The organism is Stenotrophomonas sp. 86156_Sma (assembly GCF_056481625.1).
Genome location: NZ_CM151157.1, coordinates 1 through 57,671, shown reverse-complemented (window position 1 = coordinate 57,671; position 57,671 = coordinate 1). Strand labels below are relative to the sequence as shown.

Sequence of the window (57,671 nt, the reverse complement as noted above, 5' to 3'; positions counted from 1 at the left end):
GACCGCAAGGACGGCGGCGACCGCCATCGTGGCGGCCAGGAAAGCCCGCTCAAGCGGCGTGAGCGCAAGCAGCGCGCCAGCGACAACCAGGATAAGGCGCTGGAGGAGACCTTCCCGGCCAGCGACCCGACCTCGCCGTTCGTACCAGCCAAGGCCCCCGACTGACGGTAGTGCCGGCCGCTGGCCGGCAACCTCCTGACATCCTGCACAGCGCGATGCCGGCCAGGGCCCCCGATTTACGGGTAGTGCCGGCCGCTGGCCGGCAACCCCCTGACGTCCTGCACAGCGCGATTCTGGCCAGGGCCCCCGACTGACCGGTAGTGCCGGCCGCTGGCCGGCAACCTCCTGACGTCCTGCACGGCGCGATGCCGGCCAGCGGCCGGCACTACCCCTTCAACGCCACGACCATTGCAGGCCGACGTTGGCCCGCCGTCCTGGTCCCGGCTCGTAGAAGCGCCCGTTGCCATCGTTGACGATCACCGAGCCGATGTAGGCCTGGTCCAGCACGTTCTCCAGCCGGGCGAAGGCGCGCAGCTCGCCACCCGGCAGGGTCCAGCGACGGCCGGCTTCCAGATGCAGCAGGGCGAAGCCGGGCGCGCGTTCGGTCGCCACGTCGTTGACCACGGTATCGCTGCTGGCGGAGGTCTCCAGCGCCCACTGCCAGTCGCCGGGCGTCCACTGCAGCCGGGCGAAGGCCTGCTGGCGCGGTACCCCGGGCAGGCGGCTGCCGGCGGCAACCAGGGTGTTCGAGGTCAGGTACGGCGAACGCACCTGTGCCTGCAGCCAGGTCCATGCCAGCTGCAGCTCCAGCTGCCCGGCCAGCGGCTGGCGATACTGCAGTTCCACACCCTGGCGGCGGGTGCGGCCGATGTTGCGATAGGTGCTGCGGCCTCCGATGTTGCTGGCAACTGCCAGCTCATCGTCGGTATCTGCACGGAACAGGCTGATATCAAGCTGGGTTCCATCCTGTGCGCGCCACTTGCTGCCCACCTCCAGGCTGCGGCTCCGCGCCGCCGCCAGATCCAGCGCCAGTCCCGCCTGGCCATCGGCACGATAGCCCAGCTCGTTGAAGGTGGGCGTCTCGAAGCCGCGGCCCACGGCGGCATGCAGGCGCCACTGCGGGCTGGCCTCGAAGCTGATCCCCGCCACCGGCGTGGTCGCCTGGTAGCGGCGCCGGCCACTGTCGTCGGGGTTGGCGCCAACGACGTAGCGGTCGTCGGACGCGAAGCGCACCGCGCTGTGGCGCACGCCGGCCAGCAGCGACCAGCGCGGGCTCCACTGCCACCAGGCCTGGGCGAACTGGTCCACGTTCTGCACGGTGTCGATCTGGTCGCGGCGCAGGCGCCCGCGCACACCCAACGTACTGCCGATGAAGTTCTCGTAGCCGGTGCGATGCTGGCGCTGGCGGTCGGCGCTGAGCCCGGCCACAAGATCCAGCGGTCGACCGGCGAGGTCGCCGTGCCAGCCCCAGCGCGCGTCCAGTCCGCCGTAGCCCGCGTCCAGATCGATCACGCCGCCCGCATGCAACGGGTTGGCCTGTGCGGTCGGCGGAATCGGCAGGTACTGGGTGACCTCACGCTGCCCGGCATAGCCCATCAGCTGCCAGCGCTGGGTGTCGGTTTCCCGGGTCCAACGCAACCCAGCCTGCTGCTGGCGCACCGATTTGCGGGTGTTGTACTGGTGAGCCACTGCCGTGGCCTGGCGCGGATCGGCCGCCACCTGGGAACGGCTCAGGCCCAGCGGATCCTGCGCATCGGGGGCATCGAGCGCGTTGAGCAGCAGCTCGAGCCGTCCACCGCCCAGATCACCACCAATACGTGCGTTGAGCGATTCACGGCGCGCGCGGCTATGGTCCCGCCAGCCATCGGTGCGGAAGTGATTGGCGGCGATGTTGTAGTCCAGCGCTTGGCCGGCACCCTTCAGTTGCGCGCCGACACTGAGCGTGTTGTCGGCGCCGGCGTTCACGCGCAGCCGCCACGGGTCGCCGGCCTGGCCCTGCGCGCTCCAGACCTGCAGCACGCCGCCGGAGGAATTGCCGTACAGCGCCGAGAACGGCCCGCGCAGCACCTCGATGCGTTCGGCGCCCAACAGGCTGGCATGCGACAGCTGGCCCTGGCCATCGGGCATGGTCGCCGGCACCCCGTCGATCAACACCCGTACCCCGCGCACACCAAAGGTCGAGCGCGCGCCGAAGCCACGGATCGACAGCTGCGTGTCCTGGGCGAAGTTCTGCCGGTCGCGCGCCACTAGTCCCGGTACGCCGGCCAGCGCCTCGGACAGCTGCGCGCCGGTGCCCGCGCGGCTGGCGTCGATCCAGACGGTGTCCAGGCTGGCCGGCAGCGCGAACGGGTCGATACCCGGCACCCGCGCCACCTGCACCTGCACGGCGGGCAGGGCGGTGGGCGCAGGCTCGGCCATGGCCGCCCAGGGCGGCAGCAGCAGGGCGGACAGCGGCAGGCAACGGCGTCGTGCGGCAGGATTCATGATTCAGGTTGATGGATCGGGCGGCAACGCACGCCATGGTACGGGGCCGCGGATGACGATGGCGGCGGCCAGCCCCGGCAGGCTTTGTTACGATGGGCTGTTTCCGGCCGAAAAGCCGCAGACCGCGTGGCGCAATTCCTCCCCCTTTCCGTCTACCGAACGAGTACCGCCGTGTCCTTCTTTGCAAACGTGGAACTGGTCCCAGGCGACCCGATCCTGGGCCTGACCGAGGCGTACAACGCCGACAGCCGCCCGACCAAGGTCAACCTGGGTGTGGGCATCTACTACGACGAGAGCGGCCGCATTCCGCTGCTGCGCGCCGTCAAGCAGATCGAGCAGCAGCTCGCCGCTGAAGCCAAACCGCGCGGCTACCTGCCGATCGATGGCCTGCCGGCGTACACGCAGGCCACGCGCGAGCTGGTGTTCGGCAAGGACTCGCCGCTGCTGGCCGCCGGCCGCGTCACCACCGCACAGACCGTCGGTGGCAGCGGTGCGCTGCGCGTCGGCGCCGACGTGCTGAAGAAGCTGCTGCCGCACGCCACCGTTGCGCTGAGCAACCCGAGCTGGGAAAACCACCGCGCCGTGTTCAGCGCGGCCGGCTTCGAGGTGGTGGATTACACCTACTTCGACCCGACCACCCACGGCGTCAACTTCGACGGCCTGCTGGCCGACCTGGGCAAGCTGGAAGCCGGCACCGTGGTGCTGCTGCATGCCTGCTGCCACAACCCCACCGGCGCCGACCTCACGGTCACCCAGTGGAAGCAGGTCGCGCAGCTGCTGAAGGAAAGGCAGCTGTTCCCCTTCATCGACATGGCCTACCAGGGCTTCGACAAGGGCATCGAGCAGGACGGCGCCGCCGTGCGCATCATCGCCGAAGCCGGCATCGACAGCTTCATCGTCGCCAACTCGTACTCCAAGTCGTTCTCGCTGTATGGCGAGCGCGTGGGTGCGCTGTCGATGGTGGCGCCGACCGCCGCTGACGCCAAGGCCGTGCAGTCGCAGGTCAAGCGCGTGATCCGCACCATCTACTCCAGCCCGTCCACCCACGGTGCTGCGCTGGTGGCCGGCGTGCTGACCAACCCGGAACTGCGTGCGATGTGGGAGCAGGAGCTGACCGAGATGCGCGAGCGTATCCACGCACTGCGCCAGGGCCTGGTGGAGAAGCTGGCCGCTGCCGGTGCCCCACAGTTCGGCTTCATCAACGAACAGGCCGGCATGTTCTCCTACTCCGGCCTGAGCCGTGAGCAGGTCGAGCGTCTGCGCGACGAGTTCGGCATCTACGCCGTCGGCACCGGCCGCATCTGCGTGGCCGCGCTGAACCAGAACAACCTGGAATACGTCGCCAAGGCCGTGGCCACCGTCGCCAAGGGCTGAAACAACGCTCCAGTAGCTTGAAGACAAAGGCGCCGAAAGGCGCCTTTGTTTTTTTGCTTTTGCTCTTGCCTTTGCCATCCCCACCGCGCTCGCGGCGAACCCTGAAGCGCGTGGGAGGGGGAGGCGCTGCAGGACCGTTGGCGCCATGGGCCCGAGGCATGCCTCGGGCGGGTTGGGCAGGACGCCCCACCCCGGTCTTGCTGTGTGCGCAGGACAGCACACGAGCAAGGCGCCATCGAGCTTACATGGACGTACTTGCAGCGTGTCCTGCATCGCCTCCCCCTCCCACGAGCCTCGACAAAAGGAAGGCGCCACGAGCGCAACGCATCTGGAAACGATTACGCCTTCCCGCGCTCACGCACGCCCCCGCCATACGGGCGACAATAGGCGTTTTCCCGCTGCCGAGACCTGCCCGCTCATGTCCCGTACTTCGTTGACCCGCTTCCTGATCCAGGAACAGCACGCCGGCCGCATCAACGCCGACCTGCGCCAGCTGATCGCGGTCGTCGCCCGCGCCTGCACCAGCATCTCCATCGCCGTCAGCAAGGGCGCCCTCGGTGGCGTGCTGGGCGATGCCGGTACCGGTAACGTGCAGGGCGAGGCGCAGAAGAAGCTTGACGTCATCAGCAACGAGATCCTGCTTGAAGCGAACGCCTGGGGTGGCCACCTCGCCGCGTGCGCCTCGGAGGAAATGGACCACAGCCAGCCGGTGCCGGACATCTACCCGCGCGGTGATTTCCTGCTGCTGTTCGATCCCCTCGACGGCAGCTCCAACATCGACGTCAACGTCTCCGTCGGCACCATCTTCTCGGTGCTGCGCTGCCCGACCAATGTCGAACTGCCGGGCGACGACGCCTTCCTGCAGCCGGGCAGCAAGCAGATCGCCGCCGGCTACTGCATCTACGGGCCCAGCACCCAGCTGGTGCTGACCGTCGGCCATGGCACCCACGCCTTCACCCTGGACCGTGAGAAGGGCGAGTTCGTGCTGACCACCGAGAACATGCAGATTCCGGCGGCGACCCAGGAGTTCGCGATCAACATGTCCAACCAGCGCCACTGGGAAGCACCGATGCAGGCCTATGTCGGTGATCTGCTGGCGGGCAAGGAAGGCACGCGCGGCAAGAACTTCAACATGCGCTGGATCGCCAGCATGGTCGCCGACGTGCACCGCATCCTGACCCGCGGCGGCATCTTCATCTACCCGTGGGACAAGAAGGATCCGTCCAAGGCCGGCAAGCTGCGCCTGATGTACGAGGCCAACCCGATGGGCCTGCTGGTCGAACAGGCCGGCGGCGCCGCCTGGACCGGCCGCGAGCGCATCCTCGACATCCAGCCCGACCAGCTGCACCAGCGCGTGCCGGTGTTCCTGGGTTCGCGCGAGGAAGTGGCCGAAGCCGTGCGCTACCACCACGCGCACGACGACGCGCAGGGCTGATTGGCGGTTGCCTGACGACGGTCATGGCAGATCGATGACATGACCGTGGGGTGACACCGAGGGCGGTAAACGGCACCATCAAGCCGTTGCCGCCTAAGGAATGCACGCATGCACGAGCAGGGCCCGGTCGATTTCATCGAGGTCATCCACAACGCGGTCCCCAGCGAGGTCTGCGCGGCGATCGTCGAGCGCATGCGGGCGGCGCGTGGCCTGCAGCCCGGTGCCGTGGGCAGTGGCGTGTTCCCGGAACTCAAGCACAGCAAGGATCTGCGCATCAGCGGCCTTGATGGCTGGCAGGATGTGGACCATCAGCTGCAGCACGCGGTGTTCAACGGCCTGCTGACTTATCTACGCCGTTATCCACAGGCGTTGATCGCGCCGCTGATGTTGCAGATCCAGGACAGCAAGGGCCAACCGCGACGCCTGTCTGCCGAGGACTTCCCTGACATGCCGCAGCAGCAGCTGGCCGACCTGGCCCGCACCTGCCTGCGCCCGGGCGCCATCAACCTGCAGTGGTATGCGGCGGGCGAGGGCGGTTATCCGTACTGGCACTGCGAGCTGTACCCCAAGGATGCGCAGGCCGAGACCCTGCACCGGCATGTGCTATGGACGCTGTACCTCAACGACGACTTCGACGAAGGCGAAACCGAGTTCCTGTTCCAGGGCCGCAAGATCGCACCACGCACCGGCAGCTTGCTGATCGCGCCGACGGCGTTTACGCATACCCATCGTGGCAACAGGCCGCAGGGTGGGGACAAGTTCATCGCGACCAGCTGGATCCTGTTCCAGAGTGCGCAGAAGTTGTTTGGGGGAGGGTGACCCGATTGGAGCCAGTATCCAGGGAAGTTCGTTATGCCGTCGGTGGATTACCGGGCGTCAGTAGAGCAGTAGTAGTCGCCGTCCCTGTCCGAGTCCCAGTAGGTTCCTCCATAGAGCTTCACCGTACTGCCTCTTGTCGTCAGCTCTACCGAGCGCGCCAGGCGATCCTCGCAGAAGACCATCAATCTGTAATGGCGCTGCCGTTTGTCTTTCTGCAGTCGCCACCGCTTCTCTGCGGCTTGTTTGATGAAGAAAGCGGCGATCTGCTCTGGATCAGATTCGAGTTCGGCGTCGAAGACGGCCCCCATGAACGTGACCTTCGGTAAGAACTTCACGTTCGTGGGATGGATCCCTGAAGGGAGTTCAAAGGTCTCGGTAGCAGCGCGCAGTTCTGCTTCTGTTGGCTTTCCGGTCCAATCGCCACCTCCGATGGATCCGAACATTGAAAGATAGGTACCGCCTATCAGGGCCGCAATGACAGCGCACAGGAGCAGATGGCGCAACGGTACCTTTTTCATTGCCCATTCTCCGACTGCCGTTGTTCGCCGCTACTTGAATCCCGCAAGGCTTCAGCCGTCTTTGCACCGAGCACCGGATCGTTGATGCTCGACGGACCGGGGCGCTTGCGAGGACGACGTCGATACAGGATCCCTCCCGCTGCCCCACCAAATACGGCCGTGCCGAGGCCGACGAGCTCTTCGCTGCCTAGCGGATCCGCTGACAGCAGTTTGGCCACCGTCAGTAGAAGAAAGTTCAATGGGAGCATCCACAGGAACGCGATGCCCAGCCAGTAGATGATCTTCATTTCATGCGCTCATGGATCCGGAAACATCGACTTGAACCAGTAGGCGGATATGCTTCGCATCCATGATGCTGAACTCTTTCGTCTCTAGCTCGCGCACTTTCGCATGTCTATTCCATGGTGTCGAAACATCGAAATCAGCTCTCTTACGCTGGCCTCATCCACAGCCGACCGACCCATGGAAACAATGCTCCTGCTGAGAGATCCTTGGACGGGAGCTACACCTTGCGCCCTCACCTCTGGAGAAAAATTCATCTTCGTCCAGACGCCGTAAATGAGACCTCAGGAATTTGATTTCCAACCTCAACATGTCCAGAGCACGGAAAATTTGCTGGGCGTAGACTGATTCACCCGACTATTGGGAGGGACAAGGGATAGCCTGGGATTGGAGACCCAGCCTTGCCATACACTTGGCCTTCTCGATAAAGATTTCCTTGCATCGACATGTGCACTGTAGATCGAATGATGTGTCCTCGATTCGAAGCAGCCTTTCGAATCGAGGACACATCGTCCCAACCCGCATTCGTCTCCGGCACTGCATGGCCACTCCCTCAGTAGCCTGATGCTGTGCTCCACTCTGTATAGAAATATGGGAATTGGCAGCGTCTAATGTTGATTGTTCCCGTCTGACCGGCACTTCCTAATAAATCCATCTCTGAACTCGTTGGGCCTTTGAGCACTGCCATTCGCCGTTAGGCGAACAAAAAGTGGCCCCTGGGGCTGTCCAGTTGCCATCGCGAACAGCGCACTCTGACCTTCTGGTCCATCGTGCACTGCAATCAGCGTAAACTCGCCTTTGGCGTACTCTCCACGCCGGCGCTCGCCGATTGTGAAGCCGGGATGTCCACCAATCAGTACGTCAATACGGCGCTTCCCGTCTACGAACACCCCGGTTTCAAAGTCAGGCCCAGGAGCGTCGGATTGAAAGCGCATGCCAGATTGAACCTCTGCGCATACGTTGAATCGCTTACTTATGGGGGTCAGCTCCTTAGCGTGGCAGCCCAGCATCATGTAAGCGACTAAACAGCACAGTATGGCGGTCCTATTTGCACCCACACCCTTTGATAATTGCCTCATTGCCCGCCTTCAATACGTCTTCTATGTTTTTTTCATTGACGGAGTTCATGTTAATCACTCTGCCCATGATTCCGGTTCCGTAGTCAGGCAATCCCATCAGATGCCCTGCTTCATGAGCGAAGGTGGCTGCGCCCCACTGTCCAGGCAGGTACCATACGCCCTCATTCATCCACACCCGATTTACCCAAGACTCATGATCGCCCTGGCGAATCGACACGGCATTGGTTCTGACAGGATCGTACTTGTCCATTTGCATGACAACCGTCGTGACCTGGTATTTCCCGAATCTCCCAGTCCATGCCTTTTCGATTGCACTGGCCATCGCAGCCGCCTGAGCATTGCTTCCATTCTGGAAATTGATTGGCAAAGCGATGCCAACATTATTTCCTGATTTGGTACATGCATATGCGATAAGCCCCAGAGGATCGACATTGCTCATGGGATTGCCACCAGCATATGCGTAGGTGTTGGTTCCTCCTGCCAATCCAATTGGATCACTCTGCACATACCGACCAATGCTCGCGTCATAGTCGCGGAAACCGTTGTACCAGAGGCCGCTTTCCGCGTCGTAGTACTGGCCGGGGAAGCCAATGTTCAACCCGCCGATCTCATCCTTCTGGACACTACGTCCGTAAGCATAGTTGTATGCCTTCCAGACGGTGTGCTGGCTTGGACTGGTGACGAACTCCGGGCGTCCCAAATGATCGGTATGCACGTAATTGTGCTGCCCGCTGCGAGCAAGCCCAACCAGTTCACCTTCAAACCAGAAGTAATTGGTCCACACCCCGTTGTTCAGCTCAGTCATGAGCTGGTTCTGGCCGGCGTAGAAGTAGCGGCTGTTGGTGGTCTGGTTGATCTTTGCAACGCGCTGCCCCTGCGCATTGAGCACGTAGTCAGTCGCAATGCCACCGATGTTGCTGCGGCTCATGCGATTGAAGGCGTCATACTCGTAAGTGCTGATCCGGCTGCCTGCGGTCTCGCTGATGCGGTTTCCCAATGCGTCGTACTGGTACTGACGGCTGCCGTCCTGGTTGGTGTAGTTCAGCACCCGGTTGCTCCCCGGGTCGATGCTGTATTGGGTCAGCTGATTTCCTGCCTGGTAGCGGTCGTGATTGCCGCCGGCATCGTAGGAAAGATTGTTGATGACACCGAAGCGGGTCAGCTTGGTCATACGACTCAACGCGTCGTAGCCGATCAACTGGGTCATGTTCGGGTCGACAGCGTCGACAATGGCGGTGATTTCGCCATCGCCGCTGTACTGATAGTCCCAATAGCTGACCTTGCTGCCATTGGGTCCCCAGACCGACATTGCGGTCAGCCGCCCCTCCTGATCGTGGTTGTAGCCCCGGGCAAGCCCGTTGCCGTAGGCCAGCCACTCATGCGCTCCCGTGACCTTCCAGTTTGCCTGGGAAATGATTGAGCGCTGAGTCCCGTCGACCGTCGCCATCAACGCACTTGGTTTTCCTTGGGAGCCATATGTGTAGGTCGCCTTGTCACCGTTGGGATAGGTGATCTGGCTCAGGCGATTGATGCCGTCGTATCCATAGGTGGTGCTGTAGTCCGTCTTCTGACCAGACAGATCGGTGAAGTCGCGGCGTATCTGCAGCTGACCGTTCGGTGTATAGGCAAAATGGGTGGCGGTTCCGGGCCCTGAAGTGCCGCACAGTTGGCCTTTACCATTGCCGCACCAATCGTAGCTGTAACCCATTGTTCGGCCTTCTGCGCTCGCAGAAGTCATTCGTCCCAGACCGTCGTAGCCGAAGGAGACGACGCTGCCATCGGCCCGCGCCGTCGATGTCCGCAGACCTGCAGCATCGTACTGGTGCTGTGTCGTTCCCGTGTCCGGACTCACCTGTTTCCAAAGCTGGCCGAAACCATCGAATTCGTAGGTGGTAACGAGATTGCGGGGATCGCTCACACGGATCGGGCGATCTGCCAGATCGTAGGCAATCTGGGTCGTGCCCCCGGCGGCGTCGATTGATTTGATCAGGCGTCCACGCGGATCGTAACTCATACGGGTGACGCGATTCTGCGAATCGGTCACTTGGGTAACTCTCCCCTCTGCGTCGTAGACGTACCTTATGCTTCTTCCCTGCTCAGTGCTCTCGGATATCACACGCCCCAACTCGTCGTACTGATAGTTCACGGAAGAGACGATGGTATTTAGCCCCATCATGGCCAAGGCAATTGCGGACATGTCTTTTGGGCCTTCCTTAGCGTGGCTCTTCGCAGAATTTCGGGTTGCAGCTACCCTTGTCGTTTTCCGCCCTTACCGTCACCTGTGCCTGCGGCCCCCAAGCGGTGGGCCCAGATGCCAACTGGCCCATATATCCGAATTGCGCAACCCCACTGCCGGTGTTCACGGGCGAGACGATCACGGTGAATGTGGCTACAGCGCCTGGTGCGACCGGAGACGAAAGCCCGATGGCCTCGGTGGTCCGCAACGTCCTCAGGACCATATAGGTATCGCTTGGATTCCAGATGACATTGCCAGTGTTCCGGAACTGGAATGTCACGCTGGATGACTGGCCATTGAAGATATGAGGCGCCGAGGTTGAAGCGGAAACCAGCTCGGCGCTACGCACCACAGCAGGTACGGTGAAAGCACCTGAGCGATTGATGGTCAGGTTCGGACCGCCAACAGGCGAGATACCGTGCACGTATAGTGCTTTGCCCCCGTGATTCGATCTTACGTTGCCGTCAAGAGGGATCTTGAACCAATAGGCACTTCCGCGTGCCTGGCACGCATTGGCAACGTTTCCGTCGGTCGCCAAGTTGGCGCGGCCCGAAGCGACGAATGTGCCGCCACCAGCTGCGCCACCGGCATAGACGTGTACGTCGATCGAGGCGTCCACGCCAACTGAGCAGGCCCAGCCTTCAATGAAGAAGTTCCAGTTGCCGTCCTGGGTCACGCCGCCAATGTCCCCAACGATGTTTGCCGTTGGAATCGCAAACACGCCTGAGTTCGCGAGCGGTCGGTCTTGGCCGCGGCCCTGCGGAGATTGGCCGTAGACGGAGAACTTGCGGCCGCCGAACTGCTGCCTCTGGGCTAGCGATATCGGCAACTGATACCTATAGGCACTCCCTGATGCTTGGCAAGCCGCTGCAACTCCTGGCTCGCTGGCAAGGTTTGCTTGTGTGCTACCCAGGTAGACGTTGCCGTCGGCGTAACCGTCCACCTGGATTGACCCAGCCGAGCCAGTGGAACAGGCCCAGCCACGCACGAACCAGTTCCACTGCGCATCATGAGTGATTTCGTCAATCACGCCGCTCACCACCGAATCCATCGGATAGTCGGTTTGTGAAACCTCAGTGCGCGTGCGATTGGAAGCGTTGTTGTAGCTATGACGGGTCCACGCCCACTTGCCGTCCCCCATTGAACGGACTTCCTGCGTCAGGCGGCGCCCTGCATCGTAGCCGTAGCGGACTGTCACGCCATCGGGCTGGGTAAGCGAGGCGATGTCACCTGCAGCGGTGTAGCCAATGGCGGTCGTCGCCCAGCCAGTTCCCGAACTGGTTCTGTCGGACACAACGCGGCCACGGCCGTCATACGTCAACTCTCGCACACCACCGTTCGCGTTGACGATGCGCCCCGGCAGCCCCAGTCCGTTGTAGTTGGAATAGCTGATCGTATGACCAAGCGCGTTGGTGACACTGGTCAGATCGCCCTGACTGTTGAAAACGGAGATGACGTCGTCCTGCGCAAGCGGTCCATCGACTTTGATCGAGGCCTTCAATCCGTTTGGGTGATAGGTATACGTGCTTCGGGTCACTCGCGTCTGGCTGGGCACTCCACGTGCCGTCAGATTGCGCTCGGTTGCGCTGGCCACGTTTCCGTGATCGTCATAGGAATAGGCAACTTCAAGATCACCCACCACCGTTGTCTTGAGGAGTCGGTTGCGCGTGGTATCCCACTCCTGCAACGTTGTACGTTCGGCCGAACTGCCGACCGCTTCCACCCGCTTCAGCAGGTAACCCTGTGCGCTGTAGTCGAAGTTGGTCAGATTGTCCTGGAAATCATGGACCAGATCCGGATATCCGTTGGCGTCATAACTCTGCTCCTTGTAGCTGGCAGGGCAGTTCGGCGACGGATCACCCTTGGTCGATACCATCTTTCCGTCCTTGAACGTGTAAGTGGTGCTACGACCAAGAGGGTTGATCACAGTGACATCAATATCGACGGGCCGCGTAAGGCTCGGCGCAGCGGCGGCCGTCATACCGAGAGCGCTCTCCATCGGCAGCGAGTCAACAGGCAGCGAGCGCGGTTGATAGCAGATCCGTGAGCCTCCGGTGCGCTGTTCGCACCATCCACGCTCTTCATCGGCACGGATACCGCCGGGTCGAGTCGGAGCGGGGGGCGGAAGCACCGGTTCAGTGCTGCGTACGGCGTAGCTGAAGCGGAACCGCTCAATGCCACCGTTGTGCTCTGTGCTGATGGCGCGGCGCTCCGCGTCGTACGCAAACGTGGAATAGCGCACGTCATTAAAAGACTTGCCAGTCAGGGCACCCGGGAAGCGGGCATCTTCGTAGTGGTAACTGATCTTCGTTGCAGGTGTGCCAGGCAGCGTCGTGCTGGCGAGCCGCCCACGTCCGTTCCCGAACACATTGGGGGTATAGGTGTAGCGATAGATGTTGCCGGCTGGATCGGTCACCTGGCTGACCTGTCCATTGGCCCAGCCAAAGCTGACGCTGCGTCCTGAGGAGTGGGTCACCTTCTGCAAGTAACGGTCAGCATAGGAGAACGTCCAGCTAACGCCCTGCTCATTGCTGAGTCGGGTGATATAGCCCTCGGCGTTGTAGGTCTCCGTACCGTTGTTTTCGTTTCGAATCGTAAACGTGCCATCGCCGTTCGCGGAGAGGTACGCGATGGGTTGGGCCTTGTCCTCATACCAGCGACCGCTGGCCGGATCCTTGAGGTACTTGATGCGACGACCGTCGGGTCGTTGCACCCACGCCAGCTGATTTGCATCGGTGAATGCGAGCGAATAGTCGAAGTTGCTCAGCCAGTGATTGCCGAACAGCCCGGTCGCGCTCCAGTAGTGATTGTAGTTGCGCTGCAGGAACAGGCCCATTTCGCCCTGGCTGGCGAAATCAAGTTCCGGCTCGACCTTGTTGCCGCTGTATAGCACGACAGGATTGCCCTTGCGGCCATTGCAGTCCTTCTCCTTGTCATCGGTTGGCTGTTCCTTCGCCGTTTCGGTCGGAATTGCACCACCACCACCGCCATTGTCCATCTGTGACTCGGACAGGTGGACACCACTGCCGCCACCAAATCCAAAACCGCCTACGCCGCCACCTCCAGCAGGGCGCGTGGCGGTGACCTGAATGGTTTCGAGGGTGTTCGCCGCGGTTGCCAATGTCATCGGCAGGGAAAGCAGCGGCAGAAGAAGAAGACGGGACTGCAGGGTGTTCCGTGTTGCAACGTGCGTCATGCGTTTGCCTAGCTCCTCATCCGAGACCGACTCATTCAGTCATCGGGAATTCATGTTTGTAACGAGTGTATGACGGCACGCTGCAACGGTGCAATGGAGGCACGTAATGTTTCTCGTGCATTGCCCATCAATGAGCCGGGCACAGCACAGCGCGACGAATCGCTGGTGCATACGCCAGCAGATGTACACACCTCAGAAGAGCGAACCCTGTGGCGAATCCTTCTTCGGCGGCAGCGGCTTCTGGAACCGGCTGCAATCCAGCTTCGGCCAATGGCTGTTCTGCGCATTGAAGCCGAGGCGCTTTCGCGCCAGCTTGAAGCGGTTGTTCAACAGATCGGCATACACGCCCTGGCCACGCATGCGGGTGCCGAACTGGCTGTCGTAATCCTTGCCGCCGCGCAGCTGCTGGATGGTGCTCATCACGTGCGCGGCGCGATCGGGATGATGGGTGTCCAACCAATCGCGGAACAGCGGGGCCACTTCCAGCGGCAGGCGCAGCAGCACGTAGCCTGCGGTGCTGGCGCCAGCATCGTGCGCGGCCTCCAGCACGGCTTCCAGTTCGCTGTCGTTGATCCACGGGATCACCGGCGCCACCATCACACCCACCGGAATGCCCGCTTCATGCAGGCGCTTCATCGCACGCAGCCGTGCGTGCGGCGCCGATGCGCGCGGTTCCAGCTTCGCGGAGAGGTGCGGGTCCAGCGAGGTTACCGAGAAATGCACGCTGACCAGGTTCTCCGCCGCCAACGGTGCAAGCAGATCGATATCGCGCTCGACCAGCGCGTTCTTGGTGATCAACGAAAACGGATGCTTGGTTTCCCGCATCACTTCGATCAACTGGCGGGTGAGTTTGAACTTGCGCTCGATCGGCTGGTACGCATCGGTGTTGATCCCCAGTGCGATTGGTTGCGGCACATAGCCCGGCTTCGACAGCTCCTTGCGCAGCAGCTGGGGGGCATTGGTCTTGGCGAACAGCTTGGTCTCGAAGTCCAGGCCTGGCGACAGGTTCAGATAGGCGTGCGAGGGTCGCGCGAAGCAGTACGAGCAGCAACACTATATGTGTTCGAGGAAAAGTGTTCAGCACTGCGTCCCCTACGGCGGCTTCCCTACAGACTACCTGCGGAGTTCCGTCCTCTTGTATTCCAGCCCAAGGCGGTAAAGGGTAGGTTAGCCGGGCATTGCGACTACCCCCAGACTTGAGGCTCTGCGAGCAGGCCAATTCAGGATGAATTCTTCCTGCTCCGCAGTCTCCACTGCACCAGGGCGCACCGAGCGCACCTTAGCGATCGCATCGATGCCGTCTGGAGCGCAGCCCGTGTCAATGAGAAGCATCGACGCCACGGTCCCCGCTCGCCCTAGGCCTCCTTTGCAGTGCACCACGATCCTGCTTCCGGACAAGAGCTCGGCTGCGAACTGGGGTCCTGTGGATTGCCATGGCAGAAGCAGCCGTGCATCAGGAGCCGCACCATCCTTAATCGGTAGGCCGTGCCACATCAAGCCATGCGCTTTGGCACGCTCTGCCAAGGAGGTAATTCGTAGCTCTTCGAACTCCCACGGCTCAATCAACGTGATCAGATGCTGTGCTCCCCACGCGACTATCGACGCCAGATCGATATCCAAGTCTCGGGCCCAAGACCCCGTCATTGCGACGTCCTGATATTTTCCCGGTGCAAAGGTAACGCCGATCGCACCGCCATTCACGCCGATAGGCAGCGTCGCAATCTGCAGTGGATGAGAATTACTTGTTCTGCTCACCTGCGCTCTCCGAAATCAATGGCCCTGTTGGGCGAGAAGCGAACGCTGCGCCCTTTTAACCTGAAAGTCCAACGGTGAGCCTAGTGGTACGGATATGGTCTTACTGAATCCCATAAGCAGCGCAGAATCGCCCAACGCCTGAGAGAGGGGCCAGGCCCCATTCGACGTTGGAACGAGCCTGGAGGACGCGGTTCCAGAGAGCAGTGAGGCCCAGTTCCAGCCTCTGGCCGGCACCATCCTTACTGGGCGGCCGCTATCGGCCAGAAGCGGCAGCAGGCGCGGCGATACCTGAGGCAATGCGATCTGATCGGAGTGGGCTTAAGCGACGCCCTCCCTCGAGCGCCAAGCCATAACTGGATCAGGGGGGGCTCCAACTCAGGGCTCTCGACAACTCAGCTTGACTGCCTCTATTCTTCCTTTCATGTCCGCCTTCTCGGCCCGCCACCGTCGACTCATCCGGTTCAGCCTTTTCGTGCTGATGCTGTTGAGCGTCGTTGTTCGGCCGATCGTGATCCAACAGGGCGAGCTCCATACTGCCGAGCACGACATCGCTGCAACGGCAGAGCACGGGCACTCACACGGTCCTGGAACTGGCGACAACGTAGATCCGAAGCATGCATCGGGCGTGCACAGCGTCCTTCACCAGGCCGATGTGAGCTTTGCCGGCATGCTGGTGTCTTCGAATCTGAACCTAGCAACTGTTCCGCCGGCATCTTTACTGCCCGGCCTGCACTCCGTCGATGAGCCCTCTGGTCATCGCGGCTCGCCATTCAGACCTCCGATCGTCTGACGACACCTGCCGCGCTGTAGCGGCCTGAGCGCGCTGTCCACCCAATGTTGGCCGGCAGCGCGTCGTCATGACCATCGTCGGAGATTTTCCGTGAAATTACGTAGTTTGTGGGCGCTCGCCATAGCCGGCGCCTACGGTGTGGCCGTGCCTGGCCATGCCGCTGAAGTGCTGCGCTTGGAGGATGTGGTCGCCCGCGCCCTCGGCACCCATCCCAGCGTCCAGGCAGACACCGCTCGACTGGAAGCTGTCAGAAGCCGGGCGGGCCGGGAGGCATTGCCTACGCCGCTCGTGCTGGGCGGCGAGCTTGAAAACGTGGCTGGCTCAGGCGGCCTGAGCGGCCTAGACGCCGCCGAATCCACCTTCCGCATCTCCAAGGTTCTAGAACTGGGTGGGAAGCGGGCTGCGCGCCAAGCGCTCGGCGGCGCCGAGGTGGACGCTGCCCGAAGCGAAGCGGACGTCACCCGTATCGCTATCGCAACTTTGGCCGCAGGGCGTTTCGTCGACGTGCTGGCCGCCCAGGAGCATGTCGAGCACGCCGAAGAGCGCATCAAAATGGCCAGCGCCATGCGCCGTGAAGTGGCCCGTTGGGTCGCGGCCGCCCGCAATCCCGACTCGGACCTGAGATCCGCCGAGATCGCCCTGCTCGATGCCGAGCTGAAGCGGGAGCAGGCATTGCAGGCTCTGGAAAGCGCGCGAATGTCGCTGGCTGCCACGTGGGGGGCGCCAAGTCCGGATTTCGGCTCGGTTGCAGGGGATACCGCGGTCCTTCCCCCTCTGGATGATTTTGATGATCTGAGCCGGCGCCTCGCCACGACACCACAACAGCGCGCCTTGGACGCTCAAGCCGGAGTTATAGATGCAAGGAGGGAGATCGCCCGCGCTAGCGCCAAGCCGGATGTCAGCGTTGGCCTCGGCATCCGCCGACTGGAAGCCACCAAGGACAGCGGCCTGGTGATGTCCGTCTCCGTCCCGTTGGGGAGCCGTCGGCGATCGGACTTCTCCGTGGCTGAAGCGGACTACGAACTCACCTCTCTCAAATACCGGCGCCAGGCGCAGATGCTGGAAATGCGTCAGGAGCTGTTTGGCATCTACCAACAGCTCAAGCAAGCGCAATCGGAAGTGGAGTCAGTGCGCCAGCGTCAGTTGCCAAAGGCCCAGCAGGCCTTTGATCAGAGCCGCAGGGGCTTTGAGGAAGGACGCTTCTCCTTCCTGGTACTCAGCCAGGCTCAGCAAAGGCTCTTCGATCTTCGCGAACGGGAAGTCGAAGCCGCCGCGCGCTATCTCCGTCTCCTGGTCGAGGCCGACCGCCTCACCGCTTCTGCCTTGGACATTCGCCCATGAACCGATACGTATTCCTGATCCTGCTTCCAATTGCCCTGGCTGCGTGCGGTGGCAACGAATCGTCGCAACGAGCAAAGCCAGAGGACACTGCTGCGACCGCAGGCGACTATGAGCGAGGGCCGCATCGCGGTCGCATGCTTCGCGACGGCGACTTCGCCCTTGAAGTAACTGTTTACGAAACCAATACCCCGCCTCATTTCCGGCTGTATGCCTATCGCAACGACAAACCGCTGGCACCTGGAGAAGTCAAAGCGACGATACAACTCAAGCGTCTGGACGGCGAAGTCAACAACTTCAGCTTTATTCCAGAGAAGGACTACCTGGTCGGCAGCGGGGAGGTGGTCGAGCCGCATTCCTTTGATGTCAAAGCCGATGCGGTGGTGGGTGGAAAGAACTACGCCTGGTCTTACGCCTCCTATGAAGGGCGCACCACGATAGATCCGAAAGCCGCTGCCGACGCAGGTGTCGTGGTCGAGTCCGCCGAACCGGGGACCATCCGGGACACCGTTTCCCTCATGGGCAACGTCGCGGTCGACACCGGCCGATTTGCTGCGGTCAAGGCACGCTTCCCTGGCGTGGTCCGCAGTGTGGCGGTCGAGATGGGACAACGCGTCTCGGCTGGTCAGACGTTGGCCACAGTCGAGGGCAATGACAGCATGCGGACCTACTCCGTCACGGCACCTTTCAGTGGAGTCGTACTCGCGCGCAGCACGTCGGTAGGCGATGTCGCTGCCGACAACACGCTGTTTGAAATTGCCGACCTTTCGGAGGTCTGGGTGGACCTGCGTGCGCTGGGAAGCGATGCCGAGCGACTGTCGCCAGGCCAGATGGTGACCATTCGCTCGGCAACAGGCGGTTTGGAAGCAACGGGAAAGCTGCAGGGCATCCTTCCGTTGGCCAGCGCTGGCCAGACCGTGGTGGCACGTGTGGCCCTTACCAACAGCGAGGGCAGGTGGCGACCAGGAATGGCCGTATCCGCCGAAGTCGTCATCGCGGAAACGGAGGTTCCATTAACAGTAAAGGAATCGGGCCTGCAGCGTTTTCGGGACTTCACCGTGGTATTCGCCCAAGTGGGCAACAGCTATGAGGTGCGGATGCTTGAACTGGGTAGGCGCGATGGCGATCGCGTGGAGGTACTGAAAGGGCTTAAGCCGGGAACCCGGTACGTTTCCGAGCAGAGCTACCTGATTCGTGCCGACATCGAAAAGTCCGGCGCAAGCCACGACCACTAAGGACGCACCATGCTAGAGCGAATCATTCGCGCGTCTATCGCGCACAGATGGCTTGTGCTCCTTCTGGTCCTGGCCCTCTCAGGCCTTGGGATCTGGAACTACAGCAAGCTTCCCATCGACGCCGTTCCTGACATTACCAATGTCCAGGTGCAGATCAACACCGAAGCTCCGGGCTACTCACCGCTGGAGGCCGAGCAACGGGTCACCTTCCCGGTCGAAACAGCGTTGGCCGGGTTGGCAAAGCTGGAATACACCCGTTCCATCTCACGCTACGGCCTGTCTCAGGTCACGGTCGTGTTTGAAGATGGCACAGATATCTACTTCGCCCGTCAGCAGGTCGCAGAGAGACTTCAGCAAGCGGGATCCCAATTGCCCGTGGGACTAAAGCCAAGCCTTGGACCGGTAGCGACGGGCCTGGGTGAGATCTTCATGTACACCGTGGAAGCGGAGTCCGGTGCTGAAGAGACGTGGACACCAATGGCGCTTCGTACGCTGCAGGACTGGGTGATCCGACCGCAGATGCGCCACTTGAAAGGCGTAACCGAGGTCAACACCGTCGGAGGCTATGTTCGCCAGTTTCACATCACGCCGGACCCGAAGAAGCTCCAAGCATACGGACTGACGCTGCAGGATGTGCTCGAAGCCGTGGCCCGCAGCAACACTAACGTGGGTGCCGGCTACATCGAGAAAAGCGGTGAGCAGTACTTGGTCCGCGTGCCGGGCCAAGTGGCCGACATGGCGGGTTTGCGCAAGATCGTAGTGGCTAACCGTGATGGCATGCCATTGCGTGTTGGCGATCTGGCAGAAGTTGTAGAAGGCACCGAACTTCGTACAGGCGCGGCAACCAAGGATGGCAACGAAGTGGTCCTTGGTACGGCGTTCATGCTCATCGGCGAAAACAGCCGGGACGTGGCTCAGCGAACCGCGGCCAAGCTCAAGGACATCGACGCTACGCTGCCTGACGGCGTTCGGGCGCATCCTGTGTATGACAGAACCGAACTGGTGGATCGGACCATCGAGACGGTGAAGAAGAACCTCCTCGAAGGCGCCTTGCTCGTCATCGCGGTGCTCTTCCTGCTTTTGGGCAATCTTCGTGCGGCACTGATCACTGCGGCGGTCATTCCATTGACGATGCTGCTGACGATCACAGGCATGGTCCAGAATCGCGTCTCTGCGAATCTGATGAGCCTGGGCGCACTGGATTTTGGCTTGATCGTCGATGGGGCAGTCATCATCGTAGAGAACTGCCTGCGTCGCTTTGGCGAGCGGCAACACCTTCAGGGCCGTTTGTTGACTCGGGAAGAACGATTTTCCTTGGCGGCAAGTGCCAGTGCAGAGGTGATCAAGCCAAGCCTGTTCGGCCTTTTCATCATCGCGGCGGTCTACATCCCGATCTTTGCCCTCTCCGGCGTGGAAGGGAAGATGTTCCACCCGATGGCGCTTACCGTGGTCATCGCGCTTACCGGTGCCATGGCACTGTCCTTGACATTCGTGCCTGCCGCTGTGGCTCAGTTCGTAACGGGAAAGGTTTCGGAGAAGGAAACCAAAGCCATGCGCCGAGTCACCAACGTGTATGGCCCGATGCTTGAGCGTGCCGTCAATGCACGCAAGGTAGTGGTGGCCTCTGCTGCGGTGCTCACCGTCCTGGCGGGCCTGCTTGCAAGTCGCCTCGGCACCGAGTTCATTCCGAACCTGGATGAGGGCGATATCGCCTTGCATGCGCTTCGAATTCCAGGGACCAGCTTGACCCAGGCGATCGGCATGCAACGTCAGCTGGAAGCGGCGATCAAACAGTTCCCCGAGGTAGATGAAGTCGTCGCAAAGATCGGCACTGCCGAGGTGGCCACCGATCCCATGCCCCCCTCCGTAGCCGACACCTTCATCATGCTCAAAGATCGGGACCAATGGCCTGATCCGCGCAAGCCGAAGGCACAGCTTGTTGCCGAGCTCGAGAAAGTGGTTCGCGCCATTCCTGGCAACAACTATGAGTTCACCCAGCCGGTGCAGATGCGGATGAACGAGCTCATTGCGGGCGTTCGGGCTGAGGTTGCTGTCAAGCTGTACGGCGACGACCTGGAGCAACTGGCAACCATCGGCAGCCAGGTAGAGAACGTTGCCAGTGAGATCCAGGGAGCGGCCGACGTGAAACTTGAGCAGATCACCGGTCTGCCATTGATGACGATCACGCCGGACCTGGATGCACTTGCACGATACGGCGTAGCCATTGACGACGTGCAGAAGACCATCTCGGTGGCGCTGGGAGGTGAATCGGTCGGCCAGGTGTTCGAAGGCGATCGGCGCTTCGATATCGTGGTTCGTCTGTCGGAGAACCTTCGCCAGGACGTCCGGACACTGGCGTCACTACCTGTGGCCGTCGCGCCCGGGGTGAGCACAGGCCAAGAGCGCAGCTTCGTGCCGCTGGGCCAGTTGGCCAAGGTCGAGATCGCGCCTGGTCCGAACCAGATCAGCCGTGAGAATGGTAAACGCAGGGTGGTGATCACAAGCAATGTGCGCGGGCGCGACTTAGGGTCCTTTGTCGAGGAGTTGCGCACCAAGGTCGGACAGGAGGTCCAGCTGCCGGAAGGGTACTGGATCGAGTACGGCGGCACGTTTGAGCAGTTGATCTCGGCAAGCAAGCGGCTGTCCGTCGTCGTGCCAGTGGTTCTGGTGATGATCTTCGGATTGTTGTTCATGGCATTCGGCTCAGGGAAGGACGCTGCGATCGTATTCAGTGGCGTGCCGCTTGCACTGACCGGGGGCGTGGTGGCGCTGTGGCTGCGCGACATTCCCATGTCCATCTCCGCAGGTGTGGGCTTCATCGCTCTTTCGGGCGTTGCCGTGCTCAATGGCCTGGTAATGATCAGCTTCATCAAGAACCTGCGGGAAGAAGGCGTCCCCCTGCACAAGGCTGTCACCGAAGGTGCTCTTACCCGCCTCCGGCCAGTCCTGATGACGGCCTTGGTGGCGAGTCTGGGCTTCCTTCCTATGGCCCTGAACGTCGGTGCTGGCGCGGAAGTTCAGCGTCCGCTCGCCACTGTTGTTATCGGCGGAATCATCTCTTCAACGCTGCTGACACTTCTCGTGCTGCCGGCGCTGTATCGATTGGTTCACCGCGAAGATTCTGTTCTGGAAAGTCGCTCCTCATGAACCACCCGTCCCCTTTCTGCACAAGGAACTTGTCTTTGACTTCTTCCAACAAGCTCTTTGCTTGGCTTTCGATGCTTGCCGCAGTCCTCCTGCCGTTTGCGGCGTTCGCGCACGGTGTAAGCGAGGGAGACCAGGCCTTCCTTGAAGAAAGCACCGGTAGGCAACTGATCGCGTTTACCTACCTTGGCGCCAAGCACATGGTGACTGGATACGACCACCTTCTATTTCTGTTCGGGGTGATCTTCTTCCTATACCGCATGCGGGACGTGAGCATCTACGTCACCTTGTTCGCCATTGGCCACAGCACGACGCTGCTGCTCGGCGTGCTCGGCGGCTTTCATGTCGACGCCTATCTGGTCGACGCGATCATCGGTCTCTCGGTGGTCTACAAGGCCTTGGACAACATGGGCGCGTTCAAGCGGTGGTTCGGCGTGCAACCCAACACCAAGATTGCAGTCCTTGTCTTCGGCTTCTTCCACGGCTTCGGCCTGGCCACGAAGCTTCAGGACTTCTCGCTATCGCCGGACGGGCTGGTCCCCAACATGCTTGCGTTCAACGTGGGCGTTGAGCTCGGCCAACTTCTGGCGCTTGCCGGCATCTTGATCGTGATGGGCTTCTGGCGTCGGCTGCCTTCCTTCAACCGCCAGGCCTACGGCGTGAACACCATCTTGATGACGGCCGGCTTCGTGCTCATCGGCATGCAGCTCACCGGCTACTTCGCTTCCTGATTTCTGACCGAGACCCATCATGTCAATCACTATCAATCAACCACTTCCCACGACTGGCCGCCTGCTGAAGTCGACCCTTGTCGCTGCCGCCATTGCCGGCGCGCTTCTCGTTACGGCCGTTCTGCCGGCGGAGTACGGCATTGATCCCACCGGGATCGGCCGAGCGCTGGGCCTGACTGCCCTGGCAGACGGCGGAAGCACCGCCGCAGACCCGGCTACGCCGACGTCCTCGACAGCATCGGACGCAGCGACCACCTTGGCGGAAAAGGCTGCGGCTGCGTTCGGGGCGAACAAGGGGCAATCGCTTGATCCAGCCGCGGTATCGCTCACCAACGGTGAGCTTCGCCAGGACGCGATGACGATCACGCTGGAGCCGGGGAAAGGCAAAGAGGTCAAATCCCACATGGCTGCTGGCGCGGGAATGCTGTTCAGCTGGAAGGCGACCGGTGATGTAGCAGTCGATATGCATGGTGAGCGGCCCGACGTGAAGGGTGCATGGACCAGCTACGCCGTCGAAGCTGCGCAGCGGGAGGCGCACGGCACCTTCGTCGCGCCATTTGAAGGAACTCATGGGTGGTACTGGCAGAACCGAAGCGACACGCCGGTGACCGTGAGCATCGAACTTGTGGGCTACCAAGCCGACATCTATCAGCCGTAACACCCGGCACTTCGCCGACCCAACCCGAGGAGAAACAACATGAAAACTCATAGCGCAGTAATTGCCGGCCTGCTTTTCAGCATGTCCCTTTTCACCACGGCATCCGCTCATGATCCTGCCCTCCATGCCGATCCGGCTCCCCCGGCTGCTCCCAAGGCCAAGCCGACGACTTGCGAACAGCTTGCCGACCGTTCGAAGTACAAGGTGGACCTCAAGGATGCCCAGACCAAGGCGCTGAAGGAACGTTGCGACGCACAGGCAGCTCCGAAGAAGAAGTAAATCCACTCGGATTTAGCCAACGACCCTGCCATTCCGGCGGGGTCGTCACCTCGACCCGAACAGTGGTGGGCGTACACTCCGCCTGTCTGCCGCCTCTGCCCTGAATCCGGGCAAAAGGGCGCACACGGGTTGGTGCCGTCAGAACGTTGCTACCAGGACAATCCCATGCTCGAAGTACTGAGTCACCCGGCGTTTCGGCGCCTGTTTGGTGCCCAGATAGTCGCCCTGGTCGGAACCGGCTTGGCGACTGTCGCCCTTGCCCTCCTGGCCTACGACCTCGCTGGCAGCCAGGCCGGAGCGGTGTTGGGCACCGCGCTGGCGATCAAGATGGTCGTGTACGTGACCTTGGCGCCCGTTTCAGGAGCGTTGGTCCCTGCACGGCTGCGCAAGCGGGTGCTGATCGCACTCGATCTGGTTCGTGCGGTTGTGGCGGTCTGCCTGCCCTTCGTCACCGAGATCTGGCAGGTGTATGTCCTCATCGCTGTGCTGCAGTCGGCATCGGCATGTTTCACGCCGCTGTTTCAATCCACCATCCCCGAAATTCTTCAAGAAGAGCGTGATTACACCCGTGCGCTCTCACTTTCCCGATTGGCATATGACCTTGAAAGCCTGCTGAGCCCGGCGCTTGCTGCCGCACTGCTGACGATCATTAGCTTCCACGGGCTGTTCGCTGGTACCTCGGTAGGTTTCATCCTCTCGGCGCTGCTCGTCGCGTCCACCACCTTCCCGGCCCTCGCTGCGGTCTCTTCCAAGGACGGTCCCTATGCCCGAGCCATCCGTGGAATGCGAATCTACCTCCGCACACCGCGATTGCAGGGCCTGCTCGCGTTGAACCTCTGCGCCGCAGCCGGCGGCGCGATGGTGTTCGTCAATACGGTGGTTATGGTCCGCACCGTTCTGGGCGGGGCGGAGGAGCAGGTTGCATGGGCGCTGGCGGCCTTCGGAGGCGGGTCCATGCTGGTCGCACTTCTTCTTCCGAAGGTTCTCGACCGCATTTCGGACCGGACAGTAATGTTGGCTGCAGGACTGTTCATGTCAGTTGTCCTGGTTACCTTCCTTGGCGTCTGGTTTGCCCTGAAGGGACATCCCGGGTGGACGGCGGTCATTCCGGCCTGGACGCTGCTGGGCATGGCGTATGCCGGCTTGGTTACCCCCGGCGGGCGGCTGCTGCGGCGTTCGGCTGAGTCCGCCGATCTACCATTCCTCTTCGCTGCCCAATTTTCCCTATCGCATGTTTGCTGGTTGATCGCCTATCCACTCGCCGGGTGGGTTGGTGCGCGCTACGGCTTGCATGTTGCCTTGGCCGCCTTGGGGATTCTGGCCACACTCGGTTTGGTCGCCGCGTGGCGCAGATGGCCGGCGCACGATCCAGAGGAGATAGCGCATAAGCACGAACATCTTGCTGAGGACGACCCGCACCTCTTGGCACACCGAGACGTGGATGGCACGCACCGTCACCGGTTTGTCATCGATCAACTTCACACACGCTGGCCAGGCTGACCAAGGCGCCAGGCGGGCGGCGAGCACGGAGCTACCTACTTGCGAGTTTGGTCGCAGACGTACAAGTCCATGTCGACGTCATATCGACACGCGCGCCCACATTCGTAAGATCCCACTTCCTGCGCCCCTGGCAGTGGAGGGCTATTTCTCAGGGCGGCTATTGCAGCCGCCTGGCAATGCTCGAAGGTGTCGTAATCGCCATAAACAGCGTGACGGACTTCCTGAGTGGACGCGCCGGGCGGATAGACAAAGGCAGTCCAGCGCCCCTGGGACCCGCCGCAAGAAACCGCGACTATGGCGACGCCGACGGTTAAGGTTGTCCGACCGATGTCCATGGCCGAATCCTAGCACCGCCGCGCGCCGGGCGGACACCAGCTTAAGCCTATTCAGCTTCGCGAACCAATTTCCTTCGCTCAGGGAAGTCCGCTGTTGGCGATGAACGGACCTCCGTCGCCTGCAAGCGGGCAGGTGACCACGGAAGAAGCGACCTGGAACCGCTCTCTCAGTGTTGCCGCGTTACAGGTTAGGGAAGTTCGCGAAGCAGCTCGGCGTGGCGCCAAGTTCCACCAATGAGCCAATGACTGGCAGAACGCTTTAGGGCTAGGATTGCCTCAGGGGCGTAGTAGGAGTTGGTGTCAGTCTGCGTCCTACACGGACCGTTGACCAAGCCTCTTACAGGACGCCCCATGCCTCGAATTCGCCATTTGGCCATTCGGAACTTTCGATCCATCAAGGCGCTCGACTGGTCGCCCGCCCCGGGCATCAACTGTTTGATCGGTCCTGGCGATAGTGGCAAGTCCACCATCCTCGATGCCATCGACCTGTGCTTGGGTGCTCGACGAAGCATTTCCTTCGGCGACATGGACTTTTTTGACCTCGATGTCTCAGAGCCCATTCGTATTGCCGTGACATTCGGGGAACTGCCGGCATCGCTGATGGACATTGATGTCTATGGCGACTTCTTGCGAGGATTCGATTCGGTATTTGACACCCTAGAAGACGAACCCGCCGCGGGGTTGGAGACAGTGCTTACGCTGCTGCTTCAAGTCGGGGCGGACCTTGAGCCCAGCTGGACGCTGATCTCCGATAGGTCGCTTCAACAAGGCTTGGAACGAAGCCTGCCTTGGAAAGAACGCATCGTGTTAGCTCCGGCACGCATCGGCAGCTTTACAAGCTCCAACTTATCTTGGAGCCGCGGGTCGGTGCTCAACCGGCTAACAGACGAGCGCGCAGAATTGGGAGCCCAGCTCGCTCTAGCAGCGCGTCAGGCGCGCGCCAACTTTGGCGCTCAAGCATCGCCCCACCTGAGTCAGACACTCGGAATCGTCCGGACAACTGCCCAGAGCCTTGGAGTTGACGTCGGATCGATGCCGCAGGCCTTACTCGACTCGCACTCCGTCTCCATCGGCGAAGGCGCCATCGCGCTTCACAGCGAGGCAGGCATCCCCCTTCGGTCCCTTGGTACGGGTTCTTCTCGACTCTTGGTGACGGGACTTCAACGGGCCGCGGCGGAGTCAGCGCCGATTGCCTTGGTGGATGAGGTGGAATATGGGTTAGAGCCCCATCGGCTCATGCGGCTGCTGGATTCCTTGGGAGCCAAGGAGACGCCGCCGCCTCTCCAAGCGTTTCTCACAACACACTCCCCTGTGGCACTTCGTGAGCTTTCAGGTGAGCAGCTGCTTGTAGTTCGGCCACGACCGGCTGGCCATGTCGTCATTTCCGCTGGCTCGACCGACGAGATTCAAAGCACGCTGCGCACTGACCCGGAGGCCTTTCTGGCGAAGTCTGTGATTGTGTGCGAGGGAGCAAGCGAGGTAGGGTTTGTGCGTGGCCTCGATCTATGGGGGGTAGCCAGCAAAGAATCCTCTTTCTTGGCTTTAGGTGGTGCATACGTCAATGCAGGCGGAGGCACTCCGGACAACGCTTTTGCCCGAGCGACTGCGCTTATGGATCTGGGTTACCGAGTCCTCGTCTTCATAGACGCTGACAAACCTGCCGCTCCAGGTGTTGCAGAAGCATATCTTCAATCAGGCGGCAGCCTCGTGACTTGGCGGGCAGGAATGACGTTGGAGGACGAGCTGTTCCTCTGCCTTCCTGACACATCGATTGATGCCCTGCTCCTGAAGGCTAAAGAGCGTGTTGGCGAAGATCTTATGAACCAACAGCTGGTTGCCAAATCGAACGGTCTAACAACTTTGGCGTCCATCGAAGCGCTGAGGCCGAATTCACCCTATCCGCCTGATATTCGCGTACTGCTTGGCGAAGTCTCCCGTATCAAAAAGAATAGCTGGTTCAAGTCGCTTACGACTTACCAGTCAATCGTCCTGGATATCGTCTCTCGGGGCTACGCAAACGCGGACGCTAGCTTCAAGGCAGTAGTAGACCAACTCTGGGCCTTTACCCGTGCTGCCTGAAATCGATCTGCTAGCTATCCAACGCGGATCGATCACCGCCCCAGCAGGATGCGGCAAAACCCAGCTGATTGCCGAGGCGCTGGCATCCCACTCTGGGAACAGACCGATCCTTGTTCTGACTCACACAAATGCTGGCGTCACCGCGTTGAGGACACGCTTGAAACGCGCGGGGGTGCCCAGCTCTGCCTATCGGCTGTCGACGATTGATGGATTCGCTATGCGTCTCATCGCCAAGTTCCCGGCGCGCAGTGGCCATCATCCCCAACTCTTGGAGCTCAACAACGCGGGTAGCGACTACCCCGCGATCCGTGAATCATTCCGGCAACTCTTGGACTCGGGGCATATCGCTGCACCCATCGCAGCCACTTACGCCCGGCTTTTGGTTGACGAGTATCAGGATTGCAGCACCGTTCAGCACTCCATCGTGTCCACCCTCGCTGCGCTTTTGCCCACGTGCGTCCTCGGTGACCCTCTGCAGGCCATCTTCGGATTTGGCGGAAATCGGCTGGTTCACTGGGAACAAGACGTTCAATCGTCCTTCCCAGCAGCGGGTAGCCTTCGAACCCCTTGGCGCTGGCAAATTGCAGGTAATGAAGAGCTGGGCCAGTGGCTGCTATCCCAAAGGCATGCTCTTACGGCCGGCTTACCCATTGATCTAACTACGGCTCCGTCATCCGTTCGTTGGATCCAGCTGGTTGCCGGTAGTGAAGTGCAGCAAAGATTGACTGCGGCACGGACCAATGCGCCTGGTAGCCAAGGAACGGTTCTGGTAATTGGCGAGTCCATGAATGTTCAAGGCCGCCACCAACTCACCAGCCAAACGCCTGGGGCAATGGCGGTAGAAGCCGTGGACATGCGAGACCTCGTCAACTTCGCCAGGCAATTCAATCTTCAGGCTCCTAGTGCGCTGCAAGACTTGGCCACCTTCTCCGCTCTCATGATGACGGGCGTCGGCACGGCGAATCTAGTGACGCGTGTCGGTACCATTCGTAGAGGGAGAGCCAGGACACCTCCAACTCCTGTAGAAGCTGAGGCAGTCGCCTTTGAGTCCGAGCGGACCATGACGCGCGCCTTGCGGCTGGTGGACGCTTTGGCCGAACAGACAGGCACTCGGGTCTATCGGCCCGAGATTCTGCACTGCTGTCGATCAGCCATGCGAAGCGTTATCAACGGAGAGCAAGATCTATTAGGAGCCGCACTTCATGCCCGCGAGCGAAATCGTCACCTCAGCCGCCCCATTGCGCGCAGAGCAGTCGGCAGCACTCTCCTTCTGAAAGGTCTCGAGGCAGACATTGCCGTGGTCCTCTATCCGGAGAGCATGAGCGTGCAGAACCTCTATGTAGCCCTCACGCGTGGTGCGAAAGGGCTGGTGATCTGCTCCAGTACCCCAACGCTGACCCCGACCCCATAGCCTCAACCTAACCATTCTGCGCCCTATCAGGCACGAAGCTTTGCGGCGCTTCATCATTGCAATGGTCACAATGGACCTTGTCCCAAAGTCGTTGCTGAACATCTGGGTCTGAAGAACGTGGGTCTCGCCGGGCAGCGACTGCATCAGGATTGATTTCAAGGTTCTCCTTGTCCCACCTAGATGATTGGGCGGCGAAGGTGGCGTAGGCTATCTGCTTACCAATGATGCGTCAGCGGACAGCAGAATGAGCAGACCCAACTCAGTAGAGGATAAGGCATTGGCCGCTCTTGACCGCCTGGTGAAGCGACGCCCGACCAATGAACTGCTGAAGGCAAAGATGGCCGCAGGTCATCGGATCATCACGCCTACCGCGGTCGCGGCAGAGGCAGGAGTAAATAGAGGGAGCTTTGGATCAAGGCACGCTCGACTTGGGCACGTCTGGCTTAGAATTCAGGAGCTGGCTGAGGAGGAGAGGCGAGGCTCAGTAGCTGAAGAGCTCGCCAGGGTTAAGGCTGAGAACGCAAGGTTGAAGGCTCTGCTTTACAAGACCAACATCCACAACGCATCTCTCCAACTCGCAGTGTCCCGGCTTCAGAAGCAGAGTACCAAGAGAGACGATGGAGCAAATGTCGTCAACTTTCGCCGGAACGATCGGAAGCGTCCCCGGTAGCGTTGGATATCATCCTCAGCACTGCTCGACTCTGAACAACACGGCTCATAGCAATCTTGGAATACTGATCCCTAGAGTTGGTCCGCTCCATCTGGACAATGGCCTGATTTTTCAGGAGGCGATCCTCCCAAAAGTCCTTATGCTCTGGCAGGATGATGCAGCACTTGCACCCCGCGCACAGGCCGGGCGACCGTAGGCCGAAGTTCGGCGAGGCGCGGACAGTGAGGAGGCTTGCTTGTGGGTTGCAGCTGGAACGGTCAGGCAACATATCAATCAGGCAACTTGCGTAGGTCCCTGTCCATATCCGCAGGTCGGTGAGTTTCACGTATGCCACGGCCTTATCGATCGGCGTCTCTCCGTCCATCTTGGACAGTGCCTCGGTCATTGATTCGGCATGCTGCATGAGAAGACGCTGCGCCGGTCCACCTCCGATCGGCCTGCCGAGGGTGATTTGAACTAGGAACCGAGAGGTCTCCATGACTCTCTCTCCTTCCAAGTTCTCGAGCAGAGCCGCATCGTTTCCAATGTACCCTTGATCCGTGATCTGCTCGCTCATGTGACGGAAGTGCGTCCGTAGCGCTGGCATTAGTTCCGGCTTGGATCGGAACACATAGTGCGCAAAGGTGATCCTCCATCGCTGCGGGCGTAGGTACCTCACCTCGTAAACAGCTTGCGTCGTTTCGATGCCACGCTTCTTCGTGAGGGCTTCGACGGCAAACTCACGTTGCAGCAGAGAATTTCTGGATGCTGTCATTCGGCCGATTCCATCGGGACCCGATGGAAGGGACTTGGCGTGGGAGAAGCTGAGCATCAGTGACTTAGTGCCCGATAGTGCTCGCCAAGGCTCCATTAGCCGCACCAGCACCTCGACGGATTTCAGCACGATCGGCAGGTGATTCGTGCCCAACGGGCGCAGTCCGGCAGTCCACTCATGGCGAGTCGCTTCCCTTTTGGCGGAAATGCCACAGATGGAGAACACCTCCATTAGTCCGTCTAGCGACGTCACTGACTTGACCACACCGTGCTGTAGCGTCGGATCGTGGTCCAGGGAGAGGCCAATCAGCTCATGAGCTCGAATCCCGGTGCATCCCTGCAGCAAGACACTGCATGCGCTTTGAGTCATTAGTATTAGGCGTCTCAGGCCCTGAGTTCCGCTAATCTCGCGCTCGTCACCAGCGTCATCAATCCGATCTATGGTGGCCAATGGCTCATGCCAGGGTGTCAGTGTCCCTGGGATCGGGCTCATCTGGAACTCCTCGATGTGCCGTTTGATCTGACGAAAGCAGGCGATTCGTCTCGGTCCCGTAGCACTTCTTGCGTCGATCAGCATCGGGATGACCTCAGCCTGAAGTCTGATCACATCCTCCGAGCCGTACTCAATCCATTCACATGCGTAGGAAAGAATCGGTACCGAGATCTCGTCCGGGACAGGCATCAATCCACCCGTTCGAGCAAGCCCGAGCGGCTCTGTCACGACGTCGTAGGTCTTTCTTCCGTCAAACGGCGCTTCGCACGGTGCTTGTCCGCCTCTGGCGCGCAAGCTGTCCGCGATTTCGTAGATCTGTGTAAGTGGATGGATGAGTTTGTAGGCGGTCGCATGCGTCCACGCCCTGTCTCGACCGGCATCACTTCGGGCCGTCATGTACTGCTCTTCGAGACCTTCGACGTAGTCCCAGCTCATCGCCGTGGTGATATCGAAGAGGGAGTGGATCTCCCGCTCTCCCATGAACTTCACCAGCTCCCTCATGCCCATGTAAGTGCCAGGGATAGACCCAACCGTCATACGTACGGTGTCCTCAATGATGGCGGTCTTGAGGTAGCACTTCAGCTCAGAGAGCAGTCCTCTGTGCTTGTAGTCCGTGAGCAACTCTCCGCGTGCCACAGGGATTGCCCAGTCAACTGTGACAAACTCCTTCTGTTGGCCGACCGTGGTCTGGGCAAAGGTCCAGACATCACTGTCATAGTCAACTTGGAAGGAAGGATGCAGGGTCGCTGCCTGCGCTGTTTCGACCTTTCTTGCTGCGGGCATAGCCATATCTCTAGAATTGATTCGCTAGTGGCGGTACAGCCGGACTATTCAAGTCCAGGCAGGGGCGTCAGCATGATCATCATCGCTGATTGTCGATTCGCAGTTGTGCTCACTGCTGGGATCCATGAATCGCGGAGAGCGAGATAGGCATTCTCGAACTTTCGCCTCCAGATCTCGCTGCCGAGCTCTGCCCTGGCTTCTTCGTATAGCTCCTGCAGTTGAAGAAAGCGCGCGAGCGCGTAGGCTTCGTTTGGATCAGCTGCGGCGAGCGGGCATGCAGGACAGGAACCATAGCTGGTGCAGAGCTTTCCATGGCGCTGCCCTGGTTGAGGACTTTGGAATGGATCTGCACAGCAGAAGCCCTGCGTGGCTGCCGTTTGCTCACGATCACTTCGGGCGGAGCGTGTGTCGATCTTTCCATTTGAAGTCACCCAGCGCTCCTGTGCGGTCATGGCTCCTGCCAGCTGTTCCTTTTGCCGATGCTGCATCGTGGTTGTCTGGTAACTGTCTTGACCAGTTGACAGTAGCCGATGGCCTAGCATTGCTCGGAGCTCGAAGGCGTCGCCGTCGGTCAGCCCATCAACCGCTTCGGAGAACGCAAGCCTGTTTGCTTGAGAGCCAGAGTACTTAAGCCCCCTTCGTTTGCAGAACAACGTGATGTAACCGGTCACCCGCGTGGTCACGTCGTCGGTTCTGGCTGAGTAGGAGTCGATGTGCATTCCTCGGCGCTTGTGCCGCCCGCCTTCGGAAACTGCGTGGAGGAAGAAGTCATTGGCAAGCTCACCAGCAGCGTAGTCTCTGATTCGTTTGGTCCAAGCAATAACGAAACTGATCAATCTTTCAGGCGCTAGCGGGTGATCGCTAGCGGGGAAGGCTGCTCGCTGTGTCGCGCCCTGAGCGGAACTTCCAGCCCTGCGCTTGGAGGACTTGATCACCGTTCGCTTTTGTCCAAGCGGGTAGTGCTCCGATATGCCATTCAGGGTGAGTGTTCTAAGTGGCTGCTCGTTGAAGCCCGAGTGCATGGCTAGTACGAGAAAGAATGGGATCAGATCGCCGCCGATCGGGTGCGCTAGTCTCCTCAGACGGAAGTACTCGCTTTCGCTGATCTTTCCTACGCCTGGGAGCTTGTGAACCGCGCCTTGGCGAGGAAGATGACCGTCAAAGTTTGCCAATATTTGAGCAATTGCCTCTGCCGGATCGCTTAGCGATACAGCGTCGCCCTTTTTCTTCTGAGCGAGGGCACTGTGAACCCTATCTAGAAGCGGCCACACTTCGTCCATTGTCGATATGCATTCTTCGACCGCCGCCTTCATGACGTTGGCCCAAGCCGCACGGTCCAGCTCTTTCGGCTTGCTCTTCCGTGGCAGTCCTGCGAACGGCTTTGGCGGAATACGGATCACCTTCCACCGTGGATCCATCTCGTGCAGCGCAAGAACGACCTTCTTGAAGGTCCCGTAATAGTGGCGCTGGGTCTCCACCGAGAGAACTGTCGGGTGCGTGGTATCCCTACCTTTCAGATACGTTAGAAAGGACTCGCCGAGATCCATTGGAGTGTCGTCTGGGCCGCTTATCTTTACCCCTTTTACGGTTAGGTACTGCACCAGGCCACTCACGATGTTGTTAGCTGAAGAGGATCTAGTCGTCTCCCTGCTGTTCTTGTTAGCTCGGCAGAACGCCTCGGCGAAGAGCGGTGCCGCTGCACCTATGCCCTTCCACCGGCTGAGATTAACGATGTTGTCGCGCAGGTCTCCGGCGCGCCTGAACGCGACTTCTAGGCGACCAGCGCTCTCGCGGACATCCCATTTCTTTGTGTTGCCTACCTTTTCCTCAACTACTACGGCGTGCCGCAGCTGGGCGGATCTTCTTCCTGCCACGTAACGCTCCAATCCGTGTTCAATCTGATTTGATAAGGTGAGTCGGTCACATGCGAGGAGTAGTGCGTATGCTGGCCGTGGAGCCGTGTGAGCTCCAACTCGTCAGGCCTCGACGCCGATTCGCATAAAGGGTTGACCTTCAAGGTGCAGTCTGATCGATTCCCTGGTTTCGCTCTCGAATGCGTTCGCGCTTCGCAGGTAGATGGACTCAGTCGTATCCCTGAGACTGTGTCCCAGTACCGACTGAACATACTTGATCGCATCCATGTCACCGTTTGCGCGCTTCTCCATGTACGTGTACAAGGCGAAGGTGTGTCGAAGGGCGTGAATGGTTATTCGCTCGCGCTGCGTGGATTCGTAGCGAGCCAGGTCACGCTCTTTGGAGAGCCGTTTGAGCAGCCTGTCCTTGGCCTGGGCGAAATGCCGGTCGAAGATCTGCGGGGTTATCGGATTGCCCGCATGCTTGCGGTTGTTTGCGTCGAGGACGAATAGGACGCCGTGATCCTCGAGCTTGTGGTATCCCAGTCGGAGGTCAACGAGGCGCTGCCGAACACCTTTGGCATAGCGCTTCAACGCGTTGAGTAGCCAGACTGGAACGGGAACATTGCGCTTCTTGTTACCTTTCCCGAGCACGGGGATGGCGACTGCAGTGAGAGGATCGCGCCCTTCCGTACGGGCCTGAAGGATGGTTTTCGCTTTGAGATCGCACACTTCCGCCCGCCTCAGTCCTGCTTGATAGCAAAGCTCAGCCATCAATCGCTGCGCCGTGGTTGCGTATGCCAGTTCAACCAGACCGTTTCGCTCGAGCACAGGGTTTGGACCTAGTTCGTCAAGAATACCGACGACGGTCTCGGGATGGAGCGCAGTGATGAGTTCGTCAGCGTCGTTCAGCCCGGGAAGGTCGACGCCAACGTCGAGAACTTGAACAGTTCCTCGCTTCGTCTGCTTGCTCAGCAGCGCTGGTGCCTTCCTCAGGTATCCCCGTTTCACGCAGAATGCGATTAGCTTGGTCACGGTCGACCATCTTCGATGAATAGTCGCGGCGGCGAGCTTATCCAAGGTCACCGCAGAGTCCAGGTCAGTCAAGGTGTCCGCATAGGATCTGAGGAGATCCTCATCTACGTCGGAAACGAGCTTTTTTCTTGCGTCAAGAAAGTGATGGAAGTCGGTGAGGTCAGCCGCGATAGCTGCGGTTGTGTTCTTGCTGCAGGCAAGCTTTGGCTTTGGACCGATCGTTAGATGGGCATCTGCAAAGAATTCAAAAGCGGGCTGAACGATCGTTCCATCAGACCTGCTGACCAAAAAGCAGAAGCCTTCGGGTAAGGGTACGCCTTGCGCACACTTGATTCCTGTCGCTTCCGAAGCGATTGCACGTGCGGTGCATATTTCGACGTCATAGACCATGGCGCCGAAAGCTATCAGGTATACGGAAAGTTTTTTTTGCTGTGAGCCTTACGGTACGTTAACAACTGAAATGAGAATCATGCCTACTTTTTACTTCCATTGATTCATATATTTACGCGTGATCGTGACCCTACTGGTACGCTCGGTGTGAAGGAAGACCTGCTCGCTGGTACGGGGGAAGTGCGCAACAGAGAGGTGGGTTCGTTCGTCGCGCAGGCTAGATTTGCTCCTTCAGTACCAATGTTGGTGTCCGCTTGGCGCGGCAATCGGTAGCGCGCGGTCAATGGCTACCCAAGGCTGGCAGTGAGTTGACATCATCAATCGGGAGACGCCGCGGTTGCTACTGCGCGTTCTTTAGGGAAGCGTGTTGGCTGGGCAGTGGGTACGCCTGGAGCTACCGATTCAATTGCTGCCGGCAAAGGTAAGGTTGCCGCAACGCCACTGCACCACTTTTGATTGCTGGCAACCTTTGGTTGGCCGTCTCCGGGTTCTCCGGAGCGACGCTATCAAAGAGTTTCTCGAGTGCTGCCCGCGTGCTGATCCCTAACTGTGCCGAATGTGCGAGAGGACGGCCGCTGCATACGCGCTCTTTCAACGAGCCATCGAGACAACGCGCTGCTCAGCCATGATCGGCGATCATGTGGCCAAGGTCGGATGCACTCTGCAGTTCAATGATGCGATCGGTCAGGCGTTCAGCTGCGATCTGCAACCCGTCATCGTCTGACGAGTACGGGGAGCCGAACAGCGGGATCTCGACCCACAGTCTCTCCTGCCCATCATGCACATAGGGGCCATGGTCATCCAAGAGAAGGGCTTCACCCACGTGGGGGGAGACATAGGAAAGATCCTTTGTCCTTCCAGACCAGTGGATGTATCGAAGCTCGACAAACCATGCCGGAACACTGCCTTCCCTAGCCAGGAGTCCGGCAATTCTTCTTGCAAGTGCCTCGGGAACCGTAGTGAACAGTACAAGTTCCTCGAACTGCGATCGGACATCCTCTAGGAACCGGTGAAGCCCAGGGCGAGGAATCTGACTGACTGCGTTGGAGATGAGCGTGCCTTCGAGGTCCAGTGCCAGGATGGTTGGCTTCATTGGGAGTTCCTGTCTAAGCTTCTAAGCCTGAGTAAACGCATCGGTAGGTAGCTATCCATGGCGTGGGTCACAGGGTACCGGTTCGGGCTACGCCCCTCTGAAACTTTGCCCAACCACTTCACTTCCGTTGGATTGCTTCTGAGACCTCTACGGCCCAACGCGAGGTGTGGATGATCCTGGTCTCCTGCAGCTGCTCTTGAAGGATCTGGCGTTTGGTGAGCTGAGACACCGCCTCCCACTCGTTCCTGAAGATGTAAGTGGCATTGCCTGACTCGGGACTCTCGAACACGTATCGATTCCTTCCCGTGAACCCAAAAACGATGTACTCACTGAAACCGCCTAATCCGACTGCCATGAAGTCGGGCTCGTGACGAGTGATGGTCCGGATGCGCTGCTTAGCGACTGCGCGGTCGCTGTCGGTCAACTGCTTCAGATAACTATCCAATACCTGCATCGCTCTATCGAACGGGAACTTCCCCGGAGGGAGAATGCGCCAGTTGATCTTCTCGACCCTGACCGGCACCGCGAGGTCCGGGTCAACGATTTCGAAGTGTTGGAAGCATTCCAGGTAGATGTTGAGGAGGTTTGCAATGCTCTCTTCTGGCTCCGTCCGGTCAATGATCCTAGTAGCCATTGCGATACCACTGTCTGTATCTACAGCAGTGAGGAATTCACCAGGTGGTGCAACGTATTCCCTGGGATAGGTCTCATAGGATCTTGTCTGAGTACCGTGGTGAGTGTGTCCGTGCCAGTCCTTCCACGAGGTATTGATTGATCGAGACTTGGTGACCATCGGAAGGTCCTTTCGGATGATCTCTTTGCCTCGGGCATTGAATAACGTCGCGGGTCCTTCGGCGCTTGGCACAATGGAAGCGCCTGCGAGCGGAAGGTCGTCGAATCCCAGCATCGCCGCTTGGTGTTCTGTGAGTGGGCCGCTAAGAATGCGAAACTGTGGCAGCCGCTCAATCGTGCTTCGGTAGACTGATAAACCTCTCACTTGCTTGGGCATACGCTGGTCCTTTTCATGAGGAAGCGGGATAACTGCGTATTTCGGCCCACCGTGACCGGCTGTTTCGGTAGATCGTGACCGGACATTTCGCTAACGCGTGACCGCTCATTTCGCTATCAACGTGACCGATTTCCAGCCTGCTCCGAAACAGGCGGTCACGACTTACCGAAATCGTCGGTCACGGCTTAGCGAAACGCTTCCACCCCGTTGCGCATGACCTGACGCGACCGTCACCCTCGCCCGATTTCGGGGAGTAGAGGGATGGCGGCGCAGCGAGTAGCCATGCGTAATATCAAAGAATGTCTGCGCCTCAAGTTCGAGGGCGGCCTCTCTCACGAGAAGATCGCCCGGGCCTTGCAGCTGTCCAAGGGCGTCGTCAGTAAGTACGTCACCGCAGCCGCTGAAACCGGGATGGAGTGGCCGGCGCTGGCCGTGCTGGATGAGGTGGCGCTGGCGGCGGCACTGTTGCCCACTGCCAGGGTTCGCCAGACCCGCGGCGAGCGGGTGGTGCCGGATCTGATCACGATCCACCGCGAATTGCGGCGCAAGGGCGTCACCCTGCAACTGCTGTGGGAGGAGTACGTCGCCGCCCATCCCGAGCAGCCGACCTACCGCTATACCCAGTTCGTCGAGCACTACCGCCGCTACGCCAGCACCCTCAAACGCTCGATGCGTCAACAGCACCGGGCCGGCGAGAAGCTGTTCATCGACTACGCCGGCCCGACGCTGCCGGTGATCGACCCGGCCACCGGCGAGATCAGCCGGGCGCATATCTTCGTCGCAGCGCTGGGGGCCTCGAACTACACCTATGCCTGCGCCACGCCGGGGGAAACCCAGGTGGACTGGCTGACCGCGCTGGGTCAGGCATTCAGCTATTTTGGCGGGGTCAGCGAGATGGTGGTGCCGGACAACCCGCGCGCCCTGATCGCCCATCCCGACCGCTACGAGCCGGGCTTGAACCGCGCCGCGCTGGAGTGCGCCCGGCATTACGACACGGTGATGCTGCCGGCGCGGCCGCGTAAGCCGCAGGATAAAGCCAAGGCCGAGGTGGCGGTACAGGTCGTCGAACGCTGGATCATGGCGCGGCTGCGCCACCAGCAGTTCTTCAGCCTGCACGCGCTCAACCAGGCGATTGCCAAGCTGCTGGAGGACTTGAACCAGCGCCCGTTCAAGAAGCTCGATGGCTGCCGCCGGGAGTGGTTCGAGCGGCTCGATCAACCGGTGCTGCGGCCGCTGCCACAGCATCCCTACGAGGTGGTGACCTTCAAGCGCTGCAAGGTCAACATCGACTACCACATCGAAGTGAACGGCGGCTTCTACAGCGTACCCTCGGCCCTGGCCCGGCAGAGCGTCGATGTGCGGCTGAGCGCGCATACCGTGGAAGTCCTGCACGGCAACCGGCGGGTCGCCAGCCACTTGCGACTTCAGCGGCGCGGCGCCTACAGCACCCAGAGCGAACACATGCCGGCCTCGCACAAGGCGCACCGCGAGTGGACGCCGCAGCGCCTGCTCGACTGGGGTGAGCGAATCGGCCCGCAAACCCGGCAGATCGTCGAGCACCAACTGACCCACAAACCGCACCCGGAGATGGGCTATCGCGCCTGCCTGGGCCTGCTCTCGCTGGCGCGCCAGTACGGTAACGCGCGCCTGGAGGCGGCGGCCAGCCGCGCCGTGCAACTGCGGGCGCTTAACGGCCGCACCGTGCGCAACCTGCTCAAGCAAGGCCTCGACCAGCAACCACTGCCCAAGCCCGCGACGCCGGCAGCACAACCCAGCAGTCACGAGAACGTCCGTGGCGCCGATTACTACACCCAAGAGGAGCTGTTCGATGATGACCCAACACACCCTGAGCCAATTGCACCAACTGCGGCTGGGCGGCATGGCCCGAGCACTGGAAGAACAATGGACGCTGCCGGCCAGCCACAGCCTGAGCTTCGATGAGCGCCTCGGCCTGCTGCTCGACCGCGAGCTGGCCTGGCGCGACGACAAGCGCCTGGAGCGGCTGCGTAAACAGGCCAAGCTCAAGTACGCCAGCGCCTGCCTGGAAGACCTCGACCGGCGCCGTGGCCGCACGCTGGACGAGCGCCTGATCGCGACCCTGGCCAGTGGTGACTGGATCCGTCAACGGCACAACCTGCTGCTGACCGGCCCGACCGGCGTCGGCAAGACCTGGTTCGCCTGCGCCCTGGGCCACCAAGCCTGTCGCCAGGGCTACAGCGCGCTGTACCTGCGCACCCCGCGCCTGCTGGAGCAACTGCGCATCGCCCACGGCGACGGTAGCTTCGGGCGCACCCTGCAACAGCTGGCCAAGGTCGATGTCTTGATTTTGGACGACTGGGGCCTGGCGGCGCTGGAGGAAAATGCCCGGCATGACCTGCTGGAAGTGATCGACGACCGCGCCGGCAGCCGCTCCACCATCCTGACCAGCCAGCTTCCCGTCGAGCACTGGCACGGCTGGATCAACGACCCCACGCTGGCCGACGCCTTGCTCGATCGCCTGGTACACAACGCCTACCGAATCGTGATGAAAGGCGAGTCACTACGGAGGAAAAACACGGAGGAAGAAGCCGCATCGTGACCGATGCGGTTAGAATTTAAACCCCGCGCAATCGGGTGAAGCCACCGGTCACGTTGTTAGCGAAATGAGCGGTCACGTTCACCGAAATCCGCAGGATAACCAAATATGTTTGGAAAGCCGTCTAAGCTTGCTGCGGAGGAGATGCTATTTCCTTTTCGGGGAGATGCTATCAGTACTCAGAAACCTAGGACGCTCTGTCCCTGTAGGCGCCGCTCGGACTGCATCCATAGCTTTGTACTGATGCTAGCCTCGTTTTCCGTTCGGCTAGAAAAGTTGCCCCTGTGGCGACTTGTCTTGGGGAGGTTGAAAAAGATGAGTGGCCAGCGCTGGCAGCCTAGTGAAACCGAGTTCACGATGCTTCTTTTCAAAGCGCTTCCGGATCAAGTCCGCTACAGGGCCAGTTCCGGACATCCTGGTGCCAAAGCTGGCGTCATACTCCTTTCCACCATGCATCTGTCGCATCAAGCTAAGCACGTGCGCAGCGCGGTCCGGATAGTGCAGCTCGAGCCATTCTCTCCAAATGTCCTTAATCTCGTTGGGTAGCCTGAGAAGCACGTAGCCTGCTGCCCGAGCGCCGTGTTCGTGAGCAGCCTCAAGGATGGCTTCTAGGTCATGGTCGGTGATCATGGGAATGACCGGCGCGATCAAAACCCCTACCGGTACTCCTGCCTCGTGCAGCTGATTCATTGCTCGCAGCCTTGCGTGGGGAGCAGCAGCTCGTGGTTCCAGTTTTGCAGATAGCTTCCTGTCGAGCGTGGTGACCGAGAAGTAGACCGTAACCAACCGATCCTTGGCCATCGACGCCAGCAGTTCGACGTCCCTGGTGATCAAGGCACTCTTGGTGACGAAGCTCACCGGATGCTTGGCATCAGCAAGCACCTCAAGGCATTGGCGTGTAATTTGGTAATTCCTTTCAATCGGCTGATAGCCGTCTGTGTTTATCCCCAACGCAATCGGGGTGCACTTGTAGTTCGACTTGCTAATTTCTGCTCTGAGGCGCTCCGGGGCATTTGTCTTTGCAAACAGGCGCGTCTCGAAGTCTAAGCCTGGTGAAAGGCTCAAGTAGGAGTGAGAAGGGCGAGCAAAACAGTAAACACAGCCATGCTCGCAGCCGCGGTACGGGTTGACCGACGCGCTAAAGCCAACGTCAGGGGATGAGTTGTGGCTGATCACTGTGCGCGCTCGCTCTTCCTGCACCTGAGTTCTCAGCGGTGGCGCGTCTTCCATCTCCTGGTAGACCGACTCCCAGCCGTCGTCGACTCCCACTGTTGCAGTGGTATCGAAACGGCTTGGGACACGCGATGCGGCCCCTCTGCCTTTGAGGGGAACTTGGGCCTTTCGAGCATCCTGTTCCATGGCGACAACTTGGGAAGGTCGGGCCGTTAGTATTATTGCTAACCACAGGCGCCGCAACACCGTGAAATTCAGCTAGCTGTAGGCCATACGGTCGTTTGGCGAGTAGGTTCTGCCCAGGCTTATCCACAGCTTCGGCTGGCAAGGCCTTTATCAGCTGCGTTGGCCATGGAGCGCTTTGGCTTCCGCCAAGAAGATCTGCATCAATGCCCGCGATCGACGTGTTGCTGCAGGCAGTGGAATGCCCAACTGTGCGCAGAGCGAAGTCGCATATGCCATCTGTGCACCCGTGGGCGGCTTGATGTCCCAATCCGTTAGCTGGGGGATGAGCTTTGAGAGCTCTTCTGCCAGGCGGTACTCAAAGCCTCTTGCTTGCCCTTCCTCTTCTTGCATTCGACGCATCTGCATAGCGACCTGCTCCCTGCCCATGGGAGAAAAGGGAAGCTCAAGAGTGAACTCCAGTTCCGGACATACGAGGTAAAAGTTCATGGGAGATGCAATTAGTACTTATAAGTAGACTACCTTTAGAGGCGTAGTCTTTAAAGTACTGGAACCACAAGCTGCTTCGTATGGTCGAGCATACGAACCAAGCGAAACTTGCAGATGTGATCCGCGCGCATCGCATTGATCTGGGTGTCAGCCAAGAAGCCTTTGCTGACCACATCCAGATGCACCGCGCCTACTACAGCAAGATCGAGCGTGGCGAAAAGAACCTCACTCTCGCTACCTTGGAGCGAGTTGCTAAAGGCATGGGTACCTCGATGTCGGCCCTGCTGCGCGCCGCAGGGCTCTAACACTCTTTGCAGACCACGAAGGTTGGCCAACCTCTCCAGGATGGGCGTGTTTGGCCGGCACTGCGCGGGGGATTGTGCCGATAGCAATGTGTTTACTGATTATTCTCTAACCTGTTGATCTATATGGATTTATCTAGTGAACAATCAGGGGGTATTGATACCGTGCTCGCAACCGCGATAGGGATTCACGGATTGACTGAAGCCGACGTCCGGTGAGGTGTTGCGGCTGATGATGCTGCGTGCGGTCTCGGCACGTACTTCAGTGCGCAGACGTGGGGCGAGGAATTCCTCGCTCTCATCGACTGCCCAGCCGTCGTCCACCGCCTCGCTGACGGTGCTTTCAAAGCGCCCGGCAAGGTGGGACGTGGAACCTCGGCCCTTGATCGCGATACCCATTGCGGCAGGTTACGCCGCAGCCGTCTCAATGGCTGCGACGGCCGCCTGAAGGGTTCAGGGCGAAGCTCTGCAAGGCAACCGTATCACTGTAGCGCCGAGCCCATGCTCGGCTGCATCCATCGGTCACAGCAGGGCCAGGTACCCGCGCACGGTGGCATCCAGCCCGTCATACAGTGCCTCGCCGATCAGCGCGTGGCCGATCGACACCTCCAGCACGTCTGGCACGTGAGCCAGGAAATCGCGCAGGTTGTCCTGCGACAGGTCGTGCCCGGCGTTGACGCCCAGGCCCACCGCCTGCGCCCGCCGCGCCGCAGTGGCGAACAGTTCCAGCATCGCCGCAGCGTCTCCGGCCGCGTGTGCTTCGGCGTAGGGGCCGGTATACAGCTCGACACGATCTGCACCGACTTCGGCCGCCTGCTCCAGCAGCGGGTTGCCCGCGTCGACGAACAGGCTGACCCGGCAACCCATCGCCTTCAGCTCGGCCACCAGCGGGCGCAGTCGTTCGGCATCCCGCTCGAAGTCGAAACCATGATCGGAGGTGATCTGGCCGTCGCTGTCAGGCACCAGGGTAGCCTGCGCCGGACGGGTCTGTGCACACAGCGGCAGCAGCCCCGGATAACCCTCGCGCGGCGGCGCGAACGGATTGCCTTCGATGTTGAATTCGACGCCACGGGCACGGGTCAGCGTGGACAGGGCCAGCACATCCTCGGCGGTGATATGACGGCGGTCCGGTCGCGGATGCACGGTGATGCCGTGCGCGCCTGCATCCAGGCAGGCCTGGGCGGCGCGTACCACGTCCGGTTCGGCACCGCCGCGCGAATTGCGCAGGACGGCGATCTTGTTGACGTTGACGCTGAGCTGGGTCATGGAACGAAACTACTTGGAAAGAGGGGATGGATCGTGATCGTTGGGGTCGTCACCCCGGCGGGCCTGGGCCTGTTCACGCAGGCGGCGCAGTTCTTCGGCATCGACCAGTGTGGATGGATCGCGCTGCGGATCACCGAAACGGGCCACGTAGCGGCCACGCACCCAGGCCAACAGGAAGGCGAGGGCGGCCAGCAGGCACAGGGTCATCAGCCCGGGGCTGGGGGTCTTCAGCGCGAAGGCGAAACAGCCCAGCGCCAGCAGCAGGTACAACCAGTACATAGTCGGGCTCCCCGGATGATCGGCGCAGTGTAGCGCTGCGTCAGAGCAGCGGCGAGGCCAGCCGGGCGAAGGCCTCGGGCAGGCGGTGCAGCCACAGCGAACGACCGGCCTGGTCGTGCACCCGCGTGGAACGGTCGAATTCGCCCTGCAGCAGTTCGGCCAGCGCAGCCACCCGGTCACGGTCGCTGATCATCATCGACAGCTCGAAGTTCAGCCGGAAGCTGCGGTGATCGAAGTTGGCACTGCCGACGATGCAGACGTCGTCATCGGCGATGAAGGCCTTGGTATGCAGCATGCGTGGGCCGTACTCGTAGATCTTCACCCCGGCATGCAGCAGCTCGTCGAAGTAGGAGCGGGCGGCCTGGGTGACGAACCAGGAATCGCTCATCTTCGGCACCAGCAGGCGCACGTCCAGCCCGCCCAGCGCGGCCGAGGTCAGTGCCATCCGCGCCGCTTCGCCCGGCACGAAGTAGGGCGTGACCAGCCAGACGCGCTCGTGCGCTTCCTGGATCGCCGCCACATGCAGGCGATGGATCGTTTCCCAGCCCGAGTCCGGGCCGGAGACCAGCACCTGGGCGTTGATCGCACCATCGCCGCGCAGCGGCATGTCAGCTGGCCACAGACGCGCGATGTCCATGCGCGAGGGATCCTGTCCACTGGCGTAGAGCCAGTCCTCGGCGAACACCAGCTGCAGGCTGCGCACCACGTGGCCGCGGATGCGCATGTGCAGGTCGCGGTAGGCATCCGCCCTGCGGCTTTCATCCTCGTCGTCGGTGATGTTGATGCCGCCGGTGAAGGCGAGGCGGCCGTCGACGATCACCAGCTTGCGGTGGGTACGCAGGTTCAACCACGGGCGCTTGAATGGCTTCAGCAGCTGCCGTGGGTGGAACCAGATCGCTTCGCCACCGGCGTCGAGCAGCGGCTGCAGGAAGCGGCGGGGCAGGGCCGACGAACCCACCGCGTCGAGCAGCAGGCGCACCTGCACACCCGCGCGGGCGCGCTCGACCAAGGCGTCGCGCAGCGCGGTGCCGGCATGGTCCGGGTTGAAGATGTAGTACTCCAGGTGCACGTGATCGCGGGCCTGCGCGATGGCGTCCAGCAGGGCCGCGTAGGTTGCCGCGCCATCCACCAGCCAGGTGACTTCGGTGGCGCTGCTCGGCGCGAGCCCGGTCGTGGCCTGTGCGACCTTGGCCAGCTCGGTGCAGTCGGCGTCGGGTGGGCAGACATCGCTGTAGTGCTCCATCCCCGAGCGGGCACGGCCACGGCGCAGGCGCTGCCGCTTCACCTTCTGCGGGCCCAGCAGGTAGTAGATGAAGAGACCCAGGTAGGGCAGCAGCGCCAGCGACAGGATCCAGCTCAGCGTGGCCACCGGCTCGCGCTTCTGCAGCATGATCCAGCCCGCCAGCGCGAACAGGTACAGCAGATAGGCGACCGCCAGGATCGTGCCAAGGTGGGCGATGCCGTCGAGCCAGTGGCGCAGGGAGTCGAAGAGGGCGAGCATCCGCCGATCATAACGGTCCAGACCGTCAGGCATAAAAAAGACGCCCCTGTTTCCAGGGGCGTCTGCAGTCGCGTCATGACTGTTGTATTGCGGTGTAGCAGTTACTGCTGCACAAAACCGATCTTCTTCATCTGAGCGTTCTTCGCGGCAGCCAGAACCTTGGCCATCACGTCGTACTCGGAATCCGGGCTCGCGTCGATGCGCAGTTCCGGCTGGTTGGTCGGGTCCTTCTGGACCTCGTTCTCCATCCGCTGCTGCAGCTCGCTCGCATTGATCGGGCTGTTGTTCCACGAGACCTGGTTGCTGGCGTCGATCTTGAGTTCGATCGGCGGCGGCGGTTCGACCAGCTGCGGCGGTGGGTTGAGCACGCGCTGCGGCAGGTCCACGGCGATCGGGTACGTCATGATCGGCGCGGTCACGATGAAGATGATCAGCAGAACCAGCATCACGTCCACGAGGGGCGTGACGTTGATGTCTGCCATGGGGCCTTTGCCACCACCACTACTGAATGCCATGGCTTACTGCCCCTTCTCTTTGGTCGCGACGAAGCCGACGTCCAGCATGCCCTGTTCCTGCGCGATCTTGGTCATCTCGTTGATGACACGCATCTTGGTGGTGCGGTCACCACGCAGGTTCAACGGCGGCTGCGGGGTCTGCTGGGCGGCGGTCGCCAAGCGCGACTCGAGAGTCTGCTTGTTGATTTCTTCGTCGTTCCAGTAGATCGAGCCATCTTCCTTGACTGCCAGGGTGATGGGGCCCTTGCGGTCGTTGGTGTCGTCCGGCTTCTGGACCAGGTTGGCCTCCGGCAGATCCACCTTGACCTTGTGGGACATCAGGGGCGCCGTGATGATGAAGATGATCAGCAGCACCAGCATCACGTCCACGAGGGGCGTAACGTTGATGTCGGCCATGGGGCCGCCGCTGTTACCACTACTGAAAGCCATAACGGGCTCCGTCTAGATCGTGTTGACTACGTTCTCGCTGGGTACAGCGCGTCGCAATTAGCGGACGCGCGAACCGGTGGCGAAGAAGTCGTGCAGGTCGTGCGCGAAGGTATCGAACTTGCTGATGGTCGCGCTGTTGATCTTGCTGAAGAAGTTGAAGGCGAACACGGCCGGGATCGCGACGAACAGACCGATCGCGGTCATGATCAGCGCTTCACCCACCGGGCCGGCAACGGCGTCGATCGAAGCGGAGCCGGTGGCACCGATCTTGATCAGCGCGCCGTAGATGCCCCACACGGTACCCAGCAGACCGACGAACGGAGCGGTCGCGCCGACGGTGGCCAGCAGGGTCATGCCCGACTGCAGCTTGTTGCTTTCGCGGGTCACGGCCTGACGCAGAGCGCGGTCGACGAACTCCGAACGGCTCAGGTTCTCACCCACGCCGCCGGTGGCGCCGCCTTCAGCGCGCTGGTGGTGGGCAGCCGCCTGGGCAGCGTCCAGGGCGATCTTGGAGAACGGCTCGGAAGCCGGCTGTTCTTCCATCGCACGGATGGCGTCCTGCGCGTTCGGGGTATCCCAGAACAGGCTGACGACGCGATCAGCGGCGCTCTTCAGGCGGGTGGCGCGGAAGATGTTGATGACGGTCCAGTACCAGGACATGGCCGACATGACGACCAGGGTCAGCAGCACGACCCAGGAAACCGCGAAATCACCCGGCTTGGTGGTCATTTCGTGGATCAGGTGCTCGAAGCCCATCTGCGACAGGGCGTTGGACGGATTGCCCCCGGCAGCAGCGGCGATGAAAATTTCCTGCAGCATGACGCTTACCTTTGTTGTGTGTGGTGATAAAGGGTGTAGCTAAGCTAAACAATCGAACTGGGAGCGGGGGTGGCCAGGCGGCCACCCGGACGCATCAGTTCAGCGCAAAGTTGACCGGGACGCGAACGCGACCTGCCGCCTTCTTACCGCCAGATTCAGCGGCGTTGAAGCGCCACTTGCGAGCTGCTTCCATCGCAGCACGGTCCAGGTCGCGGTTACGGCTGGACTTTTCCACCGTGACATTGGTGACGTTGCCGCTGGCATCGACATCAATGATCAGGATCACTTCGCCCTGGATACCCGCGCGGAAGGCTGCCGGCGGGTAGCGCGGCGGGTTCATGGCCTTCGACGAGATGTCCACGCTGGCCTCGATCGAGGTCGGCGGAGCCGGCGGCGACGGAGGCGACGGCGGGGTGACGATATCGCTCGGGCGCGGTTCCGGCACGTCCACGACCGGCGCCTGCGGCGGCGGCGGGACCGGCGACGGCTTCGGCGGCGACAGGTTCTTCACCGGCGGCGGCGGAGTATCCGTCGGCGGCGGCGGCGGCGGCGGCGGTGGCGGCGGCGGCGGGGCGTCGACGATCGTCACCATGACGTTGCGCTCCTTCTCAGCCACGGCCTTGGGAGCCACGGCGGGGATCAGGAGCATCATGAACGCGGCCAGATGCAGGGCAATTACAAACGCGATGCCGACGATGCGAGGCCAGCTCAGCCCCTTGTCATCGGGTTGTTCGTACCGGTGAACGACTAGTTGTTCCGTCATGCGCCAAGAGCTCAATAGTGGGGCCGGGATGCCGGGGGCGGAATCCCTGATCAGCGGTGCATGACACCGCAGGAACCTCCAAGCTTATACCAATCCTGAGCGCCTGCGCATCAACTGTGCAGGCATTCAGGCGTTATTCCTACTTACTTCAGGTTGATGATTTTTTTGGCATCAGCCTGGTTCTTCACACCCTTCGCCAGCGCCTGCTGGGCGGCCTGCTTGGCCTCCGGGATGCGACCTTCGGCATGCAGGACGCGTGCCAGGTTCAGGTAGGTCTCACCGTCCTTGGACAGCGGGGCAGCCTTCTGCCACGCATCGATCGCCTGCGGCACCTGGTCGGAGTAGTAGTAGGACTGGGCCAGCGCCAGGTAGACCTGGTAATCCGGCTTCAGGATGCCCTTCTGCAACCCTTCGTTGATGACCGCGATGACGTCCTTTTCCTTGTGTTCGGTGTTGGCATAGATCGAGTACAGCTGCTTGTACTCGCGCTCTTCGGTGAGCTGGCCGCTGCTGCGCAGCTTGTCCATCACCGCGGCAGCCTTCTCCATCTGATCGGCCTGCATGTACATGCTGGCCAGGTTCAGCTGGGCCTTCTTGTCGTTCGGGTTCTTGGCGGCCAGTGCCTCGGCTTCCTTCACCGCTTCACCGGACTGGCCGGCTTCGGAGAGGGCCGCCATCAGCAGCTGGTTCCAGTTGTCCTTCGGTTCGGTGGCGCCGGCGATGGCCTGCTTCAGCACCGGGATCGCTTCCTGGTAGCGCTCCAGCTGGTACAGCGCCTGGCCCTTGGCGATCAACTCTTCCGGCTTGGTCGACTTGCTCTCGGCGAAGTACTTGTCCAGGGTCGCCAGGCCTTCGGCGGTCTGGTCTTCCTGCAGCTGCAGCTGGCCCAGCATCAGCATCGACTGGAAGTGGCCGTTGTTGTCCAGGCCGTTGAACTGCAGGACCTGCTTCAGGTAGGCCACGGCAGCCGGGGTGTCGTCGGTCTGGTAGGCGGCCTGCGAGGCCAGCTGCGCGGCCAGCGACTTGTCGTACTCGTTCGCGGCGCTGTCAGCCAGGATCGCGTCGGCCTGCGTGCGCGTCTCCGGGAACTTTTCCTTGTTGTAGCTGTCGATCATCTTCTGCAGCTTGCTGCCCAGCTTGGCCGATGCCTTGACGGTCGGCTCCTCGCGGGTCGCGTTCGGGTACAGCGCTTCGGCCTTGGCCTGCTTGCCGCCGCGGTTGCCACGCTCGGAGGAACGCGAGGACTGCGCGAAGGCATCGGTGACCACGGCGCCGGTCAGGGCGGTCGCGACGAGGACGGAAAGCACAGCTTTGTGGTTACGGAAAATCATCGTTCACCTCGATCGAACCGCCGGATAGCGGCAAAGTCGGACTGTCAGAAAAATCTGAGCCGCCAAACGTATCAGAAACAGATGGCGTGAGAAATCGTTTTATGTGCTGCAATACAGCATAGAACTGCGCACTCATCCGCACTTTGGCCGCAGCCCGGCCGCCTGCGCCTGCTGATAGACCGGCGTCAGTCCCGGTGCATCGCGTCGCAGTTCCTGGATACGGTTGGCTGGATCGGGGTGGGTGGACAGCCATTGCGGGCTGCGGCCGCCACTGGCGGCCATCATGTTCTGCCACAGGTCGACCGCCTGCGCCGGGTTGAAACCGGCCTGGGCCATCAGTCGCTGGCCGATCACGTCGGCCTCGCTTTCCTGGGTGCGTGAACCGGGCAGCAGGAAGGCGGTCTGCGCGCCCATGCCCCCGAGCTGGTTGACGGTGCTGGCAGCGCCTTCTCCGTAGGCCGCGCCGGCCAGCGCACCGAGCACGGCCAGCCCGGTCTGCGCACCCATCTGCCGGGTGATGCGCTCTTCGTGGTGGCGGGCGATGACGTGGCCGATTTCATGGCCGATTACGGCAGCCAGCTGATCCTGGTTCTTGGCGACGGTGAAGATGCCGGTGTTCACGCCGACCTTGCCGCCGGGCAGGGCGAAGGCGTTGGGCTCCTTGTCGACGAACACGGCCGTCTCCCACCGTACGCCACGGTATTGAGGCGGCAGCTGCGCGACCAGGGCGTTGACCACGCACTGCACGTAACCGTTCTGGCGGCCGTCGGTGCTGATCTTTTCCTTCTGCTTGGTTTCGGCAAACGCCTGTGCGCCGAGCTGGTCCAGCTGCGCCTGCGACACCCCGCCCACCATCTGCCGACGGCCGGTAGGAGAGGTCGTGGTCGCGCAGGCGCTGACCAGGGTGGTGATGACAAGGGCCAGCAGCAGTTGTTTCATGGATCCACCCCCGTGTTCATATGCGCAGTGTGTAGCGTAGCGGCTTAATCTTTCGTCAAGCGGACACGGCGTTACGTTGCCCCGAAGAACACAAGCGCGGCAAGCGCCACGCCGTTGTTCAGCGCGTGCGCGGTGATCGCGGCCCAGAGCGTTCCGGTGCGCTGGTACAGCCAGCAGAACGCGGCACCCATGCCGCCATAGACCAGCCACAGCTGCGCGATCTCGGCCGGGCCGTTGGCACTGGTGCCAGGGATTTCATGGATCAGGGCGAAAGCAAGGCTGCTCAGTACCACGCCCAGCCACGGGCGTCCGGCCTTCCACAGGCGGCCAAACAGCACGCGGCGGAACAGCAGCTCCTCGTAGGCCGGTGCCAGTACCACCGCGAACAGCACCAGGAACAACGGGAAGCGCGCGATCGCACTCTGCATCAGCGCCAGATTGGTGGGAACCGGCTCGATGCCGAACTGCTTGGCCAGGAAGGCGATGCCATTGCTGCCGAGCACGATCAGGGTCGCCACCAGCAGGGTCCAACCCCAGGTGGAGGGACGGCGCAGCGCCTGGCGCGACGCGTGGCGCTCGGCGGCATTGGCCGGCCGTCGCCAGAAGTACAGCAGCAGCGCGGCGCCGCCGGTGGCAAACAGCGCCATGAGAATCTGCGCAAGCGCGCCCGGCTGGCCCAGTGACGCCGCTACCGAACTGGCGTCGGGGGCACCAGCGCCGGCCTGCGCGTTCGCGTAACCGACCACCACGCCACGGTACAGGCCCCATAGCAGGCCGCTGATCAGGCTCAGGCCGAACAGGGTGACAGCGGCGATACCCAGGTCGATGAAAAACCCCGCCAACGGCGAAACGGCACGCGGCGCGGCAGAAGCCGGCGGAACCGGGGGCGGAGCGGAAACCGGGGCGGATGCGGACATCAGGTACCTGCGTTCAAGAGTCGAAGGCCGGCGCGCCTCCCCGCGCACCGGCCGTGTCCCGATTGTGTCAGATATCCAGGTTTGCGACCTTCAGCGCGTTGTCTTCGATGAAGTCGCGACGCGGTTCGACGACATCGCCCATCAGCGTGCTGAAAATCTGGTCGGCAGCGACAGCATCTTCGATGCGCACCTGCAGCAGTCGACGGGTTTCCGGATTCACCGTGGTGTCCCACAACTGCTCCGGATTCATTTCACCCAGACCCTTGAATCGCTGGATCTGGCGGCCGCGCTTGGCCTCCTCGAGCAGCCAGTTCTGTGCCTTGGCAAAGCTGTCGACTTCGATCGACTTGGCACCGCGGGAAATGGTCGCGCCTTCGCGGACCAGACCGTGCAGCAGCTTCGATGCCTGGTGGATCGCGCGCAGTTCGCCGCTTTCGAAGGCCGACATCGGCAGCACCTGGATGTGCTGTTCGCCCATGTGGCGACGGGTCACCAGCACAGCGGCCGGGCGCTCATCGTTGGCGTCCTGCAGTTCCAGCGTGAAACGCGGGCTGCCCAGGCTGCCCTGGTTGAGACGCTTGGCCAGTGCATCCAGGCCCTCGCCTTCGCCGGCAGCGCGCAGGCTTTCCAGGTCCATCGGGACGAAGTCGACCAGCGCTTCAAGCAGGTTGCGGTCGTAGCGGTGTGCGTTGCGCTCGATCGAATCCAGCGCCGCCGCGTAGGCCAGCAGCAGCTTCTCCAGCGCCAGGCCTTCGATGCCGGGCTCGCCGGTGGCCGGCACCAGTGCAGCGTTTTCCACTGCGCTGCTGGCCAGGTAGCTGTCCAGCGCCGGGTCGTCCTTCAGGTACAGCTCCTGCTTGCCCTGCTTGATCTTGTACAGCGGCGGCAGGCCGATGTAGACGTAACCGCGCTCGATCAGCTCCGGCATCTGACGGTAGAAGAACGTCAGCAGCAGGGTGCGGATGTGGGCGCCGTCGACGTCGGCGTCGGTCATGATGATGATCTTGTGGTAACGCAGCTTGTCCGGGTTGTACTCGTCACGGCCGATGCCGGTGCCCAGCGCGGTGATCAGCGTACCCACCTGGTCGGAGGACAGCATGCGGTCGAAACGCGCGCGTTCCACGTTGAGGATCTTGCCGCGCAGCGGCAGCACCGCCTGGTTCTTGCGGTTGCGGCCCTGCTTGGCCGAACCACCTGCCGAGTCACCCTCGACGATGAACAGTTCGGACAGCGCCGGATCCTTTTCCTGGCAGTCGGCCAGCTTGCCTGGCAGGCCCGCGATGTCCAGCGCGCCCTTGCGGCGGGTCAGGTCGCGGGCCTTGCGCGCGGCTTCACGTGCACGTGCGGCATCGACGATCTTGCCGGCGATCGCCTTGGCTTCGTTCGGGTTTTCCTGCAGGAACTCTTCCAGGCGCGCACCGAAGGCGTTTTCCACCGCCGGGCGCACGTCGGAGCTGACCAGCTTTTCCTTGGTCTGGCTGGAGAAGCTCGGGTCCGGCACCTTCACCGACAGCACTGCGATCATGCCTTCGCGCATGTCATCGCCGGTCAGGTTGATCTTGGCCTGCTTGGCGATGCCGTTCTGCTCGATGTAGTTGTTGAGCACACGGGTCAGCGCACCGCGGAAACCGGCCAGGTGGGTACCGCCGTCCTTCTGCGGAATGTTGTTGGTGAAGCAGTACATCGTCTCCTGGTAGGAGTCGGTCCACTGCAGCGCCACGTCCACGACGATGCCGTTGTGCTCGCCGGTGACTGAAATGACGTTCGGGTGCAGCGGGGTCTTCAGCTGGGCCAGATGCTCCACGAAGCTGCGGATGCCGCCTTCGTAGTGGAAGTCATCGCGACGGCCGTCGCCACGCTCGTCGGCAAGGACGATCTTGACGCCGGAGTTCAGGAACGACAGCTCGCGCAGGCGGCGTGCCAGGATGTCGTAGTGGAATTCCACGTTGTCGTGGAAGGCGACGGTCGACGGCCAGAAGCGCACGGTGGTACCGCGCTTGGTGGTGGCTTCCAGCTTGGCCAGCGCAGTCACGGCTGCGCCGTTGCTGAATTCCTGCTGGTAGTGGGAGCCATTCTGGAACACGTCCACCAGCAGCTTCTGCGACAGCGCGTTGACCACGCTGACGCCGACGCCGTGCAGGCCGCCCGAAACCTTGTAGCTGTTGTCGTCGAACTTGCCGCCTGCGTGCAGGACGGTCATGACCACTTCGGCCGCAGACACTTCGCGACCGAGCTTGGCGCTCATCTGCTCGTGCTTGCCGGTCGGAATACCACGGCCGTTGTCGGACACCGAGACCGAGCCGTCGGCGTGGATCGTCACTGCAACGTGGTCGGCGTGGCCGGCCAACGCTTCGTCGATCGAGTTGTCGACGACCTCGAACACCATGTGGTGCAGACCGGTGCCGTCATGCACGTCGCCGATGTACATGCCGGGACGCTTGCGGACAGCCTCCAGGCCTTCCAGGGCGGTAATGCTGTTGGCGTCGTAATTGCCGTTGTTTGCCGGGGTGTTCTGTTCGTCGCTCATTGCGCTTGCCGTAGGCTCCGCAGGTCGGGCACCGCTTGGGGCGATGCGCCGAGAATGAAAGGATTCCAACCCGAATTATACCAGCCGGGGTCGAGCGGACCTGGTGTGCCCACTATGGCACAGCCACGATCTGTGCATGTTCCACGTGGAACCGGGCGATGTGGGTCAGTTCCTGCAGCGCCGCCGGGGTTTCGGTGGCGGTGATGAAGATCTGTGCCGGCCCATTGAGCAGGCGCTCCAGTACCCGCGCCTGATGGGTGCGATCCAGCTCCGAGGCCAGATCGTCCAATGCGATCACCGGCCATTCACCTCGCTGTTCCGCATAGTCCTCCGCCTGTGCCAACAGGCACGCCAACGCCGTCAGCTTGGCCTGGCCGCGGGACAGCGCATCACGACCTGGAATGCTGTGGAAATCCACACTCCAGTCCGCGCGGTGCGGGCCCACCGAGGTATACCCGGCCTGCCGGTCACGTTCCCGGGCCAGAAGCAGGGCATCGGCCAAGGGAAGCTCGTGCCGCCGCCAACCGGGGCTCAGCTCCAATCCCTGGATACCGAGCTGTGGAGCGAGGCTGGCGGCCAAGGCGACCGTGCGCTGCTGCAGACGCTCCAGGTAGTGCTGGCGGCGGCTGGTCAGTGGTTCTCCTGCCTCGGCCAGCTCGTGATCCCAGGTATCGAGCATCCGCGACGGCCCGCCCTGCTTGAGCAGGGCATTGCGCTGCTTCAGCGCCCGGGAGTAGCGACGCCACAGGGACAGAAAATCCGGTTCCACGTGGAACAAGCCCCAATCGAGGAAGCGGCGGCGGGGTTCACCACCACCACTGACCAGTGCATGGCTCCCGGGCTCGAACGTCACCACGGCCAGCGCTGCGCAGAGATTACCCAGCTGTGCGACATCCTCGCCGTCCAGTCGCCCCTTCCAGTCCTGACCACTGTGGCGCAGGCCGGCTTTTCGGCGGTGGGGCGGGTGATGGGCACGCTGTTCGTCCCATTCCACGAAGATTTCCAGCGCTTCCTGGCCCTGGCGTACCAGACCGTCGCGCACCCGGCCACGGAAGCTGCGGCCATAGGCCATCAAGTGCAGGGCTTCGAGCACGCTGGTCTTGCCGGCACCGTTGTCGCCGGTCAGCAGGTTCAATCCCGGCTGGGGCGACAGGTCCACCGCACTGAAGCGACGCAGTTGATGCAAGGCGAGGCGGCGGATCTGCATGGGGCGCGAAAGACCATCCGCACAAGGCGGTAGAGGGGCAGGGAATCCATCAGCTTACTGCATCGGTCAAGCCAGCCGTGCCGCGCCAGACATCGCCACTGTGCTGAAGCCTCTGTCTGGCAACCCTACGCGTGTTCCACGTGGTGGCGCTCCCTCACCTGGGCTCGCCTGGGTCTGGATACGCCGGGAATCCTTGAATTCTGAGCGGCGGCGCAGGGTACCGGACCTCAGATTTCAGCGATTTCAGCCTCATTCCGCGAGCATCGCCAGGTGCCCCGACGGTGGTTTGCGCGAACACCGCGCAGATTTCTTGAAATCTGGGATGCGATGCCCTGTAGGGTTCCACAGATTTCAAGGAATTCGAGCCCGCCGTTTCACGCTGTCCACAGCAGGTCTGTATGACTTATACACAATGTATGGGCAAGCTGTGGATAAAAAAGCCCTTTTGCCCGACCTGCGAAACTATCCACAGGTTCCCCCCCAGCCTGAGGGGCCTCTATACAGGGGGTTTCAGGTGCATAAATCTCTTCAAAATCAAATAGATAATGCATTTCTCCACGAAATCTGGGCCTACCATCACCACCATGCTTTAGATTTATACCCAGATTTAGAAGCTAGGCCGGCCCCGATCCGACCCCAACGAGACCTGTGGACAGTGGCGTCTGCAGATGAAGCAACCGCAGCGTTGCGACCCACGATCTGCTTCACCCCTCCGGCAAGTTCGGGGAACGTGCATCAGTCTGAAGACCCAGAACGACATACTCGATCGAAAGCGGCTGGACAGCGCTCACGCTCACAACCTGGATTCCAATCGCTCAGCACCGATTGCATCGGAAGGGCAGCCAGGATCAATCGGCAACCAGCAATCTCAAGGAAGGCATTCACCCATACCTGGAGATCCGGCCATCGCAATGCTCCACGTGGAACCTGCAAAAAAAAACGCCCGGGAAGGTCCCGGGCGTCGTTCGGTTCCACGTGGAACAGGCTGCCGTCAGAGACGCAGCGGCATCACCACATGGCGCGACTTCTCGCTGCTGGACTCACGCACCAGTGCCGAGGAGTTGGAGTCGCGCAGCTGGATGATGACTTCCTCGTCGCGCAGGGCAGACAGGGCATCCAGCAGGTAGTTCACATTGAAGCCGATGGCCAGATCGCTGACCGTGGTGTCGGCTTCGATCTCTTCCTGGGCTTCTTCCTGTTCCGGGTTGTGCGCGCTGATCTTCAGGTTGCCCGGCGAGACTTCCACGCGGATGCCGCGGTACTTCTCGTTGGACAGGATTGCGGCACGCTGCAGCGAGGCACGCAGTGCTTCGCGATCAACCTTCACTTCGCGGTCGGCACCGATCGGAATCACCGCTTCGTAATCCGGGAAACGGCCGTCGATCAGCTTCGAGGTGAAGGTGACATCGTCGCGCTTGACGCGGACGTGGCTGCGGCCGACTTCCAGCTCGATCTCGCGATCGCCGCTCTCCAGCAGGCGCTGCAGTTCGGTCACGCCCTTGCGCGGCACAATGATCTGGCGCTTGGAACCACTGGGCTTGGCCAGATCGGTTTCACACAGCGCCAGGCGGTGGCCGTCGGTGGCGACGGTACGCAGCGCATCGCCGCGCAGATCGAACAGCAGACCGTTGAGGTAGTAGCGCACGTCCTGCTGGGCCATCGCGAACGCGGTGCGTTCGATCAGTTCCTTCAGGGTCGCTTCGCCGATGGCCACGCGCTCGGTGGCTTCCACTTCGTCAACCGACGGGAAGTCGTTGGAGGGCAGGGTGGCCAGGGTGAAGCGGCTGCGGCCGGCCTGCACGGTGATCTTGTCACCGGTCTGCGAGACCGTGACCCGGCTGCCGTCGGGCAGGGCGCGGATGATCTCGAACAGCTTGCGGGCGGGGATGGTGGTTTCGCCGTCCTGGGCATCTTCAACCGCGATCCGCGACACCATCTCCACTTCCAGGTCGGTACCGGTCAGCGACAGCTGGCCGTTCTGCACCTGGACCAGGAAATTGGCCAGAACCGGAAGGGTCTGGCGGCGTTCGACCACGTTGACGACCTGTGCCAACGGCTTGAGAAAGGCTTCGCGCTGCAGTGTGAAACGCATGTGGTTCCGTGCCCCTATGCTTTAAAAAATGTGGAATAAATCAAAAGCTTGGTGGTGCTGGTAGAGACAGAATCGCTGGAAAACAACGCTAAGTCTTTGTAAATAAAAGAATTTCAGACCTCGAAACCCTCTGTATTACCGACCCCCAGGGGGTGGGGAAAGCTGTGGATAAATTCGACGCGATTTCAGACGCCATTTTTATCCACAACGTGTCCCGCGCTTGCTACCGGATTCTGCACCGTTTTGTGCGATGACGCCTCATCGGCATCCGTGCATCATTCGCTCAGCTTCCGGATCAGCTTGTCCCAGTCCTCGCGGAGCTTGCCGTCGGTTTCCATCAGGGTCCGGATCTGGCGGCAGGCATGCAGCACCGTGGTGTGGTCGCGACCGGCAAAGGCGTCGCCGATCTCGGGCAGGCTGTGCTCGGTCAGTTCCTTGGTCAGGGCCATGGCGACCTGGCGGGGCCGGGCCAGCGAGCGGGTCCGACGCTTCGACAGCAGATCCTTGATCTGCAGGCCGTAGTAGTCGGCAACGGTTTTCTGGATGTTGGGAATGCTGATCGCCTGCTGCTGGGCGCGCAGCAGGTCGCGCAGGGTTTCCTGGGCGAATTCGGTGGTGATCGCGCGGCCGGTGAAATTGGCGCGGGCGGTCAGGGTATTGAGCGCACCTTCGAGGTCGCGCACGTTGGAGCGCATCTTCTTGGCGATCAGGAACGCAACATCATCGGGAATCTCGGCACCGCGTTCGCGTGCCTTGGCCAGCACGATCGCGGCGCGGGTCTCGAAGTCCGGCGGTTCGATCGCGACCGACAGGCCCCAGGCAAGCCGCGACTTCAGGCGTGCTTCCAGGCCTTCGACCTCGCGCGGATAGCGGTCGCAGGTCAGGATGATCTGCTGCTTGCCATCGAACAACGCGTTGAAGGTGTGGAAGAACTCTTCCTGGGTGCGGTCCTTGCCGGCGAAGAACTGGATGTCATCGATCAGCAGCGCGTCCACCTGCTGGAACTGGCGCTTGAACTGATCCATGGTCTTTTCCTGCAGAGCCCGGATCATCGCGCTGAAGAACTGTTCCGAACGCAGGTACAGCACCTTCGCACCCGGATTGGCCTGGCGCATGGCATTGCCGGCGGCGAACATCAGGTGGGTCTTGCCCAGGCCCGTGCCTCCGTACAGCAGCAGCGGGTTGTGCGCGCGGTCGCCCGGCTTCTGCGCTGCCTGGAAGGCGGCGGCCAGGCCCAGCTGGTTGCTGCGGCCTTCGACGAAGTTGGCGAACGTGTAGTGATTGTCCAGGTTGCCGGCAAACGGCACCTGCGGTTCGCTGGACACATGCGCCGACGGCGTGGAAACCGGCGCGTTCTGCGCCTCCACGGGACGCGGGCGCGAGCCGATTTCAAGAAAAACGTCGCTGAAACCGGCGAAATGGGCCAGCAGTTCGCGGATCCGGGCCAGGTACAGCTCGCGGACCTGGTCGACGATGAAGGCATTCGGTGCATACAGCACCAGGCTGTCCACGCGCAGATCGGCCTGCAGCGGCTTCAACCAGGTATGAACGTCTTCCGGCGGGAACTCCGCTTCGAGGCGCTCGAGACTACGGGACCAGGCATCCAT

45 protein-coding genes and 2 pseudogenes (1 of these 47 running past the window's edge) are annotated in these 57,671 nt (G+C 61.3%); 18 read left to right on the top strand and 29 right to left on the bottom strand.

The genetic code is table 11. From position 1 onward, the window contains the following. Positions 1-165, top strand: the final stretch of a protein-coding gene (locus tag ACZK33_RS00235; protein WP_423174606.1) for a hypothetical protein. 180 nt of this gene lie to the left of the window's left edge; the window shows 165 of its 345 coding nt (coding positions 181-345); its start codon lies beyond the left edge, outside the window; its stop codon occupies positions 163-165. A gap of 228 nt (positions 166-393) precedes the next feature. On the opposite strand, the gene ACZK33_RS00230 is transcribed toward ACZK33_RS00235, so the two are convergent. Next, on the bottom strand, positions 394-2,484 hold the full coding sequence (locus tag ACZK33_RS00230) for a TonB-dependent receptor family protein (protein ID WP_423174607.1): 2,091 nt from the start codon (positions 2,482-2,484) through the stop codon (positions 394-396). A 171-nt stretch (positions 2,485-2,655) separates the two neighbouring features. Here ACZK33_RS00230 and ACZK33_RS00225 point away from each other — a divergent pair, with 171 nt between their 5' ends. From ACZK33_RS00225 to ACZK33_RS00215, 3 genes are all read left to right on the top strand, one after another. Further along, positions 2,656-3,858 (top strand): amino acid aminotransferase, encoded by a 1,203-nt coding sequence (locus tag ACZK33_RS00225; protein WP_423163411.1) that lies wholly within the window; start codon positions 2,656-2,658, stop codon positions 3,856-3,858. 418 nt (positions 3,859-4,276) lie between these two features. After that, a complete protein-coding gene (locus ACZK33_RS00220; protein WP_049402951.1) occupies positions 4,277-5,293 on the top strand; it encodes a class 1 fructose-bisphosphatase in 1,017 nt (338 codons plus the stop codon). A gap of 108 nt (positions 5,294-5,401) precedes the next feature. Further along, a complete protein-coding gene (locus ACZK33_RS00215) occupies positions 5,402-6,112 on the top strand; it encodes a 2OG-Fe(II) oxygenase (protein WP_423174608.1) in 711 nt (236 codons plus the stop codon). Positions 6,113-6,159: 47 nt separating this feature from the next. On the opposite strand, the gene ACZK33_RS00210 is transcribed toward ACZK33_RS00215, so the two are convergent. The 6 genes and pseudogenes from ACZK33_RS00210 to ACZK33_RS00185 form a co-directional block, all read right to left on the bottom strand. Beyond that, on the bottom strand, positions 6,160-6,630 hold the full coding sequence (locus ACZK33_RS00210) for a hypothetical protein (RefSeq protein WP_423174609.1): 471 nt from the start codon (positions 6,628-6,630) through the stop codon (positions 6,160-6,162). Further along, positions 6,627-6,917, bottom strand: a complete 291-nt coding sequence (locus ACZK33_RS00205; RefSeq protein WP_049399015.1) for a hypothetical protein — start codon at positions 6,915-6,917, stop codon at positions 6,627-6,629. The genes ACZK33_RS00210 and ACZK33_RS00205 overlap by 4 nt, the downstream gene beginning before the upstream one ends. A 1,039-nt stretch (positions 6,918-7,956) precedes the next feature. Further along, complete coding sequence (locus ACZK33_RS00200; RefSeq protein WP_423174610.1) at positions 7,957-10,188, bottom strand: RHS repeat-associated core domain-containing protein; 2,232 nt, start codon at positions 10,186-10,188, stop codon at positions 7,957-7,959. 16 nt (positions 10,189-10,204) lie between these two features. Beyond that, positions 10,205-13,423, bottom strand: coding sequence for an RHS repeat domain-containing protein (locus ACZK33_RS00195; protein WP_423174611.1), 3,219 nt, complete (start codon positions 13,421-13,423; stop codon positions 10,205-10,207). Between the two features lie 192 nt (positions 13,424-13,615). Beyond that, positions 13,616-14,470, bottom strand: a pseudogene (locus ACZK33_RS00190) (PA0069 family radical SAM protein); the annotation flags it as partial. Between the two features lie 120 nt (positions 14,471-14,590). Further along, complete coding sequence (locus ACZK33_RS00185) at positions 14,591-15,124, bottom strand: cyclin-dependent kinase inhibitor 3 family protein (protein ID WP_229298581.1); 534 nt, start codon at positions 15,122-15,124, stop codon at positions 14,591-14,593. A 451-nt stretch (positions 15,125-15,575) separates the two neighbouring features. On the opposite strand from ACZK33_RS00185, the gene ACZK33_RS00180 reads away from it, so the two are divergent. The 11 genes from ACZK33_RS00180 to ACZK33_RS00130 all read left to right on the top strand — a co-directional run bounded on the left by ACZK33_RS00180 (position 15,576) and on the right by ACZK33_RS00130 (position 29,348). After that, entirely contained in the window at positions 15,576-15,968 is a 393-nt protein-coding gene (locus ACZK33_RS00180) for a hypothetical protein (RefSeq protein WP_229298500.1), read from the top strand. A gap of 90 nt (positions 15,969-16,058) precedes the next feature. After that, a complete protein-coding gene (locus tag ACZK33_RS00175; RefSeq protein ID WP_012478646.1) occupies positions 16,059-17,309 on the top strand; it encodes a TolC family protein in 1,251 nt (416 codons plus the stop codon). Further along, positions 17,306-18,541 carry an efflux RND transporter periplasmic adaptor subunit gene (locus ACZK33_RS00170; protein WP_005411786.1) on the top strand — a complete coding sequence of 412 codons (1,236 nt, stop codon included), beginning with the start codon at positions 17,306-17,308 and terminating at the stop codon, positions 18,539-18,541. Before ACZK33_RS00175 ends, ACZK33_RS00170 begins: the two co-directional genes overlap by 4 nt. A 9-nt stretch (positions 18,542-18,550) precedes the next feature. Then, entirely contained in the window at positions 18,551-21,688 is a 3,138-nt protein-coding gene (locus ACZK33_RS00165) for an efflux RND transporter permease subunit (protein ID WP_012478645.1), read from the top strand. Further along, entirely contained in the window at positions 21,685-22,416 is a 732-nt protein-coding gene (locus tag ACZK33_RS00160) for a HupE/UreJ family protein (RefSeq protein WP_012478644.1), read from the top strand. Before ACZK33_RS00165 ends, ACZK33_RS00160 begins: the two co-directional genes overlap by 4 nt. Positions 22,417-22,435: 19 nt before the next feature. Next, the gene (locus ACZK33_RS00155) at positions 22,436-23,074 is read left to right on the top strand and encodes a hypothetical protein (RefSeq protein ID WP_046272255.1); all 639 of its coding nucleotides are present in this window, start codon (positions 22,436-22,438) and stop codon (positions 23,072-23,074) included. A 39-nt stretch (positions 23,075-23,113) separates the two neighbouring features. Further along, the gene (locus ACZK33_RS00150; RefSeq protein ID WP_005414985.1) at positions 23,114-23,353 is read left to right on the top strand and encodes a hypothetical protein; all 240 of its coding nucleotides are present in this window, start codon (positions 23,114-23,116) and stop codon (positions 23,351-23,353) included. Between the two features lie 165 nt (positions 23,354-23,518). Next, positions 23,519-24,853 (top strand): MFS transporter, encoded by a 1,335-nt coding sequence (locus tag ACZK33_RS00145; RefSeq protein WP_005414984.1) that lies wholly within the window; start codon positions 23,519-23,521, stop codon positions 24,851-24,853. 686 nt (positions 24,854-25,539) lie between these two features. Next, complete coding sequence (locus ACZK33_RS00140) at positions 25,540-27,267, top strand: ATP-dependent nuclease (RefSeq protein ID WP_005414983.1); 1,728 nt, start codon at positions 25,540-25,542, stop codon at positions 27,265-27,267. Continuing rightward, on the top strand, positions 27,257-28,678 hold the full coding sequence (locus ACZK33_RS00135; RefSeq protein ID WP_012478642.1) for a UvrD-helicase domain-containing protein: 1,422 nt from the start codon (positions 27,257-27,259) through the stop codon (positions 28,676-28,678). The genes ACZK33_RS00140 and ACZK33_RS00135 overlap by 11 nt, the downstream gene beginning before the upstream one ends. A gap of 244 nt (positions 28,679-28,922) precedes the next feature. Next, entirely contained in the window at positions 28,923-29,348 is a 426-nt protein-coding gene (locus tag ACZK33_RS00130; protein ID WP_146033496.1) for a hypothetical protein, read from the top strand. Here the strand turns inward: ACZK33_RS00130 and ACZK33_RS00125 are convergent. From ACZK33_RS00125 to ACZK33_RS00105, 5 genes are all read right to left on the bottom strand, one after another. Continuing rightward, positions 29,311-31,383 carry a hypothetical protein gene (locus ACZK33_RS00125; protein WP_005414981.1) on the bottom strand — a complete coding sequence of 691 codons (2,073 nt, stop codon included), beginning with the start codon at positions 31,381-31,383 and terminating at the stop codon, positions 29,311-29,313. The genes ACZK33_RS00130 and ACZK33_RS00125 overlap by 38 nt on opposite strands. A gap of 38 nt (positions 31,384-31,421) precedes the next feature. Next, complete coding sequence (locus ACZK33_RS00120; protein WP_021204602.1) at positions 31,422-33,263, bottom strand: hypothetical protein; 1,842 nt, start codon at positions 33,261-33,263, stop codon at positions 31,422-31,424. A gap of 90 nt (positions 33,264-33,353) precedes the next feature. Next, positions 33,354-34,655 carry a tyrosine-type recombinase/integrase gene (locus tag ACZK33_RS00115; protein WP_012478638.1) on the bottom strand — a complete coding sequence of 434 codons (1,302 nt, stop codon included), beginning with the start codon at positions 34,653-34,655 and terminating at the stop codon, positions 33,354-33,356. Positions 34,656-35,274: 619 nt separating this feature from the next. After that, a complete protein-coding gene (locus ACZK33_RS00110; RefSeq protein ID WP_021204601.1) occupies positions 35,275-35,748 on the bottom strand; it encodes an NIF family HAD-type phosphatase in 474 nt (157 codons plus the stop codon). Between the two features lie 118 nt (positions 35,749-35,866). Next, positions 35,867-36,541: a hypothetical protein gene (locus ACZK33_RS00105; protein ID WP_229298499.1), complete on the bottom strand. Its 675-nt coding sequence runs from the start codon at positions 36,539-36,541 to the stop codon at positions 35,867-35,869. Between the two features lie 477 nt (positions 36,542-37,018). On the opposite strand from ACZK33_RS00105, the gene istA reads away from it, so the two are divergent. Both istA and istB read left to right on the top strand, forming a co-directional pair. Next, positions 37,019-38,698, top strand: coding sequence for an IS21-like element IS1162 family transposase (istA, locus tag ACZK33_RS00100; RefSeq protein WP_478453375.1), 1,680 nt, complete (start codon positions 37,019-37,021; stop codon positions 38,696-38,698). Next, positions 38,586-39,335 (top strand): IS21-like element helper ATPase IstB, encoded by a 750-nt coding sequence (gene istB, locus ACZK33_RS00095; protein ID WP_013100941.1) that lies wholly within the window; start codon positions 38,586-38,588, stop codon positions 39,333-39,335. The genes istA and istB overlap by 113 nt, the downstream gene beginning before the upstream one ends. Before the next feature lie 264 nt (positions 39,336-39,599). On the opposite strand, the gene ACZK33_RS00090 is transcribed toward istB, so the two are convergent. Both ACZK33_RS00090 and ACZK33_RS00085 read right to left on the bottom strand, forming a co-directional pair. Next, positions 39,600-40,691 carry a PA0069 family radical SAM protein gene (locus tag ACZK33_RS00090; RefSeq protein ID WP_021204599.1) on the bottom strand — a complete coding sequence of 364 codons (1,092 nt, stop codon included), beginning with the start codon at positions 40,689-40,691 and terminating at the stop codon, positions 39,600-39,602. A gap of 150 nt (positions 40,692-40,841) precedes the next feature. Beyond that, positions 40,842-41,177, bottom strand: a complete 336-nt coding sequence (locus tag ACZK33_RS00085; protein ID WP_012478634.1) for a hypothetical protein — start codon at positions 41,175-41,177, stop codon at positions 40,842-40,844. Between the two features lie 80 nt (positions 41,178-41,257). Here ACZK33_RS00085 and ACZK33_RS00080 point away from each other — a divergent pair, with 80 nt between their 5' ends. Continuing rightward, the gene (locus ACZK33_RS00080; RefSeq protein ID WP_012478633.1) at positions 41,258-41,482 is read left to right on the top strand and encodes a helix-turn-helix domain-containing protein; all 225 of its coding nucleotides are present in this window, start codon (positions 41,258-41,260) and stop codon (positions 41,480-41,482) included. A 159-nt stretch (positions 41,483-41,641) separates the two neighbouring features. Here ACZK33_RS00080 and ACZK33_RS00075 read toward each other — a convergent pair. The 15 genes and pseudogenes from ACZK33_RS00075 to dnaA all read right to left on the bottom strand — a co-directional run. Next, positions 41,642-41,878: pseudogene (locus tag ACZK33_RS00075) on the bottom strand (radical SAM protein); the annotation flags it as partial. A 123-nt stretch (positions 41,879-42,001) separates the two neighbouring features. After that, entirely contained in the window at positions 42,002-42,745 is a 744-nt protein-coding gene (locus tag ACZK33_RS00070; protein WP_423174612.1) for a pyridoxine 5'-phosphate synthase, read from the bottom strand. A 9-nt stretch (positions 42,746-42,754) separates the two neighbouring features. Then, positions 42,755-43,024, bottom strand: coding sequence for a hypothetical protein (locus ACZK33_RS00065; protein ID WP_032129280.1), 270 nt, complete (start codon positions 43,022-43,024; stop codon positions 42,755-42,757). A 40-nt stretch (positions 43,025-43,064) separates the two neighbouring features. Beyond that, the gene (cls, locus tag ACZK33_RS00060; RefSeq protein WP_032129285.1) at positions 43,065-44,525 is read right to left on the bottom strand and encodes a cardiolipin synthase; all 1,461 of its coding nucleotides are present in this window, start codon (positions 44,523-44,525) and stop codon (positions 43,065-43,067) included. 101 nt (positions 44,526-44,626) lie between these two features. Continuing rightward, positions 44,627-45,040 carry an ExbD/TolR family protein gene (locus ACZK33_RS00055; protein WP_032129281.1) on the bottom strand — a complete coding sequence of 138 codons (414 nt, stop codon included), beginning with the start codon at positions 45,038-45,040 and terminating at the stop codon, positions 44,627-44,629. Positions 45,041-45,043: 3 nt separating this feature from the next. After that, positions 45,044-45,469: an ExbD/TolR family protein gene (locus tag ACZK33_RS00050; protein WP_012509603.1), complete on the bottom strand. Its 426-nt coding sequence runs from the start codon at positions 45,467-45,469 to the stop codon at positions 45,044-45,046. A 57-nt stretch (positions 45,470-45,526) separates the two neighbouring features. Then, a complete protein-coding gene (gene exbB, locus ACZK33_RS00045) occupies positions 45,527-46,288 on the bottom strand; it encodes a TonB-system energizer ExbB (RefSeq protein ID WP_004132614.1) in 762 nt (253 codons plus the stop codon). A gap of 94 nt (positions 46,289-46,382) precedes the next feature. Next, positions 46,383-47,051 carry an energy transducer TonB gene (locus ACZK33_RS00040; RefSeq protein ID WP_049399022.1) on the bottom strand — a complete coding sequence of 223 codons (669 nt, stop codon included), beginning with the start codon at positions 47,049-47,051 and terminating at the stop codon, positions 46,383-46,385. A 143-nt stretch (positions 47,052-47,194) separates the two neighbouring features. Continuing rightward, positions 47,195-48,382 carry a tetratricopeptide repeat protein gene (locus tag ACZK33_RS00035; RefSeq protein WP_032128511.1) on the bottom strand — a complete coding sequence of 396 codons (1,188 nt, stop codon included), beginning with the start codon at positions 48,380-48,382 and terminating at the stop codon, positions 47,195-47,197. Between the two features lie 132 nt (positions 48,383-48,514). Further along, positions 48,515-49,321, bottom strand: coding sequence for a M48 family metallopeptidase (locus ACZK33_RS00030; RefSeq protein ID WP_032128510.1), 807 nt, complete (start codon positions 49,319-49,321; stop codon positions 48,515-48,517). 71 nt (positions 49,322-49,392) lie between these two features. Continuing rightward, positions 49,393-50,238 carry a CPBP family intramembrane glutamic endopeptidase gene (locus tag ACZK33_RS00025; protein ID WP_049399023.1) on the bottom strand — a complete coding sequence of 282 codons (846 nt, stop codon included), beginning with the start codon at positions 50,236-50,238 and terminating at the stop codon, positions 49,393-49,395. Between the two features lie 67 nt (positions 50,239-50,305). Continuing rightward, positions 50,306-52,765, bottom strand: coding sequence for a DNA topoisomerase (ATP-hydrolyzing) subunit B (gene gyrB / locus ACZK33_RS00020; protein ID WP_032128508.1), 2,460 nt, complete (start codon positions 52,763-52,765; stop codon positions 50,306-50,308). A gap of 112 nt (positions 52,766-52,877) precedes the next feature. Beyond that, positions 52,878-53,972: a DNA replication/repair protein RecF gene (recF, locus tag ACZK33_RS00015; protein ID WP_032128507.1), complete on the bottom strand. Its 1,095-nt coding sequence runs from the start codon at positions 53,970-53,972 to the stop codon at positions 52,878-52,880. Positions 53,973-54,963: 991 nt separating this feature from the next. Then, positions 54,964-56,064, bottom strand: a complete 1,101-nt coding sequence (gene dnaN, locus ACZK33_RS00010; RefSeq protein WP_423174613.1) for a DNA polymerase III subunit beta — start codon at positions 56,062-56,064, stop codon at positions 54,964-54,966. Positions 56,065-56,339: 275 nt separating this feature from the next. Next, positions 56,340-57,671 carry a chromosomal replication initiator protein DnaA gene (gene dnaA, locus ACZK33_RS00005; RefSeq protein ID WP_005411730.1) on the bottom strand — a complete coding sequence of 444 codons (1,332 nt, stop codon included), beginning with the start codon at positions 57,669-57,671 and terminating at the stop codon, positions 56,340-56,342.

Coding starts and splice junctions, on each gene's coding strand:
- ACZK33_RS00230 (WP_423174607.1), bottom strand. CDS start 2,484: ATGAATCCTGCCGCACGACGCCGTTGCCTGCCGCTGTCCGCCCTGCTG.
- ACZK33_RS00220 (WP_049402951.1), top strand. CDS start 4,277: ATGTCCCGTACTTCGTTGACCCGCTTCCTGATCCAGGAACAGCACGCC.
- ACZK33_RS00215 (WP_423174608.1), top strand. CDS start 5,402: ATGCACGAGCAGGGCCCGGTCGATTTCATCGAGGTCATCCACAACGCG.
- ACZK33_RS00210 (WP_423174609.1), bottom strand. CDS start 6,630: ATGAAAAAGGTACCGTTGCGCCATCTGCTCCTGTGCGCTGTCATTGCG.
- ACZK33_RS00205 (WP_049399015.1), bottom strand. CDS start 6,917: ATGAAGATCATCTACTGGCTGGGCATCGCGTTCCTGTGGATGCTCCCA.
- ACZK33_RS00200 (WP_423174610.1), bottom strand. CDS start 10,188: ATGTCCGCAATTGCCTTGGCCATGATGGGGCTAAATACCATCGTCTCT.
- ACZK33_RS00195 (WP_423174611.1), bottom strand. CDS start 13,423: ATGACGCACGTTGCAACACGGAACACCCTGCAGTCCCGTCTTCTTCTT.
- ACZK33_RS00170 (WP_005411786.1), top strand. CDS start 17,306: ATGAACCGATACGTATTCCTGATCCTGCTTCCAATTGCCCTGGCTGCG.
- ACZK33_RS00165 (WP_012478645.1), top strand. CDS start 18,551: ATGCTAGAGCGAATCATTCGCGCGTCTATCGCGCACAGATGGCTTGTG.
- ACZK33_RS00160 (WP_012478644.1), top strand. CDS start 21,685: ATGAACCACCCGTCCCCTTTCTGCACAAGGAACTTGTCTTTGACTTCT.
- ACZK33_RS00155 (WP_046272255.1), top strand. CDS start 22,436: ATGTCAATCACTATCAATCAACCACTTCCCACGACTGGCCGCCTGCTG.
- ACZK33_RS00150 (WP_005414985.1), top strand. CDS start 23,114: ATGAAAACTCATAGCGCAGTAATTGCCGGCCTGCTTTTCAGCATGTCC.
- ACZK33_RS00145 (WP_005414984.1), top strand. CDS start 23,519: ATGCTCGAAGTACTGAGTCACCCGGCGTTTCGGCGCCTGTTTGGTGCC.
- ACZK33_RS00140 (WP_005414983.1), top strand. CDS start 25,540: ATGCCTCGAATTCGCCATTTGGCCATTCGGAACTTTCGATCCATCAAG.
- ACZK33_RS00130 (WP_146033496.1), top strand. CDS start 28,923: ATGAGCAGACCCAACTCAGTAGAGGATAAGGCATTGGCCGCTCTTGAC.
- ACZK33_RS00125 (WP_005414981.1), bottom strand. CDS start 31,383: ATGGCTATGCCCGCAGCAAGAAAGGTCGAAACAGCGCAGGCAGCGACC.
- ACZK33_RS00115 (WP_012478638.1), bottom strand. CDS start 34,655: ATGGTCTATGACGTCGAAATATGCACCGCACGTGCAATCGCTTCGGAA.
- ACZK33_RS00110 (WP_021204601.1), bottom strand. CDS start 35,748: ATGAAGCCAACCATCCTGGCACTGGACCTCGAAGGCACGCTCATCTCC.
- ACZK33_RS00105 (WP_229298499.1), bottom strand. CDS start 36,541: ATGGTCACCAAGTCTCGATCAATCAATACCTCGTGGAAGGACTGGCAC.
- istA (WP_478453375.1), top strand. CDS start 37,019: ATGGCGGCGCAGCGAGTAGCCATGCGTAATATCAAAGAATGTCTGCGC.
- istB (WP_013100941.1), top strand. CDS start 38,586: ATGATGACCCAACACACCCTGAGCCAATTGCACCAACTGCGGCTGGGC.
- ACZK33_RS00090 (WP_021204599.1), bottom strand. CDS start 40,691: ATGGAACAGGATGCTCGAAAGGCCCAAGTTCCCCTCAAAGGCAGAGGG.
- ACZK33_RS00085 (WP_012478634.1), bottom strand. CDS start 41,177: ATGAACTTTTACCTCGTATGTCCGGAACTGGAGTTCACTCTTGAGCTT.
- ACZK33_RS00080 (WP_012478633.1), top strand. CDS start 41,258: ATGGTCGAGCATACGAACCAAGCGAAACTTGCAGATGTGATCCGCGCG.
- ACZK33_RS00070 (WP_423174612.1), bottom strand. CDS start 42,745: ATGACCCAGCTCAGCGTCAACGTCAACAAGATCGCCGTCCTGCGCAAT.
- ACZK33_RS00065 (WP_032129280.1), bottom strand. CDS start 43,024: ATGTACTGGTTGTACCTGCTGCTGGCGCTGGGCTGTTTCGCCTTCGCG.
- cls (WP_032129285.1), bottom strand. CDS start 44,525: ATGCTCGCCCTCTTCGACTCCCTGCGCCACTGGCTCGACGGCATCGCC.
- ACZK33_RS00055 (WP_032129281.1), bottom strand. CDS start 45,040: ATGGCATTCAGTAGTGGTGGTGGCAAAGGCCCCATGGCAGACATCAAC.
- ACZK33_RS00050 (WP_012509603.1), bottom strand. CDS start 45,469: ATGGCTTTCAGTAGTGGTAACAGCGGCGGCCCCATGGCCGACATCAAC.
- exbB (WP_004132614.1), bottom strand. CDS start 46,288: ATGCTGCAGGAAATTTTCATCGCCGCTGCTGCCGGGGGCAATCCGTCC.
- ACZK33_RS00040 (WP_049399022.1), bottom strand. CDS start 47,051: ATGACGGAACAACTAGTCGTTCACCGGTACGAACAACCCGATGACAAG.
- ACZK33_RS00035 (WP_032128511.1), bottom strand. CDS start 48,382: ATGATTTTCCGTAACCACAAAGCTGTGCTTTCCGTCCTCGTCGCGACC.
- ACZK33_RS00030 (WP_032128510.1), bottom strand. CDS start 49,321: ATGAAACAACTGCTGCTGGCCCTTGTCATCACCACCCTGGTCAGCGCC.
- ACZK33_RS00025 (WP_049399023.1), bottom strand. CDS start 50,238: ATGTCCGCATCCGCCCCGGTTTCCGCTCCGCCCCCGGTTCCGCCGGCT.
- gyrB (WP_032128508.1), bottom strand. CDS start 52,765: ATGAGCGACGAACAGAACACCCCGGCAAACAACGGCAATTACGACGCC.
- recF (WP_032128507.1), bottom strand. CDS start 53,972: ATGCAGATCCGCCGCCTCGCCTTGCATCAACTGCGTCGCTTCAGTGCG.
- dnaN (WP_423174613.1), bottom strand. CDS start 56,064: ATGCGTTTCACACTGCAGCGCGAAGCCTTTCTCAAGCCGTTGGCACAG.
- dnaA (WP_005411730.1), bottom strand. CDS start 57,671: ATGGATGCCTGGTCCCGTAGTCTCGAGCGCCTCGAAGCGGAGTTCCCG.